The 52595-nt window shown below is 61.2% G+C and carries 42 protein-coding genes and 2 pseudogenes; 23 read left to right on the plus strand and 21 right to left on the minus strand.

Going from position 1 to position 52595, the window contains the following annotated elements; genetic code table 11:
* A partial coding sequence (locus CKW25_RS27070; protein WP_256577976.1) for a retention module-containing protein occupies positions 1-3259 on the minus strand: 3259 nt, incomplete at its 3' end.
* Positions 3260-3841: 582 nt separating this feature from the next.
* On the opposite strand from CKW25_RS27070, the gene CKW25_RS14865 reads away from it, so the two are divergent.
* The 4 genes from CKW25_RS14865 to CKW25_RS14880 all read left to right on the plus strand — a co-directional run bounded on the left by CKW25_RS14865 (position 3842) and on the right by CKW25_RS14880 (position 9270).
* A complete protein-coding gene (locus tag CKW25_RS14865; protein WP_095080208.1) occupies positions 3842-5206 on the plus strand; it encodes a TolC family outer membrane protein in 1365 nt (454 codons plus the stop codon).
* Positions 5207-5224: 18 nt separating this feature from the next.
* Positions 5225-7384 (plus strand): type I secretion system permease/ATPase, encoded by a 2160-nt coding sequence (locus CKW25_RS14870; protein WP_095080209.1) that lies wholly within the window; start codon positions 5225-5227, stop codon positions 7382-7384.
* Between the two features lie 9 nt (positions 7385-7393).
* The gene (locus CKW25_RS14875) at positions 7394-8773 is read left to right on the plus strand and encodes an HlyD family type I secretion periplasmic adaptor subunit (protein ID WP_095080210.1); all 1380 of its coding nucleotides are present in this window, start codon (positions 7394-7396) and stop codon (positions 8771-8773) included.
* 185 nt (positions 8774-8958) lie between these two features.
* Positions 8959-9270 (plus strand): hypothetical protein, encoded by a 312-nt coding sequence (locus CKW25_RS14880; protein ID WP_095080211.1) that lies wholly within the window; start codon positions 8959-8961, stop codon positions 9268-9270.
* Positions 9271-9440: 170 nt separating this feature from the next.
* Here the strand turns inward: CKW25_RS14880 and CKW25_RS14885 are convergent, their stop codons facing one another.
* Together CKW25_RS14885 and CKW25_RS14890 are read right to left on the minus strand one after the other, a co-directional pair.
* Complete coding sequence (locus CKW25_RS14885) at positions 9441-10034, minus strand: tRNA-uridine aminocarboxypropyltransferase (protein WP_095080212.1); 594 nt, start codon at positions 10032-10034, stop codon at positions 9441-9443.
* A gap of 13 nt (positions 10035-10047) precedes the next feature.
* Positions 10048-10941, minus strand: a complete 894-nt coding sequence (locus CKW25_RS14890) for a LysR family transcriptional regulator (RefSeq protein ID WP_095080213.1) — start codon at positions 10939-10941, stop codon at positions 10048-10050.
* A 369-nt stretch (positions 10942-11310) separates the two neighbouring features.
* On the opposite strand from CKW25_RS14890, the gene speB reads away from it, so the two are divergent.
* The 6 genes and pseudogenes from speB to CKW25_RS14920 all read left to right on the plus strand — a co-directional run bounded on the left by speB (position 11311) and on the right by CKW25_RS14920 (position 16874).
* Entirely contained in the window at positions 11311-12261 is a 951-nt protein-coding gene (speB, locus tag CKW25_RS14895; protein ID WP_095080214.1) for an agmatinase, read from the plus strand.
* A gap of 9 nt (positions 12262-12270) precedes the next feature.
* Positions 12271-12685 (plus strand): annotated as a pseudogene (locus tag CKW25_RS14900) (nuclear transport factor 2 family protein).
* A 55-nt stretch (positions 12686-12740) separates the two neighbouring features.
* Positions 12741-14252, plus strand: a complete 1512-nt coding sequence (locus CKW25_RS14905; protein WP_095080215.1) for a cytosine permease — start codon at positions 12741-12743, stop codon at positions 14250-14252.
* 115 nt (positions 14253-14367) lie between these two features.
* Positions 14368-15747, plus strand: coding sequence for a sodium:solute symporter (locus tag CKW25_RS14910; RefSeq protein WP_095080216.1), 1380 nt, complete (start codon positions 14368-14370; stop codon positions 15745-15747).
* Between the two features lie 88 nt (positions 15748-15835).
* Entirely contained in the window at positions 15836-16591 is a 756-nt protein-coding gene (locus tag CKW25_RS14915; RefSeq protein WP_095080217.1) for an MBL fold metallo-hydrolase, read from the plus strand.
* A gap of 40 nt (positions 16592-16631) precedes the next feature.
* Positions 16632-16874: a phosphopantetheine-containing protein gene (locus CKW25_RS14920; protein ID WP_095080218.1), complete on the plus strand. Its 243-nt coding sequence runs from the start codon at positions 16632-16634 to the stop codon at positions 16872-16874.
* 97 nt (positions 16875-16971) lie between these two features.
* Here the strand turns inward: CKW25_RS14920 and CKW25_RS27075 are convergent, their stop codons facing one another.
* The 3 genes from CKW25_RS27075 to CKW25_RS14930 all read right to left on the minus strand — a co-directional run bounded on the left by CKW25_RS27075 (position 16972) and on the right by CKW25_RS14930 (position 19397).
* Positions 16972-17100: a PA1414 family protein gene (locus CKW25_RS27075; protein WP_256577977.1), complete on the minus strand. Its 129-nt coding sequence runs from the start codon at positions 17098-17100 to the stop codon at positions 16972-16974.
* A 167-nt stretch (positions 17101-17267) separates the two neighbouring features.
* Entirely contained in the window at positions 17268-18200 is a 933-nt protein-coding gene (locus tag CKW25_RS14925) for a DMT family transporter (protein WP_095080219.1), read from the minus strand.
* A 360-nt stretch (positions 18201-18560) separates the two neighbouring features.
* Positions 18561-19397: a S1 RNA-binding domain-containing protein gene (locus CKW25_RS14930; protein ID WP_095080220.1), complete on the minus strand. Its 837-nt coding sequence runs from the start codon at positions 19395-19397 to the stop codon at positions 18561-18563.
* A 351-nt stretch (positions 19398-19748) separates the two neighbouring features.
* Here CKW25_RS14930 and CKW25_RS14935 point away from each other — a divergent pair, with 351 nt between their 5' ends.
* The 4 genes from CKW25_RS14935 (at position 19749) to CKW25_RS14950 (ending at position 22766) form a co-directional block, all read left to right on the plus strand.
* Positions 19749-19937: a hypothetical protein gene (locus CKW25_RS14935; RefSeq protein WP_030131898.1), complete on the plus strand. Its 189-nt coding sequence runs from the start codon at positions 19749-19751 to the stop codon at positions 19935-19937.
* A 267-nt stretch (positions 19938-20204) separates the two neighbouring features.
* Entirely contained in the window at positions 20205-20921 is a 717-nt protein-coding gene (locus CKW25_RS14940; RefSeq protein ID WP_095080221.1) for a TorF family putative porin, read from the plus strand.
* A gap of 66 nt (positions 20922-20987) precedes the next feature.
* Entirely contained in the window at positions 20988-21857 is an 870-nt protein-coding gene (locus tag CKW25_RS14945; RefSeq protein WP_095080222.1) for a DUF6279 family lipoprotein, read from the plus strand.
* A 177-nt stretch (positions 21858-22034) separates the two neighbouring features.
* Positions 22035-22766 (plus strand): thioredoxin family protein, encoded by a 732-nt coding sequence (locus CKW25_RS14950; RefSeq protein ID WP_095080223.1) that lies wholly within the window; start codon positions 22035-22037, stop codon positions 22764-22766.
* Positions 22767-22890: 124 nt separating this feature from the next.
* On the opposite strand, the gene CKW25_RS14955 is transcribed toward CKW25_RS14950, so the two are convergent.
* Positions 22891-24237: a DEAD/DEAH box helicase gene (locus CKW25_RS14955; protein ID WP_095080400.1), complete on the minus strand. Its 1347-nt coding sequence runs from the start codon at positions 24235-24237 to the stop codon at positions 22891-22893.
* A gap of 191 nt (positions 24238-24428) precedes the next feature.
* Here CKW25_RS14955 and CKW25_RS14960 point away from each other — a divergent pair, with 191 nt between their 5' ends.
* Positions 24429-25727: a mechanosensitive ion channel family protein gene (locus tag CKW25_RS14960; protein WP_095080224.1), complete on the plus strand. Its 1299-nt coding sequence runs from the start codon at positions 24429-24431 to the stop codon at positions 25725-25727.
* A gap of 68 nt (positions 25728-25795) precedes the next feature.
* On the opposite strand, the gene CKW25_RS14965 is transcribed toward CKW25_RS14960, so the two are convergent.
* The 3 genes from CKW25_RS14965 to CKW25_RS14975 form a co-directional block, all read right to left on the minus strand.
* The gene (locus tag CKW25_RS14965; RefSeq protein WP_095080225.1) at positions 25796-26662 is read right to left on the minus strand and encodes a carboxylate/amino acid/amine transporter; all 867 of its coding nucleotides are present in this window, start codon (positions 26660-26662) and stop codon (positions 25796-25798) included.
* A gap of 218 nt (positions 26663-26880) precedes the next feature.
* Positions 26881-27480: an FMN-dependent NADH-azoreductase gene (locus CKW25_RS14970; protein ID WP_095080226.1), complete on the minus strand. Its 600-nt coding sequence runs from the start codon at positions 27478-27480 to the stop codon at positions 26881-26883.
* 152 nt (positions 27481-27632) lie between these two features.
* On the minus strand, positions 27633-27950 hold the full coding sequence (locus CKW25_RS14975) for a 3-phosphoglycerate kinase (RefSeq protein ID WP_095080227.1): 318 nt from the start codon (positions 27948-27950) through the stop codon (positions 27633-27635).
* Positions 27951-27999: 49 nt separating this feature from the next.
* Here CKW25_RS14975 and CKW25_RS14980 point away from each other — a divergent pair, with 49 nt between their 5' ends.
* From CKW25_RS14980 to aqpZ, 5 genes are all read left to right on the plus strand, one after another.
* On the plus strand, positions 28000-28923 hold the full coding sequence (locus CKW25_RS14980) for a LysR family transcriptional regulator (RefSeq protein WP_095080403.1): 924 nt from the start codon (positions 28000-28002) through the stop codon (positions 28921-28923).
* A gap of 14 nt (positions 28924-28937) precedes the next feature.
* The gene (locus tag CKW25_RS14985; RefSeq protein WP_095080228.1) at positions 28938-29741 is read left to right on the plus strand and encodes an alpha/beta fold hydrolase; all 804 of its coding nucleotides are present in this window, start codon (positions 28938-28940) and stop codon (positions 29739-29741) included.
* Between the two features lie 3 nt (positions 29742-29744).
* Positions 29745-30308: a peptidylprolyl isomerase gene (locus tag CKW25_RS14990; RefSeq protein WP_095080229.1), complete on the plus strand. Its 564-nt coding sequence runs from the start codon at positions 29745-29747 to the stop codon at positions 30306-30308.
* Positions 30309-30396: 88 nt separating this feature from the next.
* Complete coding sequence (locus CKW25_RS14995; protein ID WP_095080230.1) at positions 30397-32229, plus strand: ABC transporter ATP-binding protein; 1833 nt, start codon at positions 30397-30399, stop codon at positions 32227-32229.
* A 366-nt stretch (positions 32230-32595) separates the two neighbouring features.
* Positions 32596-33294 (plus strand): aquaporin Z, encoded by a 699-nt coding sequence (gene aqpZ / locus CKW25_RS15000; RefSeq protein ID WP_095080231.1) that lies wholly within the window; start codon positions 32596-32598, stop codon positions 33292-33294.
* Positions 33295-33314: 20 nt separating this feature from the next.
* Here aqpZ and CKW25_RS15005 read toward each other — a convergent pair whose 3' ends face one another.
* The 7 genes and pseudogenes from CKW25_RS15005 to aceK all read right to left on the minus strand — a co-directional run bounded on the left by CKW25_RS15005 (position 33315) and on the right by aceK (position 44098).
* Positions 33315-34439, minus strand: a complete 1125-nt coding sequence (locus tag CKW25_RS15005; protein ID WP_095080232.1) for a GNAT family N-acetyltransferase — start codon at positions 34437-34439, stop codon at positions 33315-33317.
* A gap of 146 nt (positions 34440-34585) precedes the next feature.
* Positions 34586-35776, minus strand: a pseudogene (locus CKW25_RS15010) (OprO/OprP family phosphate-selective porin); the annotation flags it as partial.
* A gap of 226 nt (positions 35777-36002) precedes the next feature.
* A complete protein-coding gene (locus CKW25_RS15015; protein ID WP_095080234.1) occupies positions 36003-36245 on the minus strand; it encodes an anti-sigma factor in 243 nt (80 codons plus the stop codon).
* Positions 36239-36847 carry an RNA polymerase sigma factor gene (locus CKW25_RS15020; protein ID WP_095080235.1) on the minus strand — a complete coding sequence of 203 codons (609 nt, stop codon included), beginning with the start codon at positions 36845-36847 and terminating at the stop codon, positions 36239-36241. Before CKW25_RS15020 ends, CKW25_RS15015 begins: the two co-directional genes overlap by 7 nt.
* Positions 36847-37968, minus strand: a complete 1122-nt coding sequence (locus tag CKW25_RS15025; protein ID WP_095080236.1) for a beta-ketoacyl-ACP synthase III — start codon at positions 37966-37968, stop codon at positions 36847-36849. Before CKW25_RS15025 ends, CKW25_RS15020 begins: the two co-directional genes overlap by 1 nt.
* A gap of 319 nt (positions 37969-38287) precedes the next feature.
* On the minus strand, positions 38288-42199 hold the full coding sequence (gene hrpA, locus CKW25_RS15030; protein ID WP_095080237.1) for an ATP-dependent RNA helicase HrpA: 3912 nt from the start codon (positions 42197-42199) through the stop codon (positions 38288-38290).
* A 177-nt stretch (positions 42200-42376) separates the two neighbouring features.
* The gene (gene aceK, locus CKW25_RS15035) at positions 42377-44098 is read right to left on the minus strand and encodes a bifunctional isocitrate dehydrogenase kinase/phosphatase (RefSeq protein ID WP_095080238.1); all 1722 of its coding nucleotides are present in this window, start codon (positions 44096-44098) and stop codon (positions 42377-42379) included.
* 129 nt (positions 44099-44227) lie between these two features.
* Here aceK and CKW25_RS15040 point away from each other — a divergent pair, with 129 nt between their 5' ends.
* Positions 44228-45130: a DMT family transporter gene (locus tag CKW25_RS15040; protein ID WP_095080239.1), complete on the plus strand. Its 903-nt coding sequence runs from the start codon at positions 44228-44230 to the stop codon at positions 45128-45130.
* Positions 45131-45196: 66 nt separating this feature from the next.
* On the opposite strand, the gene CKW25_RS15045 is transcribed toward CKW25_RS15040, so the two are convergent.
* The 4 genes from CKW25_RS15045 to cysK all read right to left on the minus strand — a co-directional run bounded on the left by CKW25_RS15045 (position 45197) and on the right by cysK (position 49198).
* Positions 45197-45577 (minus strand): hypothetical protein, encoded by a 381-nt coding sequence (locus tag CKW25_RS15045; RefSeq protein WP_095080240.1) that lies wholly within the window; start codon positions 45575-45577, stop codon positions 45197-45199.
* A 260-nt stretch (positions 45578-45837) separates the two neighbouring features.
* The gene (locus CKW25_RS15050; RefSeq protein ID WP_095080241.1) at positions 45838-46701 is read right to left on the minus strand and encodes a DMT family transporter; all 864 of its coding nucleotides are present in this window, start codon (positions 46699-46701) and stop codon (positions 45838-45840) included.
* Positions 46702-47053: 352 nt separating this feature from the next.
* Positions 47054-47992 carry an aspartyl/asparaginyl beta-hydroxylase domain-containing protein gene (locus CKW25_RS15055; protein ID WP_095080242.1) on the minus strand — a complete coding sequence of 313 codons (939 nt, stop codon included), beginning with the start codon at positions 47990-47992 and terminating at the stop codon, positions 47054-47056.
* Positions 47993-48223: 231 nt separating this feature from the next.
* A complete protein-coding gene (gene cysK / locus CKW25_RS15060; protein ID WP_095080243.1) occupies positions 48224-49198 on the minus strand; it encodes a cysteine synthase A in 975 nt (324 codons plus the stop codon).
* Between the two features lie 371 nt (positions 49199-49569).
* On the opposite strand from cysK, the gene CKW25_RS15065 reads away from it, so the two are divergent.
* On the plus strand, positions 49570-50415 hold the full coding sequence (locus tag CKW25_RS15065) for a MoxR family ATPase (protein ID WP_095080244.1): 846 nt from the start codon (positions 49570-49572) through the stop codon (positions 50413-50415).
* Positions 50416-50448: 33 nt separating this feature from the next.
* Positions 50449-51627: a VWA domain-containing protein gene (locus CKW25_RS15070; RefSeq protein ID WP_095080245.1), complete on the plus strand. Its 1179-nt coding sequence runs from the start codon at positions 50449-50451 to the stop codon at positions 51625-51627.
* Positions 51628-52595 lie beyond the last annotated feature (968 nt).

Consider the following 52595-nt stretch of genomic DNA (forward strand, 5'->3'; position numbering starts at 1 on the left):
CACTGAGGATGGTCTGTATTTCGCTGGCGGTCCCCGCGTTGCTGTCGTTCACCGCCGTCGGCACATCGTCGACGATGTTCACGTCCAGCGAGTCGTTGGCGGTGGTGCCGTTGCTGTCGGTGACCGTGACGTTGAAGGACTCGCTGAGGCTGTTGGTACCGCCGGCGGTCGGGTGGTTTTCGTTGTCGTTGAGGGTGTAGCTGTAGCTCACCAGCCCGCTCGCCGAATCGTAGCCGGTGATGGTCAGGGTGTTGCCCAGGCCGGTGGTGACGGTTTGCGGGAAGCCGGCGGTCACGCCGTTAGTCACCACGCTAATGCCACCGACGCTCAGGGTTTTTACGCCATCCAGTGCGGTGACGGTGAAGGTGCCGCTCTGGGTCAGGTTTGAATTGCCCGGTGCCGAGCCGTCGCCGAGGGCTTTTTCGTAGACCGTCAGTTCACCGCCTTCGACCTTGAGCCCGGTGATGGTCACCGGATCGTCGTTGTTGTCGACGGTCAGGGTCAGGGTCGCGCTGCTGGTATCGCCGTCCGCGTCGGTAAGGGTGTAGGTGAAGGTTTCAGTACCGTTGGTTGTCAACGCCAGGAACGCCGGGTTGCCGGTATCGACGGTGTAGGTGTAGGTGCCGTTGGCGGCCAGCACCAACTGGCCGTAGGTGCCGTTGACCGTCTGCGCGGTGACCGGCCCGGCACTGGGCCCGGTCGGTACGCGGTCAGCGCCCTGCACGTCATTGCCCAGCACATTGCCGCTGAGGATGGTCTGTGTTTCGCTGGCGGACAGCGCGTTGCTGTCGTTCACTGCCATCGGCACATCGTCGACGATGTTCACGTCCAGTGAGTCGTTGGCGGTGGTGCCGTTGCTATCGGTAATGGTCACGGCAAACGACTCGCTGAGGCTGTTGGTGCCACTGGCGGTCGGGTGGTTTTCATTGTCGTTGAGGGTGTAGCTGTAGCTCACCACCCCGCTCGCCGAGTCGTAGCCGGTGATGGTCAGGGTGTTGCCCAGGCCAGTGGTGAAGGTTTGCGGGAAGCCAGCGGTCACGCCATTGGTGACCACGTTGATCCCTCCCACGCTCAAGCTCTGCACACCGTCCAGCGCCGTCACCGTGAAGGTGCCGCTTTGGGTCAGTGAAGGCGTGCCGGGGGTAGAACCGTCACCGAGGGCTTTTTCATAGACCGTCAGTTCACCGCCCTCGACCTTCAACCCGGTTATGGTCACCGGATCGTCGTTGTTGTGGACGGTCAGGGTCAGCGTCGCGGTGCTGGTATCACCGTCCGCATCGGTAAGGGTGTAGGTGAAGGTTTCGCTGCCGTCGGCTTTCAGCGCCAAAAATGCCGGATTGCTGGCGTTGACGGTGTAGGTGTAAGTGCCGTCGGCGGCCAGGACCAACTGGCCATAGGTGCCGTTGACCGTCTGCGCGCTAATTGGCCCGGCACTGGGTCCGGTCGGCACGCGGTCGGCGCCTTGCACGTCATTGCTCAGCACATTACCGCTAAGGATGGTTTGCGCTTCGCTGGCAGCTCCCGCATTGCTGTCGTTCACTGCCGTCGGCACATCGTCGACGATGTTCACGTCCAGTGAGTCGTTGGCGGTGGTGCCGTTGCTATCGGTAATGGTCACGGCAAACGACTCGCTGAGGCTGTTGGTGCCACTGGCGGTCGGGTGGTTTTCGTTGTCGTTGAGGGTGTAGCTGTAGCTCACCACCCCGCTCGTCGAGTTATAGCCGGTGATGGTCAGGGTATTGCCCAGGCCGGTGGTGAAGGTCTGCGGGAAGCCGGCGGTCACGCCATTGGTGACCACGTTGATGCCGCCGACGCTCAGGGTCTGCACGCCGTCCAGCGCCGTCACCGTGAAAGTACCGCTCTGGGTCAGGTTTGAACTGCCCGGTGCCGAGCCATCGCCGAGGGCTTTTTCGTAGACCGTCAGTTCGCCACCTTCGACCTTGAGCCCGTTGATCGCCACCGGATCGTCGTTATTGTGGACGGTCAGGGTCAGCGTCGCGGTGCTGGTATCGCCGTCCGCGTCGGTAAGGCTGTAGGTGAAGATTTCGCTGCCGTCGGCTTTCAGCGCCAAAAATGCCGGATTGCCGGTGTCGACGGTGTAGGTGTAAGTGCCGTCGGCGGCCAGGACCAACTGGCCGTAGGTGCCATTGACCGTCTGCGCGGTGACCGGCCCGGTCGGTACCCGATCCGCACCTTGCACGTCATTGCTCAGCACGTTGCCGCTGAGGATGGTCTGTATTTCGCTGGCGGTTCCCGCGTTGCTGTCATTCACCGCCGTCGGCACGTCGTCGGTGATGTTGATGTCCAGCGAGTTGGTCGCCGTGTCGCCGTTGACGTCCGTGGCAATGACGCTGAAATGCTCGCTCAGGTTGTTGGCGCCATCACTTGCCGAATGGGTTTCGTTGGACACCAGGGTGTAGCTGTAACTGACCAGGCCAGTGGCCGGGTCAAAACCGGTGATGGTCAGGGTGTTGCCCGCGGCAGAGGTCATCGATTGCGGGAAACCCGCGACCACGCCACCACTGACGACGCTGATCCCGCCCACGTTCAGGCTCGACAGGCCGTCCGGTGCCGAAACGCTGAAGGTACCGCTTTGGGTCAGCGCCGCAGGATTGCTGGCCGAACCCTGGGCCAGGTTGGCTTCACTGAGGGTCAACTCGCCGCCTTCTACCGACAGGCCGGAGAGGTTCACCCCATTGTTCACCGGTGGCGGAACAATCCCATCATCGCCGTCCTCTTCTGGCACAGGCGCAATGCGCTCCGGGACGAACTCAGGGATACCGTTGAAACCGGCGGTGGGGAAGCCAATGATCGGTTCGACCCGACCGGCCACCTCTTCCAGCAGGACAAAGGTATGCCCGCCTCCCGCGGCGCCGGTCCCGCCCGCACCTGCACCGCTACCCGGTCCGGCAGCCGTGGCTTCAGCGGTCTGGGTCGGGTCGGCACCGGCCGCAATGGCTTTTTGCAGTTGTTCGACATCGGTCAATTGCGCGGCACTCGGTGCCACCACCTCGGGCGTACTCACGTGCCCAGCCTGATTGGCCAGCAGTTGCGCCGTCATTGACAGGCTGCTGTCACGCCCAAGGGTCAGTTCCTGACCGTTGCTCAGGTGCACGGCCACCGCCCCTGCGGCACCGGTGATCAGTTGCTCGCCGGCAAACAGCCGATCCCCCTCGATCAGGGGACGCTTGCTGCCATCCGCTGCCTGTGCGAAAACCTGACCCACAACCTTGCTGACGGTACCGATGAGCGTTGCCATGTGACGTCCTCCGCTGCCGACATCCATCGGCATCTGGGTTATGCAGAGAAGTACGCATGGCACTAACGGGTGGCTTGGCGGATCTGGCGCCCGGCAGCACTTCCACCCCAAGGTAAAAGCCCTGCCTGACGACGATCTTGCCTCACTTGCCCTACGCAGATGGCCTGGATTTGTGCGGAACAAAACGCAATGGAATCATCCACTCAGCGCCGCCAGCCGTTCTACGAGGGTGACCCCACGGTATCCTACCGGGAAAGTGACAATATTTTGTCGCCCCTAAAACCGTGCAGCCTCCATCCCCTCCAACACCTCTCCACCCTATGTTGCAAAATGGGTTGAACTCTTTTAGCCCCGAAAAGCGCCATAAAGCTCGTAAACACGGGACTCACGGAGTGAACAATGTGCTGGATTTTTCAGGGCGCATAAGTTTTTTTCGACATAGTTCTTATGAGAAATGCTTCTTAGCTTCTCCCTAGGATGTTCTTAGCTCTGTTGTTACAAACCTGGAACGGTTTGAACTATAAGTCGCGTCATTTTTTTGGCGACAACAAAGCACTATTAGGACACAGGGAGAAGTACCCCATGCGCGTTTTCACGCCCCTCTGCAGCGCGATTCTGTTGGCCATGGCCTGCACTCATCAGGCCCAGGCCATGTCACTGACCGAAGCGATTCAAAGCACGCTGGACAACCACCCGGAACTGCACGCCAGCGAGAACAGTCGCCTGTCAGCCGATGAAGACGTGAAGGTCGCCAAAGGGGGTTTCTATCCATCACTGGACCTGAATGCCGGCTATGGGCGTGGCTACAGCGACAACTCCACGACCCGCGGCCTGACGCCCGATGGCCACAACACGGAGACCGAGTGGTACACCCAGTCCGAACTGCGCCTGCGGCAAATGCTGTTCGACGGTTTCAATACCGCCAATGAAGTCGGACGCACCCGATCGGTTGTCAACTCCCGCGCCTACTTCACCCGCGGTACCGCCGAAAGCCTGTCCCTGCGCACCATCGAGGTGTACCTCGAAGTGCTCAAGCGCCGCGAACTGGTGACCCTGGCCACCAACAACCTGCAAGCGCACTTGCGGGTCAACGACCAGATCGGCCTGCGCACCGATCGTGGCATCGGCAGCACCGCCGACCTTGATCAATCGAAAGCGCGCCTGGCCCTGGCGCAAAACAACCTCGACACCGCCCAAGTCGATCTCGCCGATGCCGAAGCCAACTTCTTCAGTGCCGTGGGGCGCATGCCCGATGAGTTGGAAACCCTGCCGTCGATTCGCGGCGAGGTTCCCCAAACCCTGCCGGACGCCCGCCAGGCCATGATGGACAACAACCCGTACCTCAAATCCGCGCAGGCCGACGTGAACGCCGCCGAAAGCCAGTACGAGGTCGCCAAGTCGCCGTTCTATCCACGCTTCGATGCAGAGGCAGCGGTCGGTGCCGACGACAACCTGCAGGGCGACCTGGGCCACGACAACGAGTGGCGCGTGGGCGTGATCATGAACTACAACCTGTTCCGCGGCGGCAGCGACAAGGCCCGCCTGCAATCGGATGCACACAAGATCAACCAGTCCATGGACATCCGCAACAACGCCTTGCGCATGCTCAACGAGAACATCACCCTGGCCTGGAACGCCATGGTCAACGCCAAGAAACAACTCCCGACCGCCCGCGAATACGCCGAGACCTCGGTGCGCGTACGGGCGGCCTACCAGGATCAGTTCGGCCTCGGCCAGCGGACCCTGCTCGACCTGCTCGACAGTGAAAACGAGCTGTACAACTCCAGTCGTCGCTACACCGAAGTGCGCTACACCGAGGAGTTCTCCATGTACCGTGTCCTGGCGAACACCGGCGAACTGCTGACGAAAGCCAAGGTAGTGGTTCCGGCCGAAGCGATTGCGCAAACCGACGTGAAAAGCGAAGCCCGCCTGCCCGAGATGCGCTAGCTCACTGGGGAACTCGATGTGACCAGCATGGAACCCGGCAACACTGGCATTGACCCGCGCCTGAGTTTTGATGATCCGCTGTTGGATGGGTTGCTGATCCTGTGCAAGCTGCATGACTGCACCGTCAGCCGGGCCAGCCTGAGTGCTGGCCTGCCACTGGCCAAACAGCGCCTGAGCCTGGACCTGCTGCCTCGCGCGGCAGCCCGTGCCGGCCTGCAGGCACGTGTATTGAGGCGTGAACTGGAGTCGATTTCAGCGCTCAACCTGCCGGTCATGTTGCTGCTCAGGAATGGTCGCTGCGCGGTCTTGCGGCGTTGGGGGGAAGACGGCAAGGCGCTGATTCTGCCCAGTGAGGCCGAAGGTGGAGAACAATGGGTCAGCCGTGAGGAGCTGGCCGAGGAATACAGTGGCCAGGCGTTGTTCGCCCGGCCACGGCATGAGCTCGAAGACCTGCGCGCACCGTTGGTGCCTCGGGTCGAGGCGTGGTTTCGCGACACGCTCAAGCTGTCGCGCTGGCTCTACAGCGACGCGATTCTGGCGAGCTTCCTGATCAACCTGCTGGGCCTGATGCTCCCGCTGTTCGTGATGCAGACCTACGATCGGGTGGTACCGAACCAGGCCACCTCGACCTTGTGGGTGCTGGCCATCGGCTTGTTGATCGGCACCGGATTCGAACTGGTGCTGCGGATCGTGCGTGCGCACTTGCTGGACACGGCTGGCAAGAAAACCGACGTGATCCTGTCCGCCACCCTGTTCGAGCGCATCACCGGCATGTCGATGAAAGCGCGTCCCGCTACCATTGGCGGGTTTGCCCAGAGCATCCACGACTTCCAGGGTCTGCGCGAGTTTCTCACCGCCGTGACCCTGACCAGCCTGATCGACCTGCCTTTTGCCGTACTGATGCTGGTGGTGATCGGCCTGCTCGGCGGCTGGCTGGTGGTCATCCCGCTGCTGGCCTTCCCGCTCACCATCCTCTTCGCGATGATGATTCAGGTGCGCCTGCGCGACACCGTCCAGAAAAGCCTGGCACTGGGGGCCGAACGCCAGGCCGTGCTGATTGAAACCCTGGGCGGCCTGGAAACCCTCAAGGCCTGTAGCGCCGAGAGCGAACGCCAGCACAAATGGGAAAGTACCCACGGCGCCCTCACCCGCCTCGACAGCCATGCGCGCAACCTCTCGGCGCTGGCCACCAACGGCACCCTGTTCATCCAGCAGTTCTGCGGCATGGCGACCATCGTCGCCGGGGTCTACAGCATCATCGCCGGCAACCTCAGCGTGGGCGCCCTGGTGGCGACCTACATGCTTGGCAGCCGCGTCCTTGCGCCCCTGGGACAGATCGCCGGGTTGATCACCCGCTACCAGCAAGCCCAGTTGACCATGCGCAGCACCGATGCGTTGATGGCGCTACCCCAGGAGCGCGACACCCGGCAACGGCCACTGGAGCGTACCCAACTGCAAGGCGCACTGGACGTCAGCGGCGTGACCTTCCACTACCACGGGCAAAACGCCCCGGCGCTGTCCGGCGTCAGTTTCAGTGTCAAACCCGGCGAACGCATCGGCATCATCGGCCGCAGCGGATCAGGCAAAAGCACCCTGGCCCGCCTGGTGATGGGGTTCTACGCCCCGGATGAAGGCCAGCTATTGCTCGACGGCCTGGACCTGCGGCAACTGGACGTCGCCGACCTGCGCCAACAGATCGGCTATGTGGCCCACGACCTGCCGCTGCTGGCCGGCAGCCTGCGTGACAACCTGACGCTCGGCGCGCGCTACATCAGCGACTCACGAATGCTCGAAGTCGCCGAGCTGACCGGTGTTACGGAACTGGCCCGCCAACACCCCCACGGCTTCGACCGGCCAGTGGGTGAGCGCGGCCAACTGCTGTCCGGTGGTCAGCGTCAAGCGGTGTTGCTGGCCCGCGCTTTGCTGCTCGACCCACCGATCATGGTTCTCGACGAACCCACCAGTGCCATGGACAACAGCAGCGAAGACATCCTGCGCCAGAAACTGCACCCCTGGGTAAAAGGCAAGACCCTGCTGTTGGTCACCCACCGCACCTCGATGCTCAGCCTGGTGGATCGGCTGGTGGTGCTGGATAACGGGCGGATCGTCGCGGACGGCCCGAAAGAAGCGGTTATCGATGCATTGCGCAAGGGCCGTGTCGGCTCTGCGGCCGTCTAGGAGTCGCTTATGCCTGAGTCCACCCCTGGATCATTGCCCTCCTCACCTGAGCCGCGCGGCTACTTTGGCAGTTTCCGCAAAAGCGCAGAGCGCGAGTTCATGCATGAAACTGCCGACGCCTCGCTGCAGGACTCGCCCCGCAGGTCGCGAATCACCGTGTGGCTGGCCGCCGCGCTGATCATTACGGCCCTGGTGTGGGCCAAGCTTGCGGTCTTGCAGGAAGTCACCATGGGTGAAGGCAAGGCCATTCCGTCGAGCAAGGTTCAAGTCATCCAGAACCTTGAAGGCGGGATCGTCACCGAGATTTTCGTGCGCGAAGGGCAGATGGTGAACAAGGGCGACACCCTGATCCGCCTGGATGACACGCGCTTCCTGTCAAACAAGGGGGAAAGCGAGGCCGATCGTTATGCCCTGATGGCCCAGGTCGAACGCCTGTCTGCCGAAGCCGAGGGCCGGCCGCTCAAGCTGTCGGACGAGGTCGTGTCCAAGGCCCCGCAAGTGGCCGAAGACGAGCGCGCCCTGTATGACCAACGGCAACGCCGGCTGGCCAGCGAGCAGCGCACGCTGACCGAACAACTTCGGCAGAAAACCCAGGAGCTGGCAGAGTTTCGCTCCAAACAAGGGCAATACAGTTCAAGCCTGGCGTTGCTGAACCAGGAAATGAACATGTCCGCGCCGCTGGTGGGTACCGGGGCAGTGTCACAGGTGGAAATCCTGCGGCTCAAGCGCAGCGCCGTGGAAATTCGTGGCTCGCTGAATGCCACCACCCTGGCGATCCCACGGGCCGAATCGGCGATTGACGAAATCAGGAGCAAACTCGATGAGTCGGTGCAGGGCTTCCGTTCGGACGCCGCCAAGGAGCTCAACGAGAAGCGCACCGACCTGTCGAAAATCACCGCCACGAGCATTGCCATCGACGACCGGGTGACCCGCACCACCGTGGTTTCGCCGGTTCACGGGATCATCAAGGTGCTTAAGGTGAACACCATCGGCGGCGTGGTTCAACCGGGCAGCGACATGGTGGAAATCGTGCCCCTGGAGGACAACCTGCTGATCGAAGCCAAGGTCCGCCCGCAGGACGTGGCCTTCCTGCATCCGGGTCAGAAAGCCATGGTCAAGTTCAGCGCCTATGACTACACGATCTACGGCGGCCTGTCGGCCAAACTCGAACTGATCGGCGCCGACACCATCACTGACGACAAGGGCAACAGCTTCTACCTGATTCAGGTGCGCACCGACAAAAACCACCTGGGGGGCGACGTCAAACCCCTGCTGATCATCCCCGGCATGGTTGCCACGGTGGACATCATTACCGGCGAGAAAAGCGTGCTCGATTACCTGCTCAAACCCGTCCTCAAAGCCCGGACCGAAGCGATGCGCGAGCGGTAGCCCTGTATCAGTCAGTGTAAACACTCTCCGTGGCGAGCGAGCTTGCTCGCGCTGGGGTGCGCAGCGCCCAGCCCCCAAAAAAGCAGGGCCTTTCAGCACGACGTTGGCCGTTGCTCTTGGGGCCGCGATGCGGCCCAGCGGGAGCAAGCTCCCTCGCCACACGTCATCATTACCGGCGAAAAAGCGTGCTCGATTACCTGCTCAAACCCGTCCTGAAAGCCTGGACCGAGGCCATGCGCGAGCGCGAGCCCTGTATCAGTCAGTGTGAACACTCTCCGTGGCGAGCGAGCTTGCTCGCGCTGGGGTGCGAAGCGTCCAGCCCCCAAAAAAGCAGGGCCTTTCAGCACGACGTTGGCCGTTGCTCTTGGGGCCGCGATGCGGCCCAGCGGGAGCAAGCTCCCTCGCCACACGTCATCATTACCGGCGAAAAAAGCGTGCTCGATTACCTGCTCAAACCCGTCCTCAAAGCCCGGACCGAAGCGATGCGCGAACGGTAGCCCTGTATCAGTCAGTGTAAACACTCTCCGTGGCGAGCGAGCTTGCTCGCGCTGGGGTGCGAAGCGCCCCCCCCAAAAAAGCTACCGCGGTCTTTCAGCAAGACTCTGGCGGCCGCTCTTGGGGCCGCTACGCCGCCCAGCGCGAGCAAGCTCGCTCGCCACAGAAGACCTCATCGCCCATGATTCTTCTGGTAGGTCTCTTCACCCATCGCCGCGATCTGTCCCTCGATCAACGCCTCAAACGGTCGTAACAACGGCTCGAACGAAGTCGGCGCTTCAAGCACCTGCAACGCCTGCACGATCGCTTCCACCGTCGACAACGCACCGGGCCCCGGCGCCTTGCGCAAGCGATAGCGCGACACACCGCCATCGGCCAGGGTCACCCTTGGCAACGCAGCCAGCAGCGGATTGAGGTGCAACATCTTGCGCGCCTTGCGCCAGGTACCGTCCGGTACGACCAGTAGCAGCGGCTTATCCGTCGCGGCGTATGCCTGCATCGGCTGCGCATCGTCTGCGGGAAACAGCAGGCGGGCCTGATAACCGGGCGGGTTGAGCAGCGTCGGCAAGTCCTCGAACACTTCACCGACGATCAACTCGGCATTGTTCAGGCCCAGCGCGGCCAGGCGCGCGGTGTTCAGCGCATGGCTCACTTCACAGGGGTGTTGCAACAGCAGCACCCGGGTGCGGCTGTCCAGACTCGGGATCAGCGGGCACAGGCAATGGGTTTGCGGGCGCAGGCAACGGGCGCATCGGTTTCTGGACATGGGGCTCTCCCGATCAGGCCTGGTTGAGTTGTGCTTTGAGCAAGTCACGGAAAGTCTGGATCAGCGGCTCGCGGCTACGTCCCCGGCGCACGATCATCGAGAACGGTGCCTGGTAGCCGAAGGTGGCCGGGAGCAACACGCGCAAGTCACCCTTGTCGGCCCAGGCCTGGGCGTAGTGTTCCGGCAAGTAACCGATGTAGGCACCGGACAGCACCAGAATCAGCTGCGCTTCCATACTGTCCACCGTCGCCGCGCTGTGCTTGAAGCCGTGGCGCGCCAGTTCCGCCTGGCTCCAGTAACCGCGACCGACCATGCGTTGCTGGGTGATCAGTTGCTCGGGAATCCGTCGCTCGCTGAACAACGGGTGGCGATTGCTGCAATACAACCAGTGCTGCTCACGGTAGAGCGGCATGTAGACCAGGCCGCTCATGCGCGTGGAGAACGCACCGATGGCCAGGTCCAGGCGATTGTCCTGCACCCCCAGCTGCAGTTCGTAGGGGCTCATCACCGACAGGTGCAGGTGCACCGCTGGGTGTTCCTGGCTATAGGCGCCAATGGCTTCGGCGAAGGGTAAGGCCTTGTCGCTGACGGTGGAGTCGATCACCCCGAGGTTGAGCGTGCCGCGCAGCTCGCCCTTGAGGGCCGCCGCGTATTGCTCGAAACCTTCAAGTTCGCCCAGCAGGCGCAAGGTCTCCTGATGGAACAGCTCGCCCTTGCTGGTCAGGCTGAAGCCGCCCCGGCCGCGATGACACAGCACCAGCCCCAACGCCCCTTCGAGCTGGCTCATGTAGGTGCTGATGGCCGACGTCGACAGGTTGAGCTCGTGCTGGGCGCTGGCAAACCCCTGATGACGCACCACGCTGACGAAGATGCGCAATAGTTTCAGGTCGGGTAAAGCGTTGGCCATGGAGGGCTCCGATTGCAAGATCATGCGTGTTGCTTTTGTGGCGAGCGAGCTTGCTCCCGCTGGTCGGTCCGCGTTCGGGCGCAGCAGCCGTAAATCTATCGATGCGCTCTACCTGAGACAACAAAGTGAATGGTTTTGGGGCCGCTTCACGGCCCAGCGGGAGCAAGCTCCCTCGCCACAGAGGTTTTGCGCATGACGCGAAGTCTATCTCCCCCTCCGCCATTAGTTTAGAAAAATATGAACTAAGTATTTGCCGGTAGCGATTCTTCTACGGCACTCCATTTCGCAGAATCCGCCCAACAGGTGCCTGCACATACCCTTTGCGCTGCGCAACCCCATAAATAAAACAATGACGATGAGGCCATACCCGTGGACAAGATTCTTCACCAACCACTGGGCGGCAACGAAATGCCGCGCTTCGGCGGCATCGCCACCATGATGCGACTCCCCCACCTGCAAACCGCTGCCGGCCTGGACGCTGCCTTCGTAGGCGTGCCGCTGGACATCGGGACTTCGCTGCGCCCTGGCACCCGCTTCGGGCCACGGGAAATTCGTGCCGAGTCGGTGATGATCCGTCCGTACAACATGGCCACCGGCGCCGCGCCATTCGATTCGCTGTCCGTTGCCGATATCGGTGACGTGGCGATCAACACGTTCAACCTGCTGGACGCCGTGCGCATCATCGAAGAGTCCTACGACGAGATCCTCGAGCACGACGTGATCCCGCTGACCCTCGGCGGCGACCACACCATCACCCTGCCGATCCTGCGTGCGATCCACAAAAAGCACGGCAAGGTCGGCCTGGTGCACATCGACGCTCACGCCGATGTGAACGATCACATGTTCGGCGAGAAAATCGCCCACGGCACCACCTTCCGTCGGGCCGTCGAAGAAGGCCTGCTGGACTGCGACCGCGTGGTGCAAATCGGTCTGCGCGCCCAGGGCTACACCGCTGAAGACTTCAACTGGAGCCGTAAGCAGGGCTTTCGCGTAGTGCAGGCCGAAGAGTGCTGGCACCAGTCGCTGGCGCCATTGATGGCTGAAGTGCGGGAAAAAGTCGGCAACGGCCCGGTGTACCTGAGCTTCGACATCGACGGCATCGATCCGGCCTGGGCACCGGGCACCGGTACCCCGGAAATCGGTGGCCTGACCACTATTCAAGCCATCGAAATCGTCCGTGGCTGCCAGGGCCTCGACCTGGTCGGTTGCGATCTGGTAGAAGTCTCGCCGCCTTACGACACCACCGGCAACACCTCGTTGCTGGGCGCCAACCTGCTGTACGAAATGCTCTGCGTACTGCCGGGCGTGGCGCACCGCTGAGGCCTGATCATGAACGCACATGACCAGGTTCTCAACGCCGCCGCCGAACTGGTGTCGGCGTTCGCCCGAAATGATCGCGAAGCTTACTTCGGCGCATTCAGCGCGGACGCCAGCTTCGTGTTCTACACCCTCGAAAAGCCACTGCTGTCGCGCGATGCCTATCAGGTGTTGTGGGACAACTGGCGCATCGAGGATGGCTTCGAGCTTCGAGGTGCTGGCATGCACCTCAAGCAACGCCTTCGTCAGCCTGCAGGGTGACGTGGCGGTGTTTGTCCATGACGTGGCCACGAAGCTGCGCATGCAAGGGGAGCAACACTTCAGCCAGGAACGCGAAACCATTGTGTTTCGCAAACAACAAGAAGGCCATTGGCTGGCCTGCCACGAACATTTGTCCGCCATGCCGGAAGGGCTGCCACCCCCTTAGCCAAGACAGGTGACGCTCACACACGATGAGCGCGCCGTGATGATCGGAGCAGATCATGAATAACAATAACAAAGAACACCGCCTTAGCAGCATCGAGACAAACGGGGTCGAACAGATCCCCGACCACGAACGCGACGCCCGACCCGGCGACCTGTTTCGCTTGATCTTCGGCGGCGCCAACACCTTTGCCACCGCCGTGCTCGGCAGTTTCCCGGTGCTGTTCGGCCTGTCGTTCCAGGCGGGCGCCTGGGCGATTGTGCTGGGCGTGTTGCTGGGCGCGCTGATCCTCGCCCCCATGGGCCTGTTCGGTCCGATCAACGGTACCAACAATGCCGTGTCGTCCGGTGCACACTTTGGCGTCCACGGACGGATCGTCGGTTCGTTCCTGTCATTGCTGACTGCCATCGCCTTCTTCTCGCTCTCGGTGTGGAGCTCGGGGGATGCGCTGATCGGTGGGGCCAAACGCCTGATCGACCTGCCGGAAACCGACCTGACCCTGGGCCTGGCCTACGGCGTGTTCGCGATCCTGGTGTTGACGGTGTGCATCTACGGCTTCCGCTTCATGCTGTGGGTCAACCGCATTGCCGTATGGGCCGCGAGCCTGCTGTTCCTGCTGGGGATCTTTGCCTTCGCCCCGGCGTTCGACAGCCAGTACGCCGGCAGCGTGGCCCTGGGCCAGGCCGGGTTCTGGGCGGCCTTCATTGGCGCAGCGCTGGTGGCCATGAGCAACCCGATCTCCTTCGGCGCGTTCCTCGGCGACTGGTCACGCTACATCCCGCGCGAAACCCCCAAGGGCCGGATCATGCTGGCGGTGATTGGCGCGCAGATCGCCACTTTGATCCCGTTCCTGTTCGGCCTGGCGACGGCGACCATCGTGGCGATCAAGGCACCGGACTACATTGCCGCGAACAACTATGTCGGTGGCCTGCTGGCCGTCTCGCCGAGCTGGTTCTTCCTGCCGGTGTGCCTGATTGCGGTGATTGGTGGCATGTCCACGGGCACCACGTCGCTGTATGGCACCGGGCTGGACATGTCCAGCGTGTTCCCGCGGGTGCTGTCACGGGTCAAGGCCACACTGCTGATCGGGGTGATGTCGATTGCCTTCATCTTCATCGGGCGCTTTGCGGCGAACCTGGTGCAGAGCGTGTCGACCTTCGCCGTACTGATCATCACCTGCACCACTCCGTGGATGGTGATCATGATCATCGGCCTGGTGAAGCGTCGCGGCTTCTACTGCCCGGACGACCTGCAAGTGTTCACCCGTGGCGAGCAAGGTGGCCGCTACTGGTTCAGCCATGGCTGGAACTGGCGTGGCCTGGGTGCCTGGATCCCCAGCGCACTGGTCGGCCTGTGCTTCGTCAACCTGCCCGGGCAGTTTGTCGGTGTGCTGGGCGAACTGGCGGGTGGCATCGATATCAGTTTGCCAGTAACCCTGGGCCTGGCCTCGCTGGTGTACCTGGCCTTGTTGAGCCTGTTCCCCGAATCGGCGCTGATGTACGGCCCGAAGGATGCTCGGAGCCAGGGCGCGGAGTCGCCCGGTAAAGCGGCGTTGCGGCAAGCCGCCTGATTCAAGAGAAAACCGGAAGGTTTGAAGCTTATGTGGCGAGGGAGCTTGCTCCCTTGCCACTGAGAAAATCTGATCCCGCGTTCCACATAAAAAAGACAATCGGAGACACGCCATCATGGCTTTGGATTTATTCGTCGTACTCATCTACGCCGCCGCGATGCTGATACTCGGCTACTACGGCATGCGCAAGGCCAAGACCAACGAAGACTTTTTGGTCGCCGGTCGTAACCTCGGCCCGAGCCTGTACATGGGCACCATGGCCGCCACCGTCCTGGGCGGCGCGTCCACCGTGGGCACCGTGCGCCTGGGCTATGTGCATGGCATTTCCGGTTTCTGGCTCTGCGCCGCACTGGGCTGCGGGATCGTGGCGCTGAACCTGTTCCTCGCCAAACCGCTGCTGAAACTGAAAATCTACACCGTTACCCAGGTCCTGGAAAAACGCTACAACCCGATGGCCCGCTCCGCGAGCGCGGTGATCATGCTGGCCTACGCGCTGATGATCGGCGTGACCTCGATCCTGGCCATCGGCACCGTGCTGCAAGTGCTGTTCGGCCTGCCGTTCTGGATCTCGGTGCTGCTCGGTGGTGGCGTGGTGGTGATCTACTCGGCCATCGGCGGCATGTGGTCCCTGACCCTGACCGACATCGTCCAGTTCGTGATCAAGACCGTCGGTCTGATGTTCATCCTGTTGCCAATCTGCCTGTACCGCGTCGGCGGCTGGGATGAGTTGGTGCTGAAACTGCCGGCAGCCGCCTTCAGCTTCACCACCATCGGCTGGGACACCATCATCACCTACTTCATGATCTACTTCTTCGGCATCCTGATCGGCCAGGACATCTGGCAACGGGTGTTCACCGTCAAGACCGCCAAGGTCGCTCAATACGCCGGCACCTTCGCCGGGGTCTACTGCATCCTCTACGGCCTGGCCTGTGCCCTGATCGGCATGGCGGCCCACGTGCTGATTCCAGACCTGGACAACGTCAACAACGCCTTCGCCGCCATCGTCAAACTGTCCCTGCCGGACGGTATTCGTGGCCTGGTGATCGCCGCGGCTCTGGCCGCCATGATGTCCACCGCCAGCGCCGGCCTGCTCGCCGCAGCCACCACCCTGACCGAAGACCTGCTGCCGAAACTGCGCGGCGGTAAACAGTCGAGCCTGGCGGTCAACCGCCTGGTCACCCTGTTGACCGGTATCGTGGTGCTAGGTATCGCCCTGGTCGTCAACGACGTGATCAGCGCCCTGACCCTGGCCTACAACCTGTTGGTGGGCGGCATGCTGATCCCGCTGATCGGCGCCATCTTCTGGAAACGCGCCACCACCGCCGGCGCCATCGCCAGCATGGGCCTGGGCTTCGCGACGGCCCTGGTGTTCATGGTCACGGATGGCCTGGATGCCAACACGCCGATCTACTACAGCCTGGCAGTCGGCCTGGTGAGCTTCGTCGTGATCAGCCTGGCATCCCGTCGCCCGGCAACCGTGGCGAACGCGATATAAGCTGAAACCAACAACGGCTTGAACCTTTTCTTCGGCGGGTGCAGCGTCGGTTGCTGCACCCGTTTTTTTTCGCCTGGAGAAAAACACCATGCTCATCGTCAGTCGCGATCAATGGTTCGAAGTCAAACAACTGAGTGACGCTATCCGCCTGATCCACGAGCCATATATCCGGCCGTTCTACCGCTGCAACCTGTGGCATATCCAGGGGCGCGACAAGGACTTGCTGCTCGACACAGGCTCAGGCCTGGTCAGCCTGCGCGAGCAATTGCCGTGGCTCACCGAACGCCCGCTGGTCGCCGTGGCCAGCCATTGCCACTTCGACCATATCGCCGGTCATCACGAATTTCCCGAACGCCTGGTACACCCGGCCGAGGCACGGATCCTCGCGGCACCGGATGGCGACAACACCCTGTCCCGGGCCTGCGTCGGCGACGACATGTTCGAGGCGCATCCCGACTGCCCGCTGTGTTACGCCGAGTACCGGGTCAAAGCCGCACCCGCGACCGGTTTCGTTGAGGACGGCGATGTGCTCGACCTGGGTAATCGCACCCTGCAGGTGCTTCACACGCCCGGTCATTCACCCGGTGGCATCAGCCTGTTCGAGGCCGCCACGGGCACGCTGTTCAGCGGCGACATCATCTACGACGGCCCCTTGGTCGAAGACGCCTACCACTCCAACCTCGAGGATTACGCCAGCAGCCTGCAACGCCTGCGCACGCTACCGATCCGGACGGTGCACGGCGGCCACTTCCCAAGCTTCTCCGGGGAAAAACTGCGCGACATGATTGACCAATGGCAACGTCAACATCGCGGAGGCTGTGCTGTACTCAGACCAAAGGATTAATACTTTTGCAGGAGACGCGCCTCTCCATCCAGGCAGGATCATGAACACAGAAGGCCTTCGCGAAGCCGTGCATTGCTTCATCAGCCGCTTGCTCGAGGGTCGTGAGGATTTCGCGGACAACGCCAGCCTGTCGAATCTGGGGCTGGACATCGAGGAGCTGATTTTTCATCTGGAAGATGAGCTGAAGCTGACCGCCTTCACTCATGAAGAGGATCGACTGCTCACGTCAGCCACCACCGCCGAGGACCTGATCCGGTTTCTGGAGCACATCGGTCGACAGTGAAAGCAGTGTACTGGGTGAAAACAGGCGGGTGCGATGTCGCAGCCACACACGGCACCTTGAGGGTGCGGGCGGCTGCGACCTGCTGATGTGTTGCGTGTTACCGGCGGCGTTGTTGACGTCGACGTTGATCGTCGTCGGTGCGCACAGGCACTGGTTGCAGAGGCGGTTCGATCAAACCAAGCGCGACACCGAGGTCATGGAGCCAGTTTTGCAGTTTCTCTTTCATGGTGCCCCCCTTCAGGGTAATGCCGAGCGACCGGGTTCTGTAGACGCTTCATACAGATAGTAGCCTTAACTCCTACGCAATGCTCGCCCAAGAACGCAAAGATCTGTTACTTAATTGATCTGAATCACCTTCGACTGGCCTTGCTCGCGGCCCGTCGCGGCCACGGGTCAATATTGCCCCAGCGCCTTGCGCAAACGGCGGCGGACCCACTGTTCGGCGCTGACAAAGGTGATGCCCAACAGCACCAGCACGGCCCCCATGACGAAGTTGAGGGTCAGTTTCTCCCCCAGCAACAGCACCCCGAACGTGACACCGAACAGCGGGGTCATGAACGAAAACACCGCCAGGTTCGCCGCCAGATAACGGCGCAGCAACCAGAACCAGATCAGGTAACTGAAGAATGACACCACCAGCCCCTGAAACAGCACGCTGGAAACCGCCACGGCCGTCAATTGGACATGGGTCACCTGGCCGCTGACCAGCGCGATCAGCAACAGGCCGACGAAACCGACGATCAGCTGATAAAACAAGGTCAGGGTCACCGGCGCCTCCGACAACCGCGAGGCGCGTACCACCACCGTGGTTGCACCCCAGGCCGCTCCGGCCAGTACACCGAGCGCGTCGCCCAGCAGCATGCGCCGGTCCAGATTGTCCCAGGACACGCCACCGGCAAACGCAATGCCAATGCCGATAAAGGCCAGCAGAATCCCCAGCCATTGCACCGGGCGCAAGCGCTCGCTCGGCAGCAACCAATGCACGCCCAGCGCGGTAAAGATCGGCGCGGTGTAGAGAAACACCGACATATGGGCCGCGGTGGTCAGTTGCAGGCCTTCGGAGATGAACAGGAACTCGAGGCCAAACAGGCTACCGGCCAGCAGACCGCCACGCCAGGTACTGCCGACCTGGTCCCAGCCGCCCTTCCAGCAGATCAACAAGCCCACCAGCAACGCGGAGATTCCCGAGCGTCCGGCGGCCTGCATCACAGGGGCAATGTCCGCGGCGGCCCACTTGATCATCACCTGCTGGATGCCCCACACCAGGCACAGCCCCACCATCACTTGCAGGGCAAACGCATCGGCGCTGCGCCGAGTGGCAATCATCACGAAACCTCGCGAACGGTTAATGACATGGCGGTGGCTCGACAGAAAACAAAAGCCCCGGTACTTGGCCTAATGCTGTTCAGTCAAGAAACGCTTGAGGCGAGTGTGAGACCCGTTGCTCGCGCTGAGCGCCCCCAACAAAGCGACCGCGGTCTTTCAGAGCGAACTCGGCGATAGTTTTTGGGGCTGCTGTGCAGCCCAGCGCGAGCAAGCTCGCTCGCCACGGGGGTGCATTGAGCAACCCTATCCTTGACTGAACAGCATTGCGGTACCTGGCCAGGACGACGGTCGATGCGCTGAAGTATTGACCAGACCGGCCGTCGGTCAGGTTCTCCCCGCCCGACGCCCGGCTTATCGAACTCAGCTGAGCTCGATACGGTCGGCGTGAATAACGATCTGGCCATTCTTGTAGAGTGCGCCAATGGCCTTCTTGAAGTTGCCCTTGCTGACACCAAACAGGCTGCTGATCAATGCCGGGTCGCTCTTGTCGCTGACCGGCAAGGTGCCGTTATTGTCGCGCAACTTGGCGAGGATCTTCGAGTTCAGGCTGCTGGCCGCTTCGACACCCACAGGCTGCAGGCTCAGGCTGATCTTGCCGTCGGCACGCACTTCCTTGATAAAGCCCTTCTCTTCCTTGCCGGCACGCATGAACTTGAAGATCTCGTTCTTGTGGATCAGGCCCCAGTGCTTGTTGTTGATGATCGCCTTGAAGCCCATGTCGGTCGCTTCGGCCACCAGCAGGTCGACTTCCTGGCCAGCCGTGTAGTTGGCCGGGGTTTTATCCAGGTAGCGATCCAGGCGCGCGGTCGCGGTGATACGACGGGTGTGCTTGTCGAGGTAGACATGCACCACACAGTATTCGCCCGCGCTCATCTGGCGCTTTTCCTCGGAGTACGGCAGCAGCAGGTCCTTGGACAGACCCCAGTCGAGAAACACTCCGATGCTGTTGACTTCAACAACTTTGAGGCTGGCAAATTCACCGACCTGAACTTTTGGTTTTTCTGTCGTGGCGATGAGTTTGTCATCGCTGTCCAGATAAACAAAAACGTTCAGCCAGTCTTCATCTTCGCTGGGAATATCTTTGGGAATATAACGATTGGGCAAAAGGATTTCGCCATCCGCGCCACCGTCCAGATATAAACCGAAGTTAGTGTGTTTAACCACTTGCAAACTGTTGTAACGCCCGACTAAAGCCATTTCCAATACCCTCATTGCTTGGGCGGCATTCTACCCGTTTTTGCTCGCGCCGTTGGGTGAGCGCAGGGCCTGCGCAAAAAAAACCGCCGCATGGCTCGATTTTCCTGGGTTTTGTGTCAGGCCGCGACCCGCTCGTCAGACCGTCGTGGCCGCAGCCGCCGTAATCGTTGCCCCGCGCAGGCGCTCTTTCACGGCAAGGTTCTTATTTAAAACAGTAGCTTAGGGGGATATTCCAAAGAGCAACTTAGGCTTGGTCGACGAACACCCACGGTTATTCCAGGAAGATATTTACCAAGCAATTGTCAAGCATTTCCTGTATGATGGCTGGCCAAGTTAATTTTCTACAGGTTAATGGCCGCCATGCGTGTAAAAGCATCCAACAGCAAAGCAAAGCCAGCTCCAGCCGTTGAAACCAGCGAATCGATCAACGACCAGATTGCTGCCTTCCTCAAATCCGGTGGCGAGATCCAGCAAATTGCCAAAGGCGTCAGCGGCCAGACATTCGGCCCGTCCAAGCAGATTACCCTGGGCAAAAAGTAACACCCCCCTCGCGTCACCCTGGTCCCTAAGCGCTTTGAACATCGAAGCGCTAGGACTGGAACCCTCCCTGCTTCCTCCCCCCCTGTCAGCCGGTCGAATCGACAAGCCCATGACTTTTGGCCCGTCAATCGACGAACGGTAGCCAGCCGTCGACATTCGCCGGTATGCTCGGAATGCTCTAGACCGGGCGTTTCCCACACAGGCTGACTTCAGTGGAGAGGCCGCCATCACGAATCGCCAGGCCTGCCGCACCTTCAAGAGTGAAGCATGCTCAAACTTACAACGTTACTGATCAGCCTGTTGGTGTGCATGAGTGCCAATGCACAGATCTTCCAGCGCGAACTCGGCGACTATGACCTCAAGCTAGGCACAAGCCCTAGCCGTAGCATGGCCCAGGGCCTGGTCAAGCCGTCCAGCACCGGCTCATTCCATGGTGGCCTGGACCTGAGTCATGACAGTGGCTGGTATGTGGGTCAATGGGCCCCAAGCATGGGCCTGTCGCCCGCCGGTAACCTGGAAGTCGACTCCTACCTGGGATTCAAGCGCCCTTTCGACCGGACCCTGGGTTATGAGGTAGGCATGATCCACTACAGCTACCCGCAACTGGACACTCTCGACAGCCAGGAGTTTTTCGGTGGCCTTACCTTGCTGGGCAGCCGCTTCGGCGCAGCGTTCAGCAATGATCCGGACAAGCGCAACAGCACCTTGTTCGCCGACCTCAGTGGCACCCAGCCGTTCGGCGTAGGGCTCAGCGTCAAGTACACCACCCACCGGCTCTTTACCCCGACTTCGATTGCCGACGGCGGTTATGTCAGCAGTTTCAACGATTGGTCGGTCAAGCTCTCACGGCCCTGGATGGGCATCGACCTGAACCTGATCTACAGCGACTCAAGCCTTAATGGCAGTGATTGCAGTGCCTACTCCGGGCACAACAGCCAATGCGACGGCTTGTTCACCTTCAAGGCCGAACACCGGTTCTATTGATTGGCTGAACGCCCGGGTCCATCCTGCGTTCAAATACCAGAACAACGCTTGCGCAAGGATTGGCCCATGACGCGCTGGTTGAAACACCTGAGTCTGCTGCTGCCCCTGTGCCTTGCCCTGACGGCCTGCAACCGAGTGGACCTGGCCTACCGCAATCTCGACACGATCATTCCCTGGACGCTCAACGATTACCTGGACATGAATCGCGAGCAGGAGGACTGGCTCAAAGAGCGTCTCGAGGAGCACCTGCAATGGCACTGTGCAACGCAGTTGCCCGACTATCTGGACTGGCTCACCCGCACCCGACAAATGGTCAGCACCCATCAGGTCACCGATACCGCCCTGCAAGCCCGCACCCTGGAAGCCAAGCAAGCCATCGCCCGGACCGCCCGGCAAATCACGCCGTCGGCGGTCGAGTTATTGCGCGGGATGAACGATCAGCAGGTCAATGAGATGAAGCACGCCTTCGCCAAGGATGTGCGCGAGCGTCAGGAAAAATACGTCAAACCGCCTCTGGCCCGACAAATCCAGCAGCGCAGCCAGCGCATGGGCAAGCGCCTGACCGACTGGCTCGGCCCACTCGACAAGGCTCAGCAACAGCGAGTGCTCGCCTGGTCCACCGCCCTGGGCGATCAGAATCGGCAATGGATCGCCAACCGGGCCCATTGGCAGGCGCTGTTCAGCCAGGCGATGGACCAGCGCCACAGCAGCGACTTTGCCCAACGCATCGAAACCCTGCTGGTAGATCGCGAATCGTTGTGGACCCCGGCCTACCGCCAGGCCTACGCCAACGCCGAAACCCTGGCCCGCGGCCTGCTGGTCGACCTGATGGCCGACAGCAGCGACGAGCAGCGACAGCATTTGCAGAACCGGATCGACAAGGTGCGCGATCAGTTCAACGCACTGACGTGCTTGAAGGCGGTGGGCACCTCCTGAGCGGCCTGCGCCACGCCATCCGCCAACGTGGGCGGATCCGGCGCATCGCACCGGGGGCTGCCCTGTGTCGACCGACGGTATGTCGAATTCCCCCAGAGCCCGACGACTACTCTGTGCAAGAGGGTCTAACCCCACGGTACGGGTCGATTTTCGCCACCGCTGGCAGGAGAAAACACCATGAAAATCCAGAATCATCCCGTCGTGTCCCGGGAAGAGTGGCTCACCGCGCGCCGCGAACACCTGGTCCACGAAAAAGCCTTCACCCGGGAACGGGACAAACTCAGCGCCGAACGCCGGGCCCTGCCCTGGGTGAAAATCGACAAGGACTACCGGTTTCAGGGCGCTCACGGTGAATTGAAACTGACTGACCTGTTCGGCGGCCGCAGCCAATTGGTCATCTACCACTTCATGTTTGGCGCGGGTTGGGACGAGGGTTGCCCGGGGTGTTCCTTTCTGTCCGATCACATTGACGGCGCCAACCAGCACCTGACCCACCATGACGTAGCATTGGTGGCTGTGTCCCACGCCCCCTTCGCCGAGTTCCAGCCATTCAAACGGCGTATGGGCTGGAAGTTCGACTGGGTGTCGTCCGAAGGCTGCGACTTCAACTACGACTTCGGCGTCTCGCTTCGAGCAGAAGCAGTCACGGCCGGCAGCGCCACCTACAACTACGAAAAAACCGACAGCACCGAAGAAGAACTCCCCGGTCTCAGCGTATTTTATCGCAACGAAGCCGGCGAAATATTCCACACCTACTCCACCTACGCCCGGGGCCTGGACTTGCTGGTGGGTGCCTACAACTACCTTGACCTGACACCCAAGGGCCGCAACGAGGACGAAATCATGGATTGGGTGCGCCATCACGATCGCTACGATGACCAGGCGCCGACCAGTTGCTGCCACTCATGATCTGATCGACAAGCGCGAGGCTGGCCGGCACCGCAGAGAAAAAGCCGATCGCTGAAAAACAAAAACCCGGACAGGGTCCGGGTTTTTGACAGCACGCTACATGTTGTCAGCGAGCGATGGCGCGTTACTCAGCGGCCGGAGCTTCCGGCTTGCGGCGCTTGAGCGGGGCCATGCCGTCCTTGCTGACCAGCGACAGGGCGTCGGTCTTCGGCCGGTTGGCGATCTTGCGCTTGGTCGGTGCCTTGGCGGCTGACTTCTTCTTGTCGCCCTTGGCGTCGGTCTTTTTCTTCTTCACGCCAACGGCCTTGCCCGAAGCCTTGACCTTTTTCGGTCCGCCGTAGGTGCCTTTGACTTCCTTGATGGTACGGCGCTCGAAGCTCTGCTTGAGGTAGCGCTCGATGCTCGACATCAGGTTCCAGTCGCCGTGGCAGATCAGCGAGATCGCCAGGCCATCGTTACCGGCACGCCCGGTACGGCCGATACGGTGCACGTATTCGTCGCCGCTGCGTGGCATGTCGAAGTTGATCACCAGGTCCAGGCCGTCCACGTCCAGGCCGCGAGCGGCTACGTCGGTGGCCACCAGGATCTTCACCCCGCCCTGCTTCAGACGGTCGATGGCCAGCTTGCGGTCCTTCTGGTCTTTCTCACCGTGCAAGACAAACGCCTTGTACTCCTGTGCCACCAGGCGGCCGTAGATACGGTCGGCCATGGCCCGGGTGTTGGTGAAGACGATGGCCTTCTGGTAGGTCTCGTTGGCCAGCAGCCAGTTGACGATCTGCTCTTTGTGCTGGTTGTGGTCAGCGGTGATGATTTGCTGGCGAGTGGTCGCATTCAGCTGGCTGACCGCATTGAGCTGCAGGTGCTCAGGGTTGTTCAGCACCTTGGCGATCATCTCGCGCAGGCCCGAACCGCCGGTGGTGGCGGAGAACAGCATGGTCTGCTGACGGTTGGTGCACTCGTCGACCAGGCGCTGGACGTCTTCGGAGAAACCCATGTCGAGCATGCGGTCGGCTTCGTCGAGCACCAGCACTTCGACTTCTTTCAAGTCGAGGTTGCCGGCGTTCAGTTGCTCGATCATCCGGCCCGGGGTACCGATCAGGATGTCCGGCACCTTGCGCAGCATGGCGGCCTGGACCTTGAAGTCTTCACCGCCGGTGATCAGGCCGGACTTGATGAAGGTGAACTGGGAAAAACGCTCCACCTCCTTCAGGGTCTGCTGGGCCAGCTCGCGGGTCGGCAGCAGGATCAGGGTCTTGATGCTGACACGGACTTTCGCCGGGCCGATCAACCGGTTGAGGATCGGCAGAACGAATGCAGCGGTCTTGCCGCTACCGGTTTGCGCCGTCACCCGCAGGTCACGCCCTTGCAGCGCGAGCGGGATAGCCGCTGCCTGCACAGGCGTTGGCTCGACAAATTTAAGCTCGGCCACGGCTTTGAGCAGGCGTTCGTGCAGGGCGAATTGGGAAAACACGGGTGCTACCTCGAAGAAATACAAAAATCAGCTGCATAGGGTAACGGTTTCGAGCGCGTAGGCCGAGTTTCTTTATGCAATCGAACGCAAACAGTGGCTTTTTTGTTCGCGCAATTGTCCCTGATCGCACTCTCGGTGCGTCTAAACTGTCCAATCAACCGATCTCATCCTACAGAAGAATCGTTTCGCCTATGGATCTCAATCAGCTCTGGCTCAATACCCAGGATCTCTGGAATGCCTTGGGACAACACCCGCGGATTTATTCCCTCCTGGCATTCCTGCTGCTCTTGTTCGTCGCGCTGGTCGTCGGACGAGCGGCGCGCTACCTCATCCTGCGCGGCGTGGAGTTGCTCGGTCGCCAGCCGTCGATGTTCTGGCTCAACGACTTTCTCGCCAACAAAGTGTTCCATCGCCTGGCGCAGATCGTGCCCTCTGTGGTGATCCAGTTTGGCCTGAGCCTGATCCCCGAGATGAACAAGGTCACCCAGCACTTTCTCGGCAACGCTGCCCTGGCCTTCACCATCCTGTTCCTGATGCTGGCCATCAGCGCCCTGCTCAATGCCCTGCTGGACATCTACGCCCGTACCGAACACGCCCGCACCCGCTCGATCAAAGGTTACGTGCAACTGGCGAAAATGGTCTTGTATGTCCTCGGCGGGATCATCATCGTCGCCACCCTGATCGACCGTTCACCGCTCTTGCTGCTGTCCGGCCTGGGTGCGATGTCGGCCGTCATCATCCTGGTCTACAAGGACACCCTGCTGTCGTTCGTCGCCAGTGTGCAACTGACCAGCAATGACATGCTGCGGGTCGGCGACTGGATCGAAATGCCGCAAGTCGGTGCCGACGGCGATGTGGTGGACATCACCCTGCACACGGTCAAGGTGCAGAACTTCGACAAGACCATCGTCTCGATCCCGACCTGGCGCCTGATGTCCGAGTCGTTCAAGAACTGGCGCGGCATGCAGGCCTCCGGTGGCCGCCGGATCAAGCGCAGCCTGTTCATCGATGCCAGCGGCGTCCGCTTCATCACCGACGGCGAGGAACAGAGGCTGACCCAGATTCGCCTGCTTACCGGCTACATGAGCCGCAAACAGGCTGAACTCAAGGCTTGGAACGAAGCCCAGGGCACAGTGGCGGCGATGTCGGCAAACCGTCGACGGATGACCAACATCGGCACCTTCCGTGCCTATGCACTGGCGTACTTGAAGGGGCACCCGGACATCCAGCCGAACATGACCTGCATCGTCCGCCAGATGCAGACCACCGCCCAGGGCGTGCCGCTGGAAATTTACTGTTTCACCCGCACCACCGCGTGGGACGACTACGAGCGCATCCAGGGCGATATCTTCGATTACCTGCTGGCGGTACTGCCGGAGTTTGGCTTGAGCCTGTACCAGCAACCGAGCGGCAATGACCTGCGCGCCGGGGTGCTACCAGCCGTGCTGGGCGCCAGCCATTTCCCGCTACTGGAACAGCCCACGGAGTAATAGCGTTCCCCCCTGCTCGGATCGTTCCCGCTATACGGGAACGATCCGAGCAGGGCTCACATTTAATGTCAGAACGCGCTTGCCGTCGGACGCACACCCAACCGACTGACCCACACCGCCGCCAGTATCACCAGGCCGCCAAACATCAGCCGCCCCAACTCCTCATGCTGGTTCCAGATCAGCAAATTGATCAGCAGCCCCACGGGTACATGCAGGTTGTTCATCACCGCCAGGGTCCCGCCATTGACCAGGCAGGCGCCCTTGTTCCACCAGTACAGGCCCAGTGCGGTGGACACCAGCCCGAGGAACAGCAACACGCCCCACTGCAGCGGTGCTTCCGGCAGGAAGTCGCTTTTGCCGAACAGTAGAAAGGCCGGCAGCACCACCGCCAGCGCGCCCAGGTAGAAGTAACCGAAGCGTCGATAATGCGGCAGGTCGCTTGGATGGCGTGCCACCAGGTGCTTGTACAGCACCTGCCCCGCGGCGTAGGTGAAGTTGGCCAGTTGCAGCAGCAAGAAGCCCATGAGGAAGTCCGGGCTGATCCGGTCGTAGCGAATCACGGCCGCCCCCAGCACCGCCACCAGTGCCGCTACCAGCGCCCAAGGGTTGAAGCGGCGGTTGAGCGCATCCTCGATCAAGGTCACGTGCAACGGCGTGAGAATGGTGAACAGCAGGACTTCCGGCACCGTCAGCACCCGAAAGCTCAGGTACAGGCAGACGTAGGTCACGCCGAACTGCAAGGCGCCGATCAGCAGCATCCCGCGCATGAACGCAGGCTCCACCGAACGCCAGCGGGTCAGCGGGATGAACACCAGCCCGGCCAGCAGTACCCGCACCAGCACCGCGAAGTAACTGTCGACATGACCGGCCAGGTACTCGCCGATCAGACTGAAGGAAAACGCCTGAATCAGCGTGACAAATAGCAGATAGCCCATATGCGCCTCGTCCAAAGTGGCGGCGACGATAGCGGTTTTGCCACGGACAGTGAAGGCCGGGTAACAACAGGCAAAAAAAAGCCCGATCTCGCTAAAGCGTTCAATCGGGCCAGGGCACTCAGGAGCAATAAGTGCAAAGGGAGGTTCGTTGCGCGTAGAGCCTTGAAGGGTTGCGCCAGGTCACTAGACCATCCAGCGATTAACGGGCGATTAACCTGTCAGGCGACCTGGGCCAGTCTGGCGTTGGCCTGGTTCAGTCCTTTTTCCTGGAAGTCACCGCCCAGGTTCATCCCTTCGGCATGAATGAAGCTGACGTCATGAATACCGATGAAGCCCATGACCTGACGCAGGTACGGTTCCTGGTGATCGGCGGTGCTGCCCGCGTAGATGCCACCGCGAGCGGTCAATACGTAGGCACGCTTGCCGCTGAGCAGGCCCTGGGGACCGGTCTCGGTGTACTTGAAGGTCACCCCGGCACGCAGCACATGATCGAGCCAGGCCTTGAGGGTGCTGGGGATCGCGAAGTTGTACATCGGCGCGGCCATCACCAGTACGTCGGCGGCCAGCAATTCGTCGGTCAGCAGGTTGGAGCGCTCAAGTGCTGCCTGTTCGATTGGGTTGCGCTGCTCGGCAGGCTTCATCCAGCCACCCAGCAGGTTTACGTCCAGGTGGGGGACCGGATGGGTCGCCAGGTCACGGACGGTGATCTGGTCGGCCGGGTGCGCGGCTTTCCACTGGTTGATGAAGGTTTGAGTCAGTTGACGGGAAACCGAGTCTTGCTGGCGGGCGCTGCTTTCGATGATCAGAACGCGGGACATGGGATGTAGCCTCCATCGGTGAATGCTGTAAGTCGATGGAGTGGAGATTAAACAGAGTCATATCGATGAAAAAGCGCAAATAACTGCTATAACCCATCAATAAATTCGTTTATAAGCGAAGCATGCCATGGGCATCTGCTTCGCTTGAGTGCTTATTGCTTCTCGGTGCAGGTCAGGCCGATGCGCAATTTGATGATCTTGCGGCTGAACTTGGCCGTGACATCGGTGCTTTTCCCCGCGACCAGGCTGACACGCCGCGTGCGGGGCGACTCCGGGCCGTTGGCGAACACCACTGTGCACTCGGCGTCGGTCTTGCCGTAGTTGTTCAGCGTGATGGACCCCATATCGTAGTCGGTCGCGTAGGTGGTGTAGTCGACCCCCAGGCCATTGAGTTCTTTTTGTACATCGATGGGATAGGCAAACGCACTCAACGGCAACATCGCCAGCACCGCACAACAGACTTTTTTCATTCGACAGCCTCCAGAGGAAGCTGCCAGCTTAGGACAAGAGGAGCCCATGATGAAAGCGCCCCGCGTGACCCTGGATCAATGGCGCACGCTGCAAGCCGTGGTCGACCACGGCGGATTTGCCCAGGCGGCCGAAGCGCTGCACCGCTCGCAATCGTCCGTCAGCTACACCGTGGCGCGCATGCAAGACCAGCTCGGCGTGCCGCTGCTGCGCATCGACGGGCGCAAGGCCGTGTTGACCGAAGCCGGTGGCGTGCTGCTGCGGCGCTCGCGACAGCTGGTCAAACAGGCCAGTCAACTGGAAGACCTGGCCCACCACATGGAGCAAGGCTGGGAAGCCGAAGTGCGCCTGGTGGTCGACGCCGCCTACCCGAGCGCCCGCCTCGTGCGCGCCTTGACCGCCTTCATGCCGCAAAGCCGTGGCTGCCGGGTTCGCTTGCGTGAAGAAGTGTTGTCCGGGGTCGAGGAAGTCCTGCTCGAAGGCGTGGCCGACCTGGCCATCAGCGGCTTCAGCATTCCCGGTTACCTGGGGGCGGAACTGAGCCATGTCGAGTTCGTCGCCGTCGCCCATCCCGAGCATTCCTTGCATCGCCTGAACCGCGAGCTGAATTTCCAGGATCTCGAAAGCCAGTTGCAAGTGGTGATCCGTGACTCCGGCCGGCAACAGCCGCGCGACGTCGGCTGGCTCGGCGCCGAACAACGCTGGACCGTCGGCAGCCTGGCCACCGCGGCGACCTTCGTCGGCAGCGGCCTGGGTTTTGCCTGGTTGCCACGGCACATGATCGAACGGGAACTCAAGGAGGGCCTGCTCAAGCTGCTACCGTTGGACCAGGGTGGCAGCCGTAACCCCAGCTTCTACCTGTACTCGAACAAGGACAAACCCCTGGGCCCGGCCACGCAGATTCTCATCGAGCTGCTGCGCACCTTCGATACCGCGCCGCTGGATGCCCCTTTCGCCGCCCCGGAACAAGCCTGACAAGGAGTTGCACCATGGCCTATTTCGAACACGAAGGTTGCACACTGCACTACGAGGAATATGGCCACGGCACGCCGCTGCTGCTGGTTCACGGGCTGGGCTCGAGCACGCAGGACTGGGAGAAGCAGATCCCCGAGCTTTCGGCTCGCTACCGCCTGATCATCCCCGATGTGCGCGGCCATGGCCGCTCCGACAAACCCCGGGAGCGCTACAGCATTGCCGGCTTCAGCGCCGACCTGGTCGCGCTGATCGAACACCTGAACCTGGGCCCGGCCCACCTGGTAGGGCTGTCCATGGGCGGCATGATCGGTTTTCAACTGGCGGTGGACCAGCCGGGGCTGCTCAAAAGCCTGTCCATCGTCAACAGCGCGCCGCAAGTCAAGGTCCGCACCGCCGACGATTACTGGCAATGGTTCAAGCGCTGGGGCCTGATGCACCTGCTGAGCCTTGGCAGCATTGGCAAGGCCCTGGGCGCCAAACTGTTCCCCAAGCCCGAACAGGCCGACCTGCGGCAAAAGATGGCCGAGCGCTGGGCAAAAAACGACAAACGTGCTTATCTCGCCAGCTTCAATGCCATTGTTGGCTGGGGGGTTCAGGAACGACTGGCGAAAGTCACCTGTCCAACCCTGGTCATCAGCGCCGACCATGACTACACGCCGGTGGCGCTGAAACAAGCCTATGTAAAACTGTTGCCCGATGCGCGGCTGGTGGTGATCGAGGATTCGCGCCATGCCACGCCGCTGGACCAGCCGCAGCGTTTCAACCAGACCCTGCTTGATTTTCTAACCACTGTCGACACTACTACCCAGGATCACTGACCCATGCTGAAAAAAATCGCCCTCGCCACCGGCGCAGTCCTGTTCGCCGCCAACCTGATGGCCGCAGAAGCGACCAAGGCTCCCCACGTATTGCTCGAGACCACCAACGGTCCGATCGAAATCGAACTGGACCCGGTCAAGGCGCCGGTCAGCACCAAGAACTTTCTGGCCTACGTCGACAGCGGCTTCTACACCAACACTATTTTCCACCGCGTGATTCCGGGGTTCATGGTGCAAGGGGGTGGCTTCACCCCGCAAATGGCGCAGAAAGACACCAAGGAGCCGATCAGGAACGAAGCCAGCAATGGCCTGCATAACGTACGCGGCACGCTGTCGATGGCCCGCACCTCGAACCCGGATTCGGCCACCAGCCAGTTCTTCATCAACGTCGCCGACAATGACTTCCTGAACCCGGGACGCGATGCCGGTTATGCCGTGTTCGCCAAAGTGGTCAAGGGGATGGACGTGGTCGACATCATCGTCAACTCGCAGACCACCACTAAACAAGGCATGCAGAACGTGCCAATCGACCCGGTGCTGATCAAGTCGGCCAAGCGCATCGACTAAGCTGCACAGGGCGTCCCGAGCGGCCACGCAAGGAACGGCGTGCCGCTCGCATCGAAAAAAGGAGAGCCCGCACGCGGGCGTTTGACTGATGCTTTATCGCCGTTTCGAAAAACTGATCGACATATTCCGTGACGCCCCGACGGCGGCCCCGCCTGATCGGGTCCTGCCCTTCTATACCTATTACCTGCGCCAGGTCTGGCCGAGCTTCGCCGCGCTGTTGGTCATCGGCCTGTTCGGTGCGCTGATCGAAGTGGCGCTGTTCAGTTACCTGAGCCGGATCATCGACCTGGCCCAGGGCACACCGAACGCCGACTTCTTCAAGGTCCACGGGGTTGAACTGGCCTGGATGGCAGTGGTCGCGCTGGTCCTGCGCCCGGTGTTCGTCGGCCTGCACGACCTGCTGGTGCACCAGACCCTGAGCCCCGGCATGACCAGCCTGATTCGCTGGCAGAACCACAGCTACGTGCTCAAGCAGAGCCTGAATTTCTTCCAGAACGACTTCGCCGGGCGCATCGCCCAACGGATCATGCAAACCGGCAACTCCCTGCGCGACTCCGCGGTGCAAGCGGTGGATGCGTTGTGGCATGTGCTGATCTACGCCATCAGCTCACTGGTACTGTTCGCCGAGGCCGACTGGCGCCTGATGATTCCGTTGCTGACCTGGATCGCCGCCTACCTCGGCGCGCTCTACTACTTCGTGCCTCGGGTCAAGGAACGCTCGGTGGTGTCCTCCGACGCCCGTTCCAAACTGATGGGCCGGATTGTCGACGGCTACACCAACATCACCACGCTCAAGTTGTTCGCCCACACCAACTTCGAACAGCAATACGCCCGTGAAGCCATCGCCGAACAAACCGAAAAATCCCAGCTGGCCGGGCGCGTCGTCACCAGCATGGACGTGGTCATCACCAGCATGAACGGCCTGCTGATTGTCGGTACCACGGGCCTGGCGTTGTGGTTGTGGACCCAGTCGCTGATCTCGGTCGGTGCCATTGCCCTGGCCACCGGCCTGGTGATCCGCATCGTCAACATGTCTGGCTGGATCATGTGGGTGGTCAACGGCATCTTCGAGAACATCGGGATGGTCCAGGACGGCCTGCAAACCATCGCGCAACCGATCAGCGTCACCGACCGTGAACTGGCTCCCCGCCTGCAAGTGGACCGTGGCGAAGTGCGTTTCGAACACGTGGCGTTTCACTATGGCAAGAAAAGCGGAATCATCGGCGACCTGAACCTGACCATCCGACCCGGTGAGAAAATCGGCCTGATCGGCCCTTCCGGCGCCGGCAAGTCGACCCTGGTCAATCTGCTGTTGCGCCTGTACGACTTGCAGGGCGGGCAGATCCTGATCGATGGCCAGAACATCGCCCATGTGGCCCAGGAAAGCCTGCGCGAACGGATCGGCATGATCACCCAGGACACTTCACTGCTGCACCGCTCGATCCGTGACAACCTGCTGTACGGCAAACCCGATGCCACCGACGCCGAACTCTGGGAAGCCGTGCACAAGGCCCGTGCCGACGAATTCATCCCGTTGCTGTCGGACGCTGAAGGCCGCACGGGCTTCGATGCCCACGTCGGTGAGCGCGGGGTCAAACTCTCCGGCGGTCAACGCCAACGCATCGCCATCGCCCGGGTGCTGCTCAAGGACGCGCCAATCCTGATCATGGATGAAGCCACCTCGGCGCTGGACTCGGAGGTGGAAGCGGCGATCCAGGAAAGCCTCGAAACCCTGATGCAGGGCAAGACCGTGATCGCCATCGCGCACCGGCTTTCCACCATCGCCCGGATGGATCGCCTGGTGGTACTGGAAAACGGCCGGATCGCCGAAAGCGGCACCCACGCCGAACTGTTGGCCCATGGCGGGTTGTATGCCCGGCTTTGGCAGCACCAGACCGGAGGGTTTGTCGGCATCGATTGAGTCGAGTGCATACGCGTCCCCTGTGGCGAGCGAGCTTGCTCGCGCTGGGGCGCGAAGCGCCCCCCTACAAGACGATCGCAAACTTTCAGACAACACTTGATGAGCGATTTTTGGGCTGCTGCGCAGCCCAGCGCGAGCAAGCTCGCTCGCCACGGGTATGTGCCGGGAAGCCACCACGCGATCAAGACGGTTACACCCACTCTGGATCTACGATAACCTCCACAACCCCTCAAGCATGGGCGTCGGCGTTTTCATGACCACTGGAATTCCAGAAAAATCCTGCTGTACTCAGGGCAGGTTCGGGAGATGGCCTGTCGTCCATCTGCTGGGGCAAACGGTAGCAATAACTCGAAAAGGCTCTCTTTTATGTCTCTGTTAAAACGTTCGGCTACAGAGTTGGTAGGTACGTTCTGGCTGGTGCTGGGTGGTTGCGGCAGTGCGGTGTTGGCAGCCGCCTTTCCCGAGGTCGGGATCGGCCTGCTGGGGGTATCTCTGGCATTTGGCCTGACGGTGCTGACCATGGCGTTTGCCATCGGCCATATCTCGGGTTGCCACCTCAACCCGGCGGTGTCGCTGGGACTGGTGGTCGGCGGGCGATTCCCGGCCAAGGAACTGCCGGCCTATATCATCGCCCAGGTGATCGGCGCGATCATTGCCGCCGCCCTGCTGTACTTCATCGCCAGCGGCAAGCCGGGCTTCGAACTGGCCAGCGGCCTGGCCTCCAACGGCTACGGTGAACATTCACCGGGCGGCTACTCGATGGCCGCGGGCTTTGTCAGCGAGCTGGTGATGACGGCGATGTTCATCCTGATCATCCTTGGCGCCACCGACAAGCGCGCCCCGGCCGGGATGGCACCGATCGCCATCGGCCTGGGGTTGACCCTGATTCACCTGATCTCGATTCCGGTCACCAACACCTCGGTCAACCCAGCGCGCAGTACCGGCCCTGCGTTGATTGTCGGCGGCTGGGCGCTTCAACAGCTCTGGCTGTTCTGGCTGGCGCCACTGTTGGGCGCGGTGATTGGTGGCGTAATGTACCGCTGGCTGGGCAAGGAAGACAGTTAAGCGACGCCTGGGCGCGAGGGTCAGCCCTGTCGATACGGCAAGGCTGTCCTCGCTTCTTGCGCATACCCCATCACCCCGATGCGCTCGCGCTCGAGAAAGTCCTGGACCGCCGCTTTCAATCCTGCGTGACGCAAGTAGTGCCAGGAATGGGTGATCACCGGTTCAAACCCACGAATCAATTTATGCTCTCCCTGGGCGCCGGCATCAAATCGCTGGAAGCCGTTGGTGATGGCGTAGTCCATGCCTTGATAGAAACAGGTCTCGAAGTGCAGGCGGTCGAACTCCGCCAGGCAACCCCAGTAGCGCCCATAAAAACTATCGCCCCCCACCAGGCTGAAGGCCATGGCCACCGGCCGCGCCCCTTGTTTGGCCAACACCACCCGTATCGCTTCGGGCATGCGCTCGGCCAGCAGGCTGAAGAACTCCCGGGTCAGGTAAGGTGACTGCCGACGCACCGCATAGGTGTTGGCGTAGCAGGCATAGACGAAATCCCACTGTGCCTGGTCGAGTTGGTGCCCTTCTAGCCATTCAAACTCAATGCCCTGCCCCGCCACTTGCTCGCGCTCCTTGCGCATTTGCTTGCGCTTGCGTGAGCTCAGCGCATCGAGGAAATCCTGGAAGTCCCGATACCCGCGATTCTGCCAGTGGTATTGGCAGCCGACACGTTGCAGCCAGCCCGGCTGCTCGGCCAGGGCGGCATCGGTAAAGGCATCGGTGAAGTTGATATGGGCGCTGGAAAGCTTCTCGATCTCCAGGTACCCGGGCAGGCTCTTGAGCAGTTCGAAGCCATCCTGCACTTTGGCGGCCAACAAGCGCGGCCCGCTGACCGGGCTGAACGGCACGGCCGTCAACAGCTTGGGGTAGTACGCGATCCCGGCCTTTTCACAGGCATCGGCCCAGCCATGGTCGAACACGTATTCGCCATAAGAGTGCCATTTGCGGTAACTGGGCAGCGCCGCCAGCAGATGGCCACCTTCGATGTGCAGCAGGTGCTCCGGTTGCCAACCGGAATGGGGGCCGAGACTGCCACTGTCTTCCAACGCCCCCAGAAACGCGTGGCGCAGGAACGGCTGGGTGTCCGGCACCAGGGCATCCCATTCCTGAGGCGCAATGGCGGACAAACTGTCCAAAACGTGTAACGGCATTCTGTTCCCCGCAGGTGCAGCCTCAAGACCCTCCGAGTATCGCCCATCCGTGCCAGTGGCCGTAATAAAAAAACCCCGCCGAGGCGGGGTGAAACGAAAGGAGCTTTAACGGATGAGGAAAGAGCTCGTGCTGCCGTTACCGCGATTTAGAACACGTATTGAGCACGAAGTACAAAGCCATCGCCGCTGTCATCGCCCGTAGTCTCTGCCGGGGTAGTTTCGGTAGCGTCCGTGGCGTTGGTCACATTGTCGGTGTCGGCCATGAGGTAGGCCGCGGAGATTTTCACTGCTTCGTTGGCGTACCAGTTGACGCCAACGGTATGAACCCGGGCTTCGGCATCGCCAACGTCACGGGTCAGGGTGGCGGTGGTGACGTTGTCGTCATCGACGATCATGCTGTCGTAGCGGTAGTACAGTTCCCAGGCACCTATGGATTTGTTGTCCGGCTTGATCGCATCGAACTTACCGATTTTGTAGCCGCGGGATTCGCCTGTCAGAGTGTAGGCGCCCTGAACGTAGAAGCCATCACCCTTGATGTCTTCATACGCGTTGTCGTCAGCCTTGGTCTTACGGGTGATGTACTCACCCTGGATCGAGGCCGGGCCCATGGCGAATGCCGCTTCCAGGCCGAAAGCATCGTCACGCGAGTAGGAGCCGGCCGGCGACGAAGAACTGCCGCCCAGCACCGGACGGTTGCCGTTGGAATCGGCATCGTTACCGCCTTGGGTTTCAACACCGCGCATGCCCATGCGGGTGCGATAACGGGAGTCGAAGGCCGTGTCGGAGACATCGCGGGAGGCGACGTTCGCACCGAAGTGCAGCACATTGCCGCCTTCATGCATGGGCGCGAAGACAAAACGACCGTTGACCTGTTTGACGCTGTTGCCATCGGTGTCGTCGGTGTCCTTGCTGAACACACCGGCGGAGGCATAGAACGAATCAGCGAATACGCCGGAGGTTTGCAGGCCCAAACCGTTCTGGTGGCCGTTCGCCCAGTCGACCATGTCGTAGGCCATGCTGCGCTCTGGTGCGGTGACCCATTTGGAACTGGTAGCTTTTTCCAGGCCGAAGTCCGGGTCGAAACGACCAACCTTGATCGAGACCGGCTTGAAGCCGTTGTAGGCCAGCGACCCCTCGTCGAAGTAACCGTTGTCGGAGTCACCGGTGTTGTGGGAGAGGTCGTAGTTGATGGTGTAAGCCCAATCGGTATACAGCACGCCGGACAGTTCCAGGACTGCGCGACGTAAGTAGGCCGCATCCGCGGTATCACCGTTCTTGGTGTAGATCCCGTCAAACTGACTGTAGTCAGCCTGCAAGCGGCCGCCCAGTTTGAAGCTGATAATTGGTGGTCAAATCTTGGTTACACGCGGTTCAGGCCCGCTGGTGTTGGAAGGGGATCTTGGCGACGGCTCATTGCGGGCAAGTTGCCATTAGATAAAGATTTGATGACAACGGAACTTTTTTACTTCGAATCGAAATAAATCTGCTACGCGTTGAAAAGCGGGCTGAAAGCCGCGAGATAGAGGGGGGTACGAGGGAGGAAGCAAGAGCTTTCAGAGGAACCTAGGGCTGTGTATTGTGCTTCTGGCGTTCGGCCGCCAGTCGTCCGGCCAGGTCGTCGACACCCGGTACCGGTTCTTCAGGCATGGCGCGCAAGGTCGCCTGCATCAAGCGCATTTGCCGCACGAAGCGTCGGCAATTGGGGCAAAACATCAGGTGATGGCGCACCATCAAACGCTCGCGAAAGCTCAATTGGCCATCGAGGTAATCGCTGGAGCGTGCCACCTGTTCCTTACACGTCAGCATTGGCCGGTTTCCTCAAAATGCTCAACGGTCGCGAAGACCTTCAGGCGTGCCCTGTGCAACAGCACCCGGACATTGGAGAGCGAGATCTCCAGAAGATTACAGATTTCCTCCAACTCGAGCCCTTGCCGGTCGCGCAACAGCAGAACGCTGCTCTGCAATTCAGGCAGGCTGAGCAAGGTCTTCTCCATGCACTCACGCAGTTCGTCTTCGGTGAGCAAGGCCTCGGGCGTGTCCTGGTGCCAGGCAAAGGGCGCCAGCAGCCAGTGACCGTCGGCGGCTGAAAACCGATCGTCACCGAGGGTGCCATGGGGCGACGGCAAGTCGTCCAGCAACACTTCCCGACGGTTTTGCTTGTAGCGACTTTTCGCGGCGTTCGCGGTGATGGTCAACAACCAGGTCTTGAGACTCGAACGGCCTTGAAAACCCGCCAGGTTACGCACCACCGACAGCCAGGCATCCTGCACGACTTCATCGGCATGGCGCGCGCCGACGATGGCATACGCCACCGCCCGCATCGCACCTTGATAGGTGCCGACCAGGTCCTTGTAAGCCCTCTGCTCGCCTGCCAGCAGGCGCTCAAGCAGTTGGTTGTCGTCATTCATCAACGTTTGCGCAGAAGCACGCTGCCGATGGAGTAACCGGCGCCAAAGGAGCTGAGTACCGCCAGGGAACCCGCGGGCAAGTCGTCCTGATGCTTGTGGAAGGCAATCACGGAACCGGCCGAGCTGGTGTTGGCGTAGGTATCGAGAATCACCGGTGCTTCTTCTTCGGTGGCTTCACGGCCCAGCAGCTTCCGGACGATCAGGTGGTTCATGCTGAGGTTGGCCTGGTGCAGCCAGAAACGCTTCACGTCGCTGACGTTCAGGGTGTTCTCTTCCAGGTGGGTGGCGATCAGCTCGGCGACCATCGGGCAGACGTCACGGAACACCTTGCGGCCTTCCTGCACGAACAGCTTGTCACGGGCACCGATGCCCTCTTCCGCGGCGCGATTGAGAAAACCGAAGTTATTGCGGATGTTGTTGGAGAACTTGGTCAGCAGCTTGGTGCTGACCACGTCGAACTGGTGCGCAGAGGTGGCCAGATCGGCGCGTTCGATGATCACGGCCGTGGCGGCGTCACCGAAGATGAAGTGGCTGTCGCGGTCGCGGAAGTTCAGGTGACCGGTGCAGACTTCCGGGTTGACCATCAGGATCGCCCGGGCCTGGCCCAGCTGTACGCTGTTGGTGGCAGCCTGAATACCGAAGGTGGCCGAGGAGCAGGCCACGTTCATGTCGAACCCGAAGCCTTCGATACCCAGGGCTTCCTGGACTTCGATGGCAATGGCCGGGTAGGCGCGTTGCAGGTTGGAGCACGCAACGATCACACCGTCGATGTCCGCCGCGGTTTTACCGGCGCGTTGCAGGGCCTGTTCGGCGGCGCCAATGGCCATCTGGCACAGCACCGACCATTCGTCGTTGGAACGCTCAGGCAGGCGGGGAGCCATGCGCGCCGGGTCAAGGATGCCTTCCTTGTCCATGACAAAGCGGCTCTTGATCCCGGAAGCCTTTTCGATAAAGGCCACGCTGGACTCGGTCAGCGCCTCGACCTCGCCGCGCGCGATGGCATCGGCGTTGTCGGCATTGAACCGGGCGACATAGGTATTGAAAGACTGCACCAGCTCTTCGTTGGAGATGCTGTTGGCCGGGGTGTACAGGCCGGTGCCGCTGATGACGACATTATGCATGGTCGTTTCTCTAATCTGGTCAGGCAGAAAGCGTTGGCACCGACGTACCAACACATAAAGGGTCTTATCCCGTCAGCGGGAATCAACCTGGCGTCGCTTTATTCCGATCCACCCTTGCCGTCGAAGGCTCAAAACCGCGGGGCCGGCGTTTATAGGCGCGAAGTTTGCCATAAACGCTGAGATTTGACCGCTTTTGCATGAGCAACGGCATAGTCGCTCCCACGGAGCACCCCTTTCCTCGTAGCAAGCTCGCTCGCCACGGGGCAGGTGTTCGATACGTTTATCGAGCGATGTCATCGAGACGGTATCTCCCACAGGGTCAAGGTTCGACCTGACTCCATTGCTTGCTCAGACGCTTGTCGGAGATCGGTACTTTGGTCCCCAACTGCTGGGCAAACAGCGAAACGCGGTATTCCTCCAGCCACCAGCGGTACAGCTCAAGTGCGGGATCGCGCTTGCCTTCCTGGGCGTGTTTGCTGGCGCGGGCCTGGTATTGCGCCCAGAGTCCGCTCAGTTCGCCACTCCAGACCCGATCCTTTTGCACCTGCGCGCCGAGTTTCTCGAAGCGCTGCTCGATCGCCTTGAGGTAGCGCGGCAACTCCTTGAGCCACGGCATCGGGGTTTCACGGACAAAGCCCGGGTACACCAGATGACTCAACTGCTGCTTGATATCGTTCAAGGCCACGGCCTGGGCCAGGTCGATCTTGCCCTTGAAGCGCTTCTGCAGCGCGTGCCAGTGCTTGAGAATCTCCAGCGTCAATCGGGCCAGGCGCTCGGCATGTTCGGTCCAGGCGCCTCGCTTGCGTTCGGCCAGCGAGGCCAAGCCGGCGCCGTCCCGGGGCAGACTGGCTTCGCCGTCAAGAATGCAACTGTCCAGGCTCGCCAGCAGGATGTCCTCCACCAGACTGTCGATGCGCCCCAGTTCGCGGTACATCAACCCCAGTTCGGTGAGCCCCGGCAGTTTGCCGCGCAGGAACTTCGCCGGTTCGGCCAACTGCTGCATGAGCAGGCGTTGCAAGGCGCGACGATGCTGGAATTCGGCTTCGGCCGGGGTGGAGAAACGCCCTTCCTTGACCGTGCCCGCCTCCTCCACCAGCGCCGGATAGACCGTCATCGACAGCCCGGCGATCTTCTGTTGGGTTTTCTCGGCCACGGCGGCAAAGACTTTCGCCTCCACCGGCTGCTGGCTTTTCGCGGTTTGCGGCACGGCCAACGCCGCCTGGCTGGCCTCGGCGAAACGCGCCGTCAGCTCGGCCAGGTCGCGGCCCTCGCCGAGGAACTTGCCCTGGCCATCGACGATTTCCAGGTTCATCCGCAAGTGGCTTTCCACCTGCAGCGCCGCTTCGGCCCAGGCTTCATCGCTGACCCGCGCACCGGTCATGCGCAACAGCTCACGACCCAGTGCTTGCGGCAACGAGCCCTCGGCGAAGGTGATGCGTTGCAACGCGGCCTTGATGAAGTCGGGCACCGGCACAAAGTTCTTGCGCAAGGCCTTGGGCAGGTTGCGCACCAGGGCGATGCACTTGGCCTCGATCACCCCCGGCACCAGCCACTCCAGGCGCTCCGGCGGCAGCATCGGCAGTAACGGTGCCGGCACCCGCAGGGTCACGCCATCACGCGGGTGGTTGGGCTCGAAGTGATAACTCAACGGCAGCGTCAGGTCCCCCAGGGCCAGGGTGTCCGGATAATGCGCGGCGGTGATTTCGTTGGCTTCGCGGGCCAGCACGTCCTCTTCACGCATGATCAGCAGCTGCGGGTCTTTCTGGCTGTTGACCCGATACCAGCTGTCGAAGGTCGCGGTCTGATGAATCTCGGCGGGCAGGCGCGCCTCGTAGAAGGCGAACAAGGTTTCTTCGTCCGCCAGAATGTCGCGGCGTCGGGCCTTGGCTTCCAGCTCATCGAGCTGTTCGAGCAGTTGCGCATTGGCCGACAGGCACTTGGCCCGGGACTGGATTTCACCACGCACCAGGGCTTCGCGGATAAACAGCTCGCGGGAAACCCCAGGGTCGATCGGCCCGTAGTGCACCGGCCGGCGACCGACGATGATCAGCCCGAACAAGGTGATCTGTTCGTAAGCCACCACTTGTCCGCGCTTCTTCTCCCAATGGGGTTCGAAGTGATTTTTCTTGATCAGGTGCCCGGCCAGGGGTTCGATCCAGTCGGCATCGATCTTGGCGACCATGCGCGCATAGAGCTTGGTGGTCTCCACCAGTTCGGCGGTCATCAACCATTGCGGGCGCTTCTTGCCCAACCCCGAGGACGGGTGAATCCAGAAGCGTCGCTGACGCGCACCGAGATAATCGCCCTCGTCAGTCTTTTGCCCGATCTGGCTGAGCAAGCCGGACAACACAGCCTTGTGCAACTTCGGGTAATCCGCCGGCTCTCTATTGAGGGACAGCTGCATGTCGCGGCAGATCAGGCTCAACTGCCGATGGGAGTCGCGCCACTCGCGCAAGCGCAGGTAGTTCAGGAAATTCTTGCGGCACCAGTTGCGCAACGGACTGGCCGTCAGGGCCTGGCGCTGCTCTTCAAAACCACGCCACAGATTGACCAGCCCGGCAAAGTCCGAGTCCACATCCTTCCATTGCGCGTGGGCCTGGTCGGCGGCCTGTTGCCGCTCCGGTGGCCGCTCGCGCGGGTCCTGGATCGACATGGCGCTGGCGACGATCAGCACTTCCTGCAAGCTGCCGAGCTTGGCGGCTTCCAGCAGCATGCGGCCCATGCGCGGGTCCACCGGCAAGCGCGCCAGCTGACGGCCCAACGGGGTCAACTGACTGTTGCGGTCCACCGCCGAGAGTTCTTGCAGCAGGTTGAAACCGTCGCTGATGGCCTTGCCATCCGGCGGCTCGATAAACGGGAAATCGGTGATCTCGCCCAGGCGCAGATGGAGCATCTGCAAAATCACCGCCGCGAGGTTGGTGCGCAGGATTTCCGGGTCGGTAAATTCCGGCCGGCCGATAAAGTCCTCTTCGCTGTACAGGCGCACGCAAATGCCCGGCTCGACCCGCCCGCAGCGACCCTTGCGCTGGTTGGCGCTGGCCTGGGAAATGGCCTCGATCGGCAAGCGCTGAACCTTGGCGCGGTAGCTGTAGCGGCTGATGCGCGCCGTACCGCTGTCGATCACGTAGCGAATGCCCGGCACGGTCAGCGAGGTTTCCGCGACGTTGGTCGCCAGGATCACGCGACGGCCCGGATGGGACTGGAAGATTCGCTGCTGCTCGGCCGGCGACAGCCGTGCATAGAGCGGCAGAATCTCGGTGTGCTTGAGCTGGGCCTTGCGCAGCATGTCGGCGGCGTCACGAATCTCGCGCTCGCCCGGCAGGAACACCAGCACATCGCCCGGGCTGCGGCGTTCGCTGCGCTCATGGGCGGCGATTTCGTCGAGGGTGGCGAGGATCGCCTGATCCACGGTCAGGTCGTCCTCGACCCGGTTGCCCTCTTCGTCCTGCTCCAGCGTCAACGGTCGGTACCAGGTGTCTACCGGGAAGGTGCGGCCGGAGACCTCGACAATCGGTGCATCGTCGAAGTGCTTGGAGAAGCGCTCCAGGTCGATGGTTGCCGAGGTGATGATGACTTTCAGGTCCGGGCGACGGGGCAGCAGGGTTTTCAGGTAACCGAGCAAAAAGTCGATATTCAGGCTGCGTTCGTGGGCTTCGTCGACGATGATCGTGTCGTAGCGTTCGAGGTAGCGGTCGTTCTGGGTTTCCGCCAGCAGGATGCCGTCGGTCATCAGCTTGATCAGGGTGTTGGCATCGCTCTGGTCCTCGAATCGCACCTGATAACCGACCAGGGCGCCAAGCGGCGTGGCCAGTTCTTCGGCCACCCGGCTGGCGACGCTGCGGGCAGCGATCCGGCGCGGCTGGGTATGACCGATCAGGCCGTGCTGGCCACGCCCGATTTCCAGGCAGATCTTCGGCAACTGGGTGGTCTTGCCCGAGCCGGTTTCACCGGCAATGATCAGCACCTGATGCTGTTGCAGTGCCGCCTTGATTTCATCGCGCTTGGCGGCAATCGGCAGGCTGTCGTCGTAACGAATCACCGGCAGGCTGGCACGTCGCGCCAGCACCTGGTCGCAGGACGCCTGCATGCGCGTCACCCACTGGGCCAGCTTGGCTTCATCGGGTTTCTTGCGCAGCTCGAGCAACTGCCGCCGCAGCCGGTGACGGTCGGCGAGCATGGCGTGATCGAGGTTTTTCAGCAGTTTGTCGATGGAGGGCGATTCGTCAGTCATCAGGTACGCAATGGTCGTCTAGTGGCGCAGGGGGGCGATTGTCGCAGATTTGGCGGCATAAATAATGGTGCGGTGCATGACTCCACCGTGTGTAGCCCTTTCGCGGGCAAGCCCGCTCCCACAGGGATCGCGCAGAACCAGTGGGAGCGGGCTTGCCCGCGAAGGCGTCAGTAGGCGCTACTCGTTATCCAGGCCTTTGCGCCGATACGGAAACACGTCGATCACCTTGCCGGCGCAAATCGCCTCTTGCAGGCTTTTCCAGTAGTCGGCGTTGTACAGCTCACCGTGCAACTGGTTGAACAGCCGGCGCTGGCCGGCATCGGCAAACAGGAACGGCGGGAACTCCTCCGGGAACACGTCCAGCGGGCCGATGGAATACCAGGGCTCGGAGGCCATTTCGTCTTCCGGGGTGCGCGGTTGCGGAATGTGGCGGAAGTTGGCTTCGGTGAGAAAGCAGATCTCGTCGTAGTCATAAAACACCACGCGCCCGTGACGGGTGACGCCAAAGTTCTTCAACAGCATGTCGCCGGGGAAGATATTGGCCGCCGCCAACTGTTTGATCGCCAGCCCGTAGTCCTCCAGCGCCTCGCGCACCTGGGCGGGGTTGGCGTTCTCCAGGTACAGGTTCAGCGGGGTCATCCGGCGCTCGGTCCAGCAGTGACGGATCAACACCGTATCGCCCTCCACTTGCACCGTGGAGGCGGCGACTTCCAGCAATTCGGCCAGGCACGCCGGGTCAAACTTGCTCAACGGAAAGCGGAAGTCGGCGAACTCCTGGGTATCGGCCATGCGCCCGACCCGGTCGACACTTTTCACCAGCCGGTACTTCTCGATGACCGTCGCACGATCGACGTTCTTCGACGGCGAGAAGCGGTCCTTGATGATCTTGAACACGGTGTTGAACCCCGGCAGGGTAAACACGCTCATGACCATGCCACGCACACCCGGCGCCATGATGAACGGGTCATCGGTGTTGGCCAGGTGGTTGATCAGCGCCCGGTAGAACTCCGACTTGCCGTGCTTGTAGAAGCCGATCGAGGTGTACAGCTCGGCGATGTGCTTACCCGGCAGGATGCGCCTGAGGAAGCCGATGAACTCCGCCGGCACCGGCACATCGACCATGAAATACGAGCGGGTGAACGAGAAAATGATCGACACGTCGGCTTCATCGGTGATCAGTGCGTCGATCTGAATGCCACGCCCCTCGCGATGCAGAAACGGAATCACCAGCGGCCATTGCTCGTCCGCGGTAAAGATGCGCCCCACCAGGTAGGCGCCCTTGTTGCGATAGAGCACCGAAGAAAACAGCTCGACGCTCAACTCCGGGTCCTTGCACACCCAATCGGGCAGGTTCTCGCGCAGTTGCGATTCGAGCCGGCGCAGGTCACCCGCGAGATCGGCATAGTCCTCGCTGAAGCGGTAGTCGGCAAAGATACTCGCCAGCATCCCCGTCAACTGGCCGTGGGGCTTGTAGGTGCGGGTTTGTGCGGCACGGGCCCGACGCAGGCTCGGCCGGGTGGTGTGGATGAACATGCTGCCGTCGCTGATCAGGTCGTGGCTGAACAGCCCGCAGAAGGTCGAGTTGTACCAGGTCTCGGACAACTCATCGTCGAAACGCAGGTCGATCAGGCTGATATAGGCACTTTTGACCAATGGCCAACTGCTGACATCCAGCAGCGTCTCGGCGACAAAGGCGGCGTGCAGGCGGCCCACGACTTCGCCGACCTTCTCTTCGTAGAGGTTGATCCGCGCCGCCGACGCTACCTGCGCCTCTTGCCACTGCGCCTGTTCGAAGCGGGCCCGGGCGCCATCGGTGATCTGGCGGAAATGCTCGCGATAATCATCGAAACCGTCGAGGATCATCTGGGCGATATCGGCGGCGGGCCATGGCTGCGGCATGTGGAGACCTCTGCGGGGTGGTTCTTATCGTTGGAGGCTGAGCTTAGAGGTCAATTGTCAGGCAACGCAACCATTGCCTTGGCCCCGTGCGGCAGCGACACTTGCGCCCCGATAAGGAAGGAACGAGCCGTGAACCCCGTCGATATTCTGCGTTTGTTGTCACTTGCCGCCATTTGGGGAGCGAGCTTTCTGTTCATGCGCATCATTGCCCCAGAGATTGGCACAATCCCCACTGCCTTTTTCCGGGTGTCCATCGCCGCCACCGGCTTGCTGGTGATCCTGGCGCTGATGCGCGTCAGCTGGGACTTTCGCGGCAAGTTCAAAACGGTGCTGTTGCTCGGGGTGATCAACTCCGGGATTCCGGCGACCCTGTACTCGGTGGCCGCCCAAGTGCTGCCAGCGGGTTACTCGGCGATCTTCAATGCCACCACCCCGCTGATGGGCGTATTGATCGGCGGGCTGTTCTTCAGCGAAAAACTCAGTCTGTCGAAGCTTGCGGGCGTCGCCCTCGGCCTGCTGGGTGTCGCCGTACTGACCCGCGCCGGTCCCATGGCCTTTGATATGGAACTGTTACTGGGCGCCCTCGCCTGCCTGCTGGCAACCACCTGCTACGGCTTCGCCGGGTTCCTGGCGCGACGCTGGCTCGACCATCAAGGCGGCCTCGACAGTCGGCTCTCGGCACTGGGCAGCATGCTCGGCGCCACCCTGTTCCTGCTTCCCCTGTTCGGCTACAGCGTGATCAGTCAGCCACCCGTGAGCTGGGGCGGCTGGAACGTCTGGTTGTCATTGCTGGGGCTGGGCCTGGGGTGCACCGCGCTGGCCTACATCCTGTACTTCCGCCTGCTCACCTCGATCGGCCCGATCAAATCCATGACCGTGACCTTCATGATCCCGCCATTCGGGGTGTTGTGGGGGGCGTTGTTTCTCGATGAGCCATTGTCGATGGCTCATATATATGGCGGTGTATTGATTGCGGCGGCGCTGTGGTTGGTGCTCAAGCCCGTGGCGGCCAAAGCCTCCAGGCAGGCCTGACAACCCTCCGGGCTGGCGGCGCATCGACACGCTCAATGCGCTTGCCCGGACGGCCAGCGCTTCAGCTCAAGGATAGGCCAGCGTAATCAGGTAAGCCCCTGACGTCACTGGCTTGCCGGCACCGTCCACCAAGGCGTAGTGCTGGTCGTAGTAACGGCCATCCTGGGTCCTGTCGACCACCCGCTTCACGTCCACGCGGGAACGATCGAGCGCGCTGACCGAACGAACCGGCTCGACGCTCTGCACACTGACAGAGTCGCCGCCCGCACGGGTCGGACAGCCGTTGAACTCAAACGTCGAACTCGTCCCCATCCGGGAGCTGCAGCCCGGCTCGACAATACTGCCTTGAAACTGGATCACGCCCTGGCCCGACGGGGTAGCCGCCAGGCATGTGGCGTTCAGGGCAAACAGCAGGCTGATACCGACCGACAAACGTATACCGTTCATAATGAACGCTCCTTAAGGGGTGTAAGGACTACGTCGACAAGTCTGGCTGGAATCTTGAGTTTTTTTAGGGAATGTCTGATGTTTTTTTCGCGAGACCGTCAAAGGCACCTCATATCGCACTGATTGCCGAACACAGGGCGGCAGCGATTGGCGCATCCCCCGGCACGCTGTCGCCGACATGACGTGAACCGGGCGGCCGGGCCTGGAATACCCGCCATGAAAAAACGCGACCCTCGTCCATCACGAAGGTCGCGCCCGCATCAGCCGGACTTGCGGAACACAAACACCAGCCCGACGATAATCAGCACCATCCCCAGCAGGCTCAGCGTCGCCAGCCGGTTGCCGAAGATCAGGTAGTCCATCACCGCGGTTACTGCGGGCACCAGGTAAAACAGGCTGGTGACGTTCACCAGGTTGCCACGGGCAATCAGGCGATACAGCAGCAAGGTGGCCAACAGCGACACCACCAGCCCCATCCACAACACCGGTACGATGAAGCCGACACTGTGTTCAAAGTGGAACGGCTGGAACGGCACGAACACCCCGCACAACAACAGCCCGGCCAGGTATTGCACTGGCAGCGTGCCCAGCGGGTTGTCAGTGATGCGCTTTTGCATGATGGAGCCTGCGGTCATGCTAACCAGCGCCAGCAAGCCATAGAGCATCCCGGCCAGCGACATCCCGGCCAGACCGATGCCCTGGTACACCACCATGATCAATCCCGCCAAGCCCAGCGCCAGGCCGAACATCCGGCTCCAGGAACGCTGACGCTCCATCAGCACCACGGTGAGAATCGGCTGCACTCCCATGATGGTCGCCATGACCCCCGGGGTGACGTTGAGGTCCAGCGCCAACAGATAGAAAATCTGATAGGCGCCCAACAGCACCAGGCCGGTGGCCGCCGCATAGCGCAGCGACCGGCCCCCACGAGGCAGTTTGAGTTTGAACAACGGAACCAACAACACCAGCCCGCACAGGGCAATGGCAAAACGGATCAACAGGAACGCAAAGGGCGAGGCATGGGCCAGTCCCCACTTGGAGAAAATCGCCCCACTGCTCCAGAGCAGAACAAACAGACTCGTGGAGGCCGCCGCGAGTGCGGTCTTTTTGGAAATGAGCAACATGAAAACCACCTGTCATCAGGCAATAAGCCAACTCAGCCGAAGCCGAAATTCAGTTTTTTTGTGTTCAGGCAGGCACAGGGAGCAGCAGAAATGCCGATCAGCCCGAAATGCCGACACCTGGCGGTGGGACCACCGCGCACACTGGCGTGCGACTGACAGGAGGGGGGTAATGACTGATCTGCCCTGGCTGCTGTTTCCCGCACGGCACGACGCCAGCGTTGACCGCTGAATCGACTACCGCGTTGACGTGGAATGCAGGCATGGACTGATCTTTCTTGAAGAGAATAAAACGTCGGGCGCAACGCTCGACGAGCGCTGACTATAACCAGCGCTCGATACCTTTAGCAAGCACTCAGCCAAACAACCAATAACCCGACGCCGTCAGCACCAGCACCGCCAGTACCGGCCGCAGAACGCGATACAGCAGCGGATGGCGGCGTTTCCATTGTTTGAAGGCCGCGCTGAAGGTGTCGCTGGAGCGCTTGCTCCAGGCGTAGACACGATTGATGCCACCCACGCGTTCGTCATCCAGGTTTTGCGGCGCCGTCGCACGGCCCAGCAGGCCACTGACCCAACGGTTGATACGGGTCATCACGCCATTGCTCAGCGGTCGCTCGATGTCGCAGAACAGGATCACCCGGGTCATCTCGGTTTCGTTCTTGACCCAGTGCACGTAGGTTTCATCGAACATCACGTCTTCGCCATCACGCCAGGCATAGGCCTGGCCGTCGACAAAAATCCGGCAGTGATCGGAATTGGGGGTGCACAGCCCCAAGTGATAACGCAGGGAACCGGCGAAGGGATCGCGGTGCGGGTTGAGGTGACTGCCACCCGGCAGCAGGGCGAACATCGCGCCTTTGACATTGGGAATGCGGCCGACCAGTTCGACAGTCCTGGGGCACAGGGCGACGGCAGAGGGCAGTGGCTGGTCGTACCACTTGAGATAGAAACGCTTCCAGCCTTTCTTGAAGAACGAACCGAATCCGGCGTCGTTGTTGTGCTCGGCGGCGCGAATATAGCCCTCGTCAAACAGGTGCAGGGCTTCGTCGCGAATGACTTCCCAGTTGTCCTTGAGCACATCCAGTTCCGGAAACCTGCTGCGGTCCAGATAGGGCCTGGAAGGCACGCCGGAAAACAGGTACATCAAGGCGTTGTAGGGCGCGAACAAGGCAGAGTGGTTGACGAACTGGCGCAAGACCGGCAATCGAGCCTTGCCACGCCAATGCACATAAAGGGTACTACTCACAAACAGCAGTAATAGTGAGGCCTTGGCGGCGAACGAAAAGGTCATGCAACAGCTCCTTGGTAGTAAACATTACTGCACCTCGCCATTTACCCGACGAGGCAAGTTGCCATGATAAACACTGGCGACCTTGCAAAAAACCACACATCTGAACAATCAGTGTTGAGGATTGCGCAACAAAGCATTTACTAACATCAAGCTGCTGAACGCGGGCTGTCGCGGATCAAGCCAGCCCTTGTGGCGAGAGCGCGGGCTCACTCGCCACACAGACACCCTGGATTACTGCTGGTTTTCCTGCTCGGTGAACAAGTCGCTGAACAGCATGCTCGACAGGTAACGCTCGCCGGAATCGGGCAGGATCACCACGATGGTCTTGCCTTGCATCTCCGGGGTTTCCGCCAGGCGCACGGCAACCGCCATCGCGGCACCACAGGAAATACCGCACAGAATGCCTTCTTCCTGCATCAGGCGCAGGGCCATGGCCTTGGACTCTTCATCGCTGACCAGCTCAACCCGGTCTACTATCGACAGATCGAGGTTCTTCGGCACAAATCCGGCACCGATGCCCTGGATCTTGTGCGGGCTTGGCTTGATTTCATCGCCGGCCAGGGCCTGGGTGATCACAGGCGAAACCACGGGTTCCACCGCCACCGACAGGATCGGCTTGCCCTGGGTGTTCTTGATGTAGCGCGACACACCGGTAATGGTGCCGCCGGTACCCACGCCGGCGACCAGCACATCGATCGCGCCGTCGGTGTCGCTCCAGATTTCCGGGCCGGTGGTCTTTTCATGAATCGCCGGGTTGGCCGGGTTATCGAACTGCTGTGGCATAAAGTAGCTGGCCGGGTCACTGGCCACGATGTCCGCCGCCTTTTCAATGGCGCCCTTCATGCCTTTGGCAGGCTCAGTGAGCACCAGTTCGGCGCCCAGGGCCTTGAGCACCTTGCGACGCTCGATGCTCATGGAGGCCGGCATGGTCAGCATCAGCTTGTAGCCGCGCGCGGCCGCCACGAAGGCCAGGCCGATGCCGGTATTACCCGAAGTCGGCTCGACGATGGTCATGCCCGGCTTGAGCTTGCCACTGCTTTCAGCGTCCCAGATCATGTTCGCGCCAATACGGCACTTGACCGAGTAACCTGGATTACGCCCTTCGATCTTGGCCAGGATAGTCACGCCACGGGGCGCAATACGATTGATCTGCACCAACGGCGTATTGCCAATGGAATGGGCGTTGTCAGCGAAAATACGGCTCATGGCTGGGTCCTTGTGCAGCGTTGGAGAAGCCTTCAAGGGTATGCCTCGCGCCACGGTGCGTCCAGCCGTCGTAGCTTGGCCGTACATCGGCAAACACACACTCGTCCTGTAACGATTGCAAGCGCGCAAAGCGATGCCAATCATCAGGCCTGTTCAATGCCTCTTGCTGATTTTTGAGAGGAGTCAGCGCCAATCTGACTGTTAATACGGGCCAGGAACCCTGACCGAGTCAACATGTGACGCCCCATTCAGAGACTGAATAAGCCGTCTGCGTTCACAGTCGACCGGGCGCCGCGTTATAGTCGGGCATGACATTTTATTTCGCCCGCCCTGCCCGGTGCTGGTCGGCGTCACCGTTCGAGGAATTACCGATGAAGTTCGAAGGCACCCGTGCATACGTCGCCACCGATGACCTGAAGCTGGCGGTCAACGCCGCCATCACCCTGGAGCGGCCATTGCTGGTCAAGGGCGAGCCAGGTACCGGCAAGACCATGCTCGCCGAGCAGTTGGCCGAATCCTTCGGTGCCAGGCTGATCACCTGGCACATCAAGTCCACCACCAAGGCCCACCAGGGTCTGTACGAGTACGACGCGGTCAGCCGCCTGCGCGACTCGCAACTGGGTAACGAGAAGGTCCACGACATCCGCAACTACCTGAAGAAAGGCAAGCTGTGGGAAGCCTTCGAGTCGGATGAGCGGGTGATCCTGCTGATCGACGAAATCGACAAGGCCGACATCGAGTTCCCCAACGACCTGCTGCAAGAACTCGACAAGATGGAGTTCTACGTCTACGAGATCGACGAGACCATCAAGGCCAAGCAGCGTCCGATCATCATCATTACCTCCAACAACGAGAAAGAACTGCCCGACGCGTTCCTGCGCCGCTGCTTCTTCCACTACATCGCCTTCCCGGACCGCCCCACCCTGCAAAAGATCGTCGACGTGCACTATCCGGACATCAAGAAGGACCTGGTCAGCGAGGCGCTGGACGTGTTCTTCGACGTGCGCAAGGTGCCGGGCCTGAAGAAGAAGCCGTCGACCTCGGAACTGGTGGACTGGCTCAAGTTGCTGATGGCCGACAACATCGGTGAAGCGGTGCTGCGCGAGCGCGATCCGACCAAGGCCATCCCGCCGCTGGCCGGTGCCCTGGTCAAGAACGAACAGGACGTGCAATTGCTTGAGCGCCTGGCGTTCATGAGTCGTCGCGGCACGCGTTAAGCCCTCTGTTCAACAAGAGCGAGGGCGATAGCCATGCTGCTTAACCTGTTCAATGAAATGCGCGCCGCCAAGGTACCGGTGTCGGTGCGCGAGCTGCTGGACCTGATCAACGCGCTGAAGCAGCGCGTGACCTTCGCCGACATGGACGAGTTCTATTACTTGTCGCGGGCGATTCTGGTGAAGGACGAGCGGCATTTCGACAAGTTCGACCGGGCGTTCGGCGCCTACTTCAATGGCCTGGAAAAACTCGACGACCACCTGCAGGCACTGATCCCCGAGGACTGGCTGCGCAAGGAATTCGAACGTTCGCTGACCGATGAGGAACGGGCGCAGATCCAGTCCCTGGGCGGCCTGGACAAGCTGATCGAAGAGTTCAAGAAACGCCTGGAAGAACAGAAGGAACGCCACGCCGGTGGCAACAAGTGGATCGGCACCGGCGGCACCAGCCCGTTCGGTTCCGGCGGCTTCAACCCGGAAGGCATCCGGGTGGGCGATGCCGGCAAGCGCCAGGGCCGTGCGGTCAAGGTCTGGGATCAGCGCGAATACAAGAACCTCGACGATCAGGTCGAGCTAGGGACGCGCAACATCAAGGTGGCCCTGCGCCGGCTGCGCAAGTTTGCCCGCCAGGGCGCCGCGGACGAGCTGGACATCGATGGCACCATCGACCACACCGCCCGCGATGCCGGCCTGCTGAACATCCAGATGCGTCCGGAGCGACGCAACAACATCAAGTTGTTGCTGCTGTTCGATATCGGCGGTTCGATGGATGCCCACGTGAAGATCTGCGAGGAGCTGTTCTCGGCCTGCAAGACCGAGTTCAAGCACCTGGAGTACTACTACTTCCACAACTTCGTCTACGAGTCGGTGTGGAAGAACAACATGCGCCGTGGCTCGGAGCGCACCTCGACCATGGACTTGCTGCACAAGTACGGTGCCGACTACAAAGTGATTTTCGTCGGTGACGCCGCGATGGCGCCTTACGAAATCACCCAGCCCGGTGGCAGCGTCGAACACTGGAACGAAGAAGCCGGCTACGTCTGGATGCAGCGGTTCATGGAAAAGTACAAGAAACTCATCTGGATCAACCCGTACCCGAAAGACACCTGGGGCTACACCAGTTCGACCAACATCGTTCGCGACCTGATCGAAGACCAGATGTACCCGCTGACCCTGCGCGGGCTGGAAGAAGGGATGCGGTTTCTCTCCAAATGAACCCTCTCCAAGCGAGTACCCCGTCTGTGGCGAGGGAGCTTGCTCCCGCTGGGGTGAAAAGCGCCCCCAACAAGGCTGTTGCGGTCTTTCAGAAAGACCTCGGCAACCGGTTGTGGGGCTGCTGCGCAGCCCAGCGGGAGCAAGCTCCCTCGCCACGGGTTCTGCGGTGTCCAGAGATGTTCGAAGACCCGCTGTACCCACTGACCTCGCGCGGGCTGGAAGAAGGGATGCGGTTTCTCTCCAAATGACCCCCTCCAAGAGTACCCCGTCTGTGGCGAGGGAGCTTGCTCCCGCTGGGGTGCAAAGCGCCCCCAACAAGGCTGTCTCGGTCTTTCAGAAAGACCTCGGCCAGCGTTTGTGGGGCTGCTGCGCAGCCCAGCGGGAGCAAGCTCCCTCGCCACGGGTTCTGCGGTGTCCAGAGATGATCGAAGGCCCGCGGTATCCGCTGACCTCGCGCGGGCTGGAAGAAGGGATGCGGTTTCTCTCCAAATGACCCCCTCCAAGAGAGTACCCCGTCTGTGGCGAGGGAGCTTGCTCCCGCTGGGGTGCAAAGCGCCCCCAACAAGGCTGTTGCGGTCTTTCAGAAAGACCTCGGCAACCGGTTGTAGGGCTGCCTCGCAGCCCAGCGGGAGCAAGCTCCCTCGCCACGGGTTCTGTGGTGTCCAGAGATGTTCGAAGGCCCGCGGTATCCGCTGACCTCGCGCGGGCTGGAAGAAGGGATGCGGTTTCTCTCCAAGTGAACCCTCTCCAAGCGAGTACCCCGTCTGTGGCGAGGGAGCTTGCTCCCGCTGGGGTGCAAAGCGCCCCCAACAAGGCTGTTGCGGTCTTTCAGAAAGACCTCGGCCAGCGTTTGTGGGGCTGCTGCGCAGCCCAGCGGGAGCAAGCTCCCTCGCCACGGGTTCTGCGGTGTCCAGAGATGATCGAAGGCCCGCGGTATCCGCTGACCTCGCGCGGGCTGGAAGAAGGGT

It is taken from the genome of Pseudomonas sp. Irchel s3h17 (genome assembly GCF_900187505.1).
Taxonomy (GTDB): Bacteria; Pseudomonadota; Gammaproteobacteria; order Pseudomonadales; family Pseudomonadaceae; genus Aquipseudomonas.

Coding starts and splice junctions, on each gene's coding strand:
- hrpA (WP_095080237.1), bottom strand. CDS start 42,199: ATGACTGACGAATCGCCCTCCATCGACAAACTGCTGAAAAACCTCGAT.
- CKW25_RS14940 (WP_095080221.1), top strand. CDS start 20,205: ATGCTCAAACTTACAACGTTACTGATCAGCCTGTTGGTGTGCATGAGT.
- CKW25_RS14890 (WP_095080213.1), bottom strand. CDS start 10,941: ATGGCCAACGCTTTACCCGACCTGAAACTATTGCGCATCTTCGTCAGC.
- CKW25_RS14960 (WP_095080224.1), top strand. CDS start 24,429: ATGGATCTCAATCAGCTCTGGCTCAATACCCAGGATCTCTGGAATGCC.
- CKW25_RS15045 (WP_095080240.1), bottom strand. CDS start 45,577: ATGAACGGTATACGTTTGTCGGTCGGTATCAGCCTGCTGTTTGCCCTG.
- CKW25_RS14980 (WP_095080403.1), top strand. CDS start 28,000: ATGAAAGCGCCCCGCGTGACCCTGGATCAATGGCGCACGCTGCAAGCC.
- CKW25_RS14865 (WP_095080208.1), top strand. CDS start 3,842: ATGCGCGTTTTCACGCCCCTCTGCAGCGCGATTCTGTTGGCCATGGCC.
- CKW25_RS15025 (WP_095080236.1), bottom strand. CDS start 37,968: ATGCATAATGTCGTCATCAGCGGCACCGGCCTGTACACCCCGGCCAAC.
- CKW25_RS15055 (WP_095080242.1), bottom strand. CDS start 47,992: ATGACCTTTTCGTTCGCCGCCAAGGCCTCACTATTACTGCTGTTTGTG.
- CKW25_RS14910 (WP_095080216.1), top strand. CDS start 14,368: ATGGCTTTGGATTTATTCGTCGTACTCATCTACGCCGCCGCGATGCTG.
- CKW25_RS14985 (WP_095080228.1), top strand. CDS start 28,938: ATGGCCTATTTCGAACACGAAGGTTGCACACTGCACTACGAGGAATAT.
- CKW25_RS14885 (WP_095080212.1), bottom strand. CDS start 10,034: ATGTCCAGAAACCGATGCGCCCGTTGCCTGCGCCCGCAAACCCATTGC.
- aceK (WP_095080238.1), bottom strand. CDS start 44,098: ATGCCGCAGCCATGGCCCGCCGCCGATATCGCCCAGATGATCCTCGAC.
- CKW25_RS15050 (WP_095080241.1), bottom strand. CDS start 46,701: ATGTTGCTCATTTCCAAAAAGACCGCACTCGCGGCGGCCTCCACGAGT.
- CKW25_RS14915 (WP_095080217.1), top strand. CDS start 15,836: ATGCTCATCGTCAGTCGCGATCAATGGTTCGAAGTCAAACAACTGAGT.
- CKW25_RS15070 (WP_095080245.1), top strand. CDS start 50,449: ATGCTGCTTAACCTGTTCAATGAAATGCGCGCCGCCAAGGTACCGGTG.
- CKW25_RS14930 (WP_095080220.1), bottom strand. CDS start 19,397: ATGGCTTTAGTCGGGCGTTACAACAGTTTGCAAGTGGTTAAACACACT.
- CKW25_RS27075 (WP_256577977.1), bottom strand. CDS start 17,100: ATGAAAGAGAAACTGCAAAACTGGCTCCATGACCTCGGTGTCGCGCTT.
- CKW25_RS14905 (WP_095080215.1), top strand. CDS start 12,741: ATGAATAACAATAACAAAGAACACCGCCTTAGCAGCATCGAGACAAAC.
- CKW25_RS15005 (WP_095080232.1), bottom strand. CDS start 34,439: ATGCCGTTACACGTTTTGGACAGTTTGTCCGCCATTGCGCCTCAGGAA.
- CKW25_RS14875 (WP_095080210.1), top strand. CDS start 7,394: ATGCCTGAGTCCACCCCTGGATCATTGCCCTCCTCACCTGAGCCGCGC.
- CKW25_RS14990 (WP_095080229.1), top strand. CDS start 29,745: ATGCTGAAAAAAATCGCCCTCGCCACCGGCGCAGTCCTGTTCGCCGCC.
- CKW25_RS14945 (WP_095080222.1), top strand. CDS start 20,988: ATGACGCGCTGGTTGAAACACCTGAGTCTGCTGCTGCCCCTGTGCCTT.
- CKW25_RS14935 (WP_030131898.1), top strand. CDS start 19,749: ATGGCCGCCATGCGTGTAAAAGCATCCAACAGCAAAGCAAAGCCAGCT.
- CKW25_RS14975 (WP_095080227.1), bottom strand. CDS start 27,950: ATGAAAAAAGTCTGTTGTGCGGTGCTGGCGATGTTGCCGTTGAGTGCG.
- CKW25_RS14995 (WP_095080230.1), top strand. CDS start 30,397: ATGCTTTATCGCCGTTTCGAAAAACTGATCGACATATTCCGTGACGCC.
- CKW25_RS14920 (WP_095080218.1), top strand. CDS start 16,632: ATGAACACAGAAGGCCTTCGCGAAGCCGTGCATTGCTTCATCAGCCGC.
- CKW25_RS14925 (WP_095080219.1), bottom strand. CDS start 18,200: ATGATTGCCACTCGGCGCAGCGCCGATGCGTTTGCCCTGCAAGTGATG.
- CKW25_RS15015 (WP_095080234.1), bottom strand. CDS start 36,245: ATGCTGACGTGTAAGGAACAGGTGGCACGCTCCAGCGATTACCTCGAT.
- CKW25_RS14970 (WP_095080226.1), bottom strand. CDS start 27,480: ATGTCCCGCGTTCTGATCATCGAAAGCAGCGCCCGCCAGCAAGACTCG.
- CKW25_RS14950 (WP_095080223.1), top strand. CDS start 22,035: ATGAAAATCCAGAATCATCCCGTCGTGTCCCGGGAAGAGTGGCTCACC.
- aqpZ (WP_095080231.1), top strand. CDS start 32,596: ATGTCTCTGTTAAAACGTTCGGCTACAGAGTTGGTAGGTACGTTCTGG.
- CKW25_RS15065 (WP_095080244.1), top strand. CDS start 49,570: ATGAAGTTCGAAGGCACCCGTGCATACGTCGCCACCGATGACCTGAAG.
- CKW25_RS14965 (WP_095080225.1), bottom strand. CDS start 26,662: ATGGGCTATCTGCTATTTGTCACGCTGATTCAGGCGTTTTCCTTCAGT.
- cysK (WP_095080243.1), bottom strand. CDS start 49,198: ATGAGCCGTATTTTCGCTGACAACGCCCATTCCATTGGCAATACGCCG.
- CKW25_RS15020 (WP_095080235.1), bottom strand. CDS start 36,847: ATGAATGACGACAACCAACTGCTTGAGCGCCTGCTGGCAGGCGAGCAG.